Raw genomic sequence first — 57,242 nt, 5'->3', positions numbered from 1 at the left:
CGGGTCTGGTGCCACTCATTGACTTCAGCGCTGGCCTGGAAGTTACCGGAATAAATCAGATTAGCCCCATAAGCCTCACCATGCCGCAACGTGGCGTCAGTGGCCACCAATGCGACAAAGGGATTCTGTTGGTGACTGGAAGCCCCATGCAACGATTCCACACTGGCAATGCCATGCGCCAGCGATTGGGTTTGCACCTGTCGCTCGCGGGCCCAGTTGCCCGACAAATGCAGAAACTCATAATCAGCGGTGGGCAAATCCAAGGTGGCACTCAGGCACCGCTCCAGCAGATAAGACTGCTGGGCGTGGTTGGTCACCGTCACCGACCGCACGACCGCGGCGGCATCAGAAAACAGCGTGTAATGCAGCACCGCCTCCACTTGCCAGGTACTATCTTTCACTGTCAAGTTCAGGCAATCAGCCTGATCGCCAAACGCGCCTGGGGTGGTCAACACCCGGGGTTTGCTGCTAGCGGTGGTATAACTTTGATACTTGAGATCAAGGTACAACGGCGCCCCATCAGCTTTGAGGCCGAGGCTGCCCTGCCGATAATCAGTGGAGCCATAAACTGGCAGTTCTTGCTGCTGATCAGCCAAACTGAATTGGTGATCGTCAGCACTGAACTTGACCGTGCCGGCGGATTTGCTCACCGGGGCCACCAAGGCTTCAAGTTGCGCTCGATCCAGGGTCAGTTTTGGGCCAAAGTACACGTGGCCTAACTGACCATTGGGCATCACCGCGATAATATAGCTGACGCGGTCGTTACTTAAGTGGAAAAACTTCTCATCAATGACTTGCAGTGCCGTTAGACTCACCTACTTTACTCAGAGCGGCAGTTTCTTCAATCCACTGCAGCCGTTTTTTGATATTGCGCCGGTAAAACAGCGTGTAAACCCAGCCAACCATCCAAAAACTGTTGGTAAAATTTTTCTTGTTAAAGGTATTGGTTTCACTGTAAGTGACTTTGGTGCCTTCAGCCGCTGGCGCCAGCTGATAGGTGGTCACAATTCGACCAGCGGCATAGGTCACCTCGGTTTCAAACACGCGGTCAGCCTCTAGCTGCGTCACGGTCATGGTCGCGGCGACCGGCATTTGATCAGTTTTGGTGTGCAGCGTAGTCGCAACGGAAGTCCCAACCGCCAGCTCCTGAATGCCGGCGTTGCGGTCTTTGAAGTATGCCAGCTGCGACGCCACAATCGTCTGATACACGGCAACGCTAGGCTGCGCCATGGTATAGGCGACCGTCATTGTTTTGGCCATGTTGGTCCCTCCAGTCTAATCATCGATTACTGCGCCGAAGTTTCGGTTTGCGTTTCGGCTGCTTGCGCTTTTTCTTCATTCAGGTATTGCTTGTCCAAAACCTTGAGGAATGGGAACCAGATCACGAAGTACAACACAAACATCACAATCTGCAATGCCGCACCACGCCAGGAACCGGTAGCAAGCCAGCCTTGAAGAATGATTGGGGTGGACCAAACAACCGTCGCGCCAGTTGGGTATGGCACCAGACCAGAAGCAAAAGCAAAGTAGCTGACACTAGCAACAATGATTGGCGACAAAATCCAAGGAATAAAGATGGTTGGGTTCAAGACCATTGGGACCCCGAAAGTCATCGGTTCACTGATGTTGAAGACCGATGGCACCGCCGTGAGCTCCATGGTGTGCTTCAGCCGTGAGGACTTGGCAATGTACAAACCAGCCAAGGAAATCGCCAAAATCATCCCAGTGGTTTCAAAACTGCCGGCAAACGTCGAGCAGATGATGTTAGGAATGGATTTACCTGCTTGGTAAGCATTGTAGTTTTGGATATCCAAAGCGGCATAAATAGGCGAAACCACTGAGTTAACCAGCAAAGTGCCGTGAATCCCGAACCACCAGAGGAATTGGGAGAAGAACAAAACCACAATCGTCGCTGGCAGCGTTGCGCCTAAACCTTGAATTGGCACTTGCAAGACATCATAAATGAAGTCAAAGGCATTGCCCCAGGCGGTGAAGGTGAACAACCAGCGAATAAAGGTGAACGTCAGCAGCGAAGCAGCACCAGGGATAACCGCGATAAAGGACTGCGCGATTGCCGGTGGTACGGATTCTGGCATCTTAATCGTGATGTTGGCGTTTTCAAGTTTGGAGTAAATAATTGTGGCAAAAATCCCGGTCAGCAAAGCCACAAACATGCCTTTGGAACCAAGCAAATTGATGTCAATGTAGGAACCGTTCTTATTGGACATAATTGGGAGTAACATAACAAAGGCGGACATTGCGATCCCACCAGCATACAGCTGAGTGGCATGGTATTGACCAGCCAACGCATAAGCAACCCCGAAGACAACAAACAGTGAGGTAATATTCATCGTCGCGTTAGAAACCGGGCCGAGGAAATTGTTCAAAAAGTCGGTGACCGGCTGCGGCATGTACTTGGCAAAGCCGAAAGTCGTTGGCAAGTTCTGGATGATGATCATGATGGAAGCAAACATGGTCGCTGGGAACGCAACCATGAAGCCATCACGGATACTCATGAGGAACTTATTTTGAGAGAATTTGGTTGCCAGTGGCAGCACTTTCTCGTTCATGGTGTCTTGTAAACTCATGTGATCCACCCCTCCTTGGGTTGATAATAGCAATAAAATGAATTTTGTAAATCGGTTTACAAGAGTTATGATAACTGCGTGTAAGCCCTAACAAAATAGCAGAATGTTGAGGTAACCTGTCCAAATGTCGACAAATGACGAAAACCACCGCGTTGATGATTTCTCCAGTCTCAATCGCAACGCTAATCTTGATATCAATGTTTATACTTGCGGCACAGAGCGCTGCGAGCCAGATCACTCATATGGCCCCACCGTGCGTAGCGGCTACATGCTGTACTTCGTCTTGGCTGGTGAAGGCAGCTACACGGTGCGCAACCACTTCTATGCCTTGAAACCTGGTCAGGGCTTTATTATCGAACCCCACACCCTCATTCGGTTTGAAGCGGATCATCGTCAGCCTTGGACCTACCTCTGGATTGGCTTTTCCGGCCGGGCCGCTGAGCGCTATGTGCAAACCACCGCGCTGGATAACAGCAACCCTACCTTCAGTTTTAACCCTGATGGTCCGGTGATCCATGCGGCGCAGGCGGTGATTGCCGCCTCCCATACCAGTCGCAATCGAAATCTCTTGATGACGGGCCGCCTGTATGAATTCCTGTATCAGCTGAGCTCCACCTACCCCAGTCTCGCGGTGCGCACCAATCTGGACCAAAAAGAAGCCTTGGAATCAGCCCTGTTTTACATCACCAATAACTATGGTGAAGCCATCTCGGTCAGTGAAATTGCCGATTCGCTGCACATCGACCGCACTTACCTGCACCGCCTGTTCGTTAAGCATGTCGGCCAGTCGCCGCAGCAATACATCAAAACCTACCGCATGCAGCACGCTACGCAGCTCCTCACCGAAAGCGACTACCCCATCGGCGTCATCGCCCATGCGGTGGGGTATCAGAATCCCTTTTCATTCTCAAAAGCTTTCAGTCAGGAAACCGGTATGTCGCCGCGCGCTTACCGCAAGCAGCATCAATCAGCCGAATAATTGGAATCAAATAGGCTCGAACGCCTTCTGCGTTCGAGCCCGTCTTTGTTTCAGCTTACGATTAGATGCCGGCACCGCCACCACCAGAGGAGCCGCCGCCGAAACCACCGCCGGAGCCCCCACCGAAGCCGCCACCGCCAAAACCGCCACCGCCGCCGAAGCCGGAGCCACCGCCCCAACGGCCGCCGCGATTGTTGCTGGAAAATAGCGCATCGAGCAGGACCCACAGCCAGAAGCCAGAGCCACCGCCGCCGCGCCCGCCACGATTATTGCCCCCGAACAGCAAGGCAATCACCGCCAGCACGATGAAAATCGTAATCAGCGTGACGAGAATGCCGCCACCGCCACTGTCATTATCGGTTTCGTCTTCGTTTTGATAGCGGGCCAGCTGACTACTGGACAAGGTGTTGCTATCTTTGGGAAATTTGTACTTCTTGTCGATGACCGTGGCCACTGCGTTGAAGACTTTCCGCAGGCCGGCGTTGATCTTCGCCGGGTCCTTGGCCTTGATGGCCGCCTTGTTTTGCTGGAGGATTTGCCCGGCTAAGGCATCTGGCAGGACGCCTTCAAGGCCATAACCGACTTCAATGAACAGATTTTGCTGGCCATCGTTGTCGGCGTACACCAACAGCACCCCGTTATCCTTGCCTTTTTGGCCGACGCCCCAGCGACTGAAGAGTTCAGGCGCATACTCGCCAAGGTCTTGGCCATCCGAAGATTTAATCACTGCCACCGCAATCGCTGGATTTTGCTTGGTCGCTTCGTAGGTGTGGTTTTTCTGATCAATCAACTCGCGAGTCGATGAATCCAGCAGATTCAGCTGGTCCACATAGTAATGCCCGTTCGTTGGGGCCGCTGGATATGCGGCTGCTTGGACTGGACTGGCGTGCCCAAATAGCAGCACCAGTGGCAGAAGGAACCAAAGCCACCGTTTTTTCATGGCAAGCCTCTAATCGAGATTGACGGTTGGAACCTTTTCGGCGCCAGGGTCGGCCTTAAAGGTCGCCTTTTGCCCCAGTCCCATCATGTTGGCAAACAGATTCTTCGGGAAGGTCACGACCGCTTGGTTGTAGTCGCGGACATCTTCGATGTAGCGTTTGCGCTCAACAGAGATGCGATTTTCGCTGCCTTCCAGTTGGGTCATCAAGGTCTGCACATTGCTGTTACTCTTCAGATCAGGATAGTCTTCGTTAATCGCTGACAGCAAGGTGCCCACGCTGGTATTGATTTGGGCATCGGCCTGCGCCTTTTTGGTGGTGCTGGTGGCCTTGTTGTAGTTCTCGCGAGCCTGGGCGATCGCAGTGAAGATCTTCTCTTCATGCTTCATGGAACCCTTAACAGCGTTGACCAGGTTCGGCACCAAATCAGCGCGCCGCTGCATCACGTTTTCGACCTGACTCCACTGCGCTTCCACCGCTTGGTTTTCGCGTTGCAAAGAGTTATAGGTGCTGATGCTGTAGATACCGATAATCACCGCCACAATGCCGATCACAATCCCCGTAATGGCCACTGGGCTGAGTTTTTTCTTGTCCATAATTGATCTCCTTCATGGCCGAAGCAAGCTTCAACCGTCCTCATTAAAATGGGCTGATACCCTAAGTCTATCATGTTTCGACCAAGGAGCATCAGCCCTAAGCAGGATGTTTATCGCCGGGAATAATCCTGCACATTTATTTATTTAAAATAGTTGAACCCGATGGCATCACGCACTTCGGTCAAGGTTTGGTTCGCCACTTCATTGGCATGCTTGGTACCAGCAATCAACATATCAGCGACCGCATCCATGTCCTTAGCGTATTCTTCCCGCCGCGCCCGAATTGGGGCCAAGGTTGCTTCCATGACCTCATTCAAATAGCGCTTGATCTTCACATCGCCTAAGCCGCCATGTTCGTACTGCGCTTTAAGCTCAGCCACTTTGGCTTTATCCGGATCAAAAACATCCAGGTAAGTGAAGACCACGTTGCCTTCGACCTTGCCCGGATCTTGAACGTGAATGTGATCCGGGTCGGTGTACATGCTCATGATTTTCTTTTGCACGGTATCGGCGTCATCGGCCAAGTAAATACCGTTGTTCAGCGACTTGCTCATTTTGGCGTTGCCATCGATGCCAGGCAGGCGGCCGAGGCCCTTAGGCGGGAAATAGCCTTCTGGTTCTACCAGGACGTCTTTTTGGTAGGTACGGTTGAAGGTGCGCACGATTTCACGCGTTTGTTCCAGCATCGGTTCTTGATCATCACCGACTGGTACCGTGTCAGCCTTAAACGCTGTGATATCGGCAGCCTGACTTACCGGATAAATCAAAAAGCCAGCCGGGACGGATTCACCAAACGCTTTTTGCTTGATTTCAGTTTTGACCGTTGGATTGCGATTCAAACGGGAAACCGACACTAGGTCCAAGTAATACATCGTCAGTTCGGTTAAAGCTGGCACGCCGCTTTGCACCAAAATCGTGGACTTGGCGGGATCAATCCCCACCGCCAAATAGTCTAGGGCCACTTCCATCAGGGAGTGGCGGATTTTCTCAGGGTTGCGAGCGTTGTCGGTCAGCGCCTGGGTGTCCGCAATCATGATGAAGGTATTGTAATCACCGGAGTTTTGTAGTGCTACGCGGTTCTTCAAGCTGCCAATGTAATGGCCAATGTGCAAGCGGCCGGTTGGGCGATCGCCTGTTAAAATCACTTTTTTTGTCATGTTAACCTCCTAAAAATAAAAAGCCGTCCTATGTTGAAATCAACATAGGACGGCTGATGCGCGGTACCACCTAACTTCATCCAAAAACTGGATGCTCTCGTTGGCTTAAGGCGCACCCACCGAGCGTCTTGTGTGAGCCAATTCACTCACCCCCGTGGTCGTCTTTCCAGTTTCGACGGCTTCCTGCACACGCTTGGGTTAGCTACTCATCACACGCATTGACGCGAATATACCTTGATGATAGCTAAGGCGGTCTTGAAAGTCAATTACAGCCCGCGGCTCTGGGACATAAAAGGGCCGGGCAGGGCAGCCTCCGCAGTAAGGGGCTGGAACGGGGTGGCCAGCGCTTTGAGCCTCGCCCTGCGAGTCTCAAAGTCGCGGCTTGTTCTAAGCCAGTTAAGCCCACTGGCTAAGAACAATTTCACCCCTGAGCCCCTTGCTGCTCCGGCTGCCCTGCCCTACATCGATGGCGTACTGAACGATCCATTTACCCGACAACAATAGCTCAAGCAGCAGACTCGACGGCTTTAATCCCGCCCAGCCGAGCCTGTCGTTATAGTAAATAGCTCAAATCGCTGGCTTCGCTTGGGTAAGCAAAGATCATGGCGTTGACGGCTTCTGCGGTTAAGTGCTGATTAATCGCGACGGTAAGAACGTTGATCAGGTCCTCCGCGCTGCTGGAAACCACCACGGCGCCGACCACTTCATCGGTGGCTTTCGCCTTGATGATGGTGACGCTGGCATGGGGCTCCAAGGTACGGTTATAAGTGTACCAGTGGGTCACGTCCTGGGTGTTGACGGTATAGTAGTCGGGCGCGGCTTTAGCTTCGGCTTCGCTCAGCCCAACTTGGGCCACTTCCAAAGCGCCATACACCGTAACCGGGATGGCTGGGTAGCTAATAGGCTCGGTGTCACCAAGAATTTGGGCCGCGACATAGCGTCCTTCATAACCGGCGACTGGCGTGAGCTTCGGCTGGTTTTTCGCCACCACATCCCCAATGGCGTAAACATGAGGATTACTGGTTTGCAGGTGGTCGTTGACCAGGATACCTTGTGGCGTGGCCCGGATCCGGCCACGATTGAGCATCAGCTGGTCATCTGGGCGCCGGCCCATCGCAGCAAAGACTTGCTGCACATCAATCGTAAAGTCCGGGGCCATCAGCCGCACGCCGTTGCCTAGCGGTTCGATGGCATCCAAGGTAACATTCTTGTGAAAATAAACATGGCCGGTTTCCATTTCGGTTTCCAAAGCGGTCACCGCCGCGGCTGGAAAGGCGCGCAAGGCGCGGTCGCCGTGCATGATGATATGCACTTCCGCCCCCGCGGACGCAGCAATGTTAGCCAGTTCCATGCCCACATAGCCGGCCCCGATGAAGGCAATTTTTTGCGGCATTTGCGGCATTTCGAGAAAATCACGACTGGTTTGCACTAAGCTACTGCCAGGCACATTGGGCAGCACTGGCTGCAAGCCAGTGGCAATAATAATGTCAGCACCCCAAAAGGACTGCTCGCCCACCACAATGGTTTGTTCATCGACAAAATGCGCTTCACCATCAACGACAGCAATGCGTTGATCAACCAACCCGGCACGGGTCCCGGTGGGCACGGTTTCGGTGTAGCTGGTTTTAAAGGCCATCAGGTTGGGCCAGTTGATGTCGGGAATGCCGACGAGGCCCGCCCGCGTCATGCGCGCGGCGCGCTTTTTGGCCTGCACCGCACTATACAGCATTTTCTTGGGGTCACAGCCGTAATTGGGGCAGGTGCCGCCCCATAAGTCGCGCTCCACCACTAGCACCCGTTTGCCGCCAGCAGCCAAAGGATACGCCGCGGCCAAGCCGCCAGGGCCGCCGCCGATAACAATGACATCGTACTTTTCCATAGGATCAAACCTCCTGAAAGTCAGCGTTTTTGATGCGTGAAAGGCGCACACTAGTGGGATCTCACAACTATTTCGCCTTCGCCAGATACCCCAACACTTGCGAGGCATTCAACTTAAAGTTACCCGCTTGCGCCGCCACTGTCACGTGTTTACCCTCGGCCAGTGGCGCTAGCACGACTTGCAGCGGGGTATCTTCGGCATAACTACCTTGCTCGGTGGTCGGGGTGCCAAAACTAGCCAGTTCAAAAATCGGGGTTTCAAGCAGTGCCGGCGCGGCGCCGGCAAAAAAGTCCGACACGAAACTGGTGGCGGGGTTAGCGGCAATTTCTTCTGGCGTGGCCACTTGCAGCAGCTTGCCGGACCGCATCACCGCAATCCGATCGCCCAGCTTCATGGCTTCATTCATGTCATGCGTGACGAAGACAATGGTGGTTTTGAGTTTGCGATGCAGCCGTAACACCATGTCTTGTAAGCTGGTGCGGGAAATGGGATCCAGCGCCGAGAATGGTTCATCCATCAGCACCATCGGCGGTTTGGAAGCCAGCGCCCGGCAAATCCCGACGCGTTGCTGTTCACCACCGGACAATTCATCTGGCATGCGGTCGCGATATTTCTCCGGGGCGAGGTCGACTGCCTCGAGCATCTCATCCACTCGCTGCTTGATTTGATCTTTCGGCCAGTGTTTCATCTGCGGAATAAGCGCAATATTGGCCCCCACGGTCATATTCGGAAACAGAGCAATCTGTTGCAAGACATAGCCAATGTTCCACCGTAAGTCCCGTAAATCAGTATCAATCAGGCGCTTATCGTTGAAGTAAATATCGCCATCGGTGGGCTCAATCAGGCGGTTGATCATTTTCAAAGTGGTGGTTTTCCCAGAACCAGAGGCCCCGACCAGCACGAACAGCTCCCCTTCGCCAATCGTCAAGGACAAGTCCTCAACCACGGCGCGGCCATCGTAGCGCTTGGTGACATGGTCAAATTTTAAGACGTTCATCAGCGCGCCTCCTTGAGCAAGCCATGAGCCTTCAGGTAAGCTTTAGCCACTTTGGCCGCACTTTGCCCTTTCACATTGACTTGGTAGTTCATTTCCTGCATTTCCGGTTCCGTGATGCGATTAGCCAATTGATTCAAGGCTTTGACCACTTGCGGATGCGCTTGGGCAAAATCTTGACGCATCAGCGGCGCACCGCGATACACCGGAAACAGATGCTTGTCGTCTTGTAGCGCCAGCAGGTGATACTGACGGATTTGCGAATCGGTTGAGTAGCCATCGGTGACTTGCACCTGACCGCCATCCAGCGCCTGGTACCGCAGCGAGGCATCGAGGGTCTGCACGTTAAAGGTCAAGCCATACAAGCTCTGGATGCCTTTGTACCCGTCTTGCCGGGCGTTGAATTCCAAATCAAAGCCGGCTTTGAGCGGCGTGGCAAACTGACTGAGCTGCGATAATTTGGTGATCTGGTGAGCCTTAGCAAAATCCTGCTTCACCACCACGGCATAAGTATTATTGTATTTCATCGGTTTGCCCATGGTCAGTTGTTGCTGGTTAAGCAGCTTTTCCGCTATCGGGTAGCTGTCGGCGCCATTGGCAATGGCCTGATTTTGCTTGGCTGTTGGTTTCACCAAACTGGTGACCACGGTACCGGTAAATTCAGGATAGACATCAATTTTCTTACTCTTCAACGCATTAAAAAGAAAGCTAGTTTGGCCAAAATTAGGCTTCAGGCTGACTTTGACCTTGGCGTCCGTTTGTTCAATCAATTGCTTGTACATATTGATCAAAATCTCAGGCTCACTGCCGAGCTTGCCGGCCACGATAATGGTTTCCGGTTGCGGGGCAACCGCCTGATACACGGCAGTGCCGCCAAAAGCCAACGCTAAGGCCGCCAGTACGCCCACCGACACCCGCCACGGCCATTTTTGCAGCCGCGCGATGAACCAGGAAAACACTAGCGCGAGCAGCGCTGCAGCAATCGCGCCGAGCAGCGTCAACGTCGTGTCATTACGGTTGATACCAAGCAAAATAAACGTGCCCAGACCACCGCCGCCGACCAACGCCGCCAGGGTGGCGGTGCCGATAATCAGTACGGTGGCGGTACGAATGCCGCCGATAATCACCGGCATCGCCAGTGGGAGCTGCACCTTCACCAACTTCAGCGGCTTCGACATCCCAAAGGCATCCGCCGCCTCGGTGTAGGCCGGATCGATTTCATGCAGGCCAGTATATGTATTTTGGAAAATCGGCAGCAAGGCGTACACCACCAGCGCAATGATGGCCGGCGCGGTCCCGATACCAACAATGGGAATCAGTAAACCCAGCAGTGCCAGTGAGGGAATGGTTTGCAATACCCCAGTTACTTGTAGCAGCGCCCCGGCAAAACGCGGGTGGTTTTGCGCCCAAATCCCCAACGGCACCGCGATTAATAACGCCAGCAGCAAGGCAATCAGCGACAGCTGAATATGTTCGCCGAGCGCCGCCAGCAGGTCGCCGCGCCGGGTCAGGAAGGTCTCCCATAAGTTCTGCATGTTGCGCCTCCAAGGCTTTTATTGATACTTTAATCATAACATAGCTGACAAATCGTAAGCGAACAGCCGTGCGCTGGTCACTTTACTTTTGTGCGCCGGTGCCCTAAACTAGTAGGACGATTTCACCAAAGGAGGCCTTCGCTGTGCAAAATATGACTCAAGCCGAAGAACAAACCCGGGTGGACTGGGTGCGCAGTCGCATCAAGGCCAGACTGGTTGCCATTGCCGATCAAATCGCCAAGGCCCATGCGGAAACCACCCGCATCGAGCAGGCATACGGCGAAGCCACCCGGGTTAACGTCACCGAAATCGATGACCGAATGGAAACCAACGCCGCCGTCCAGCAGCAGAAAACCATGGTTGCCCGCGCGGTGGAAAACGAAATGATTCTCGCAAGCGAGCAAAAGCGGCTCCGGCTCCTGCAAGACAACCCGTATTTCGGCCGCATCGACATCATTCAGGACGGTCAGCCTGACACTTTATACATCGGCCTGGGCACTTTCATCGACAGCGATGATGAGTTTTTGGTGTACGACTGGCGGGCCCCGATTGCCGCCATTTACTACAACGGCACGCTGGGGCCAGTCACCTACGCTGCCCCTTTCGGCCCCGAAACCGTGCAGCTGGTCAACAAACGCCAGTTCACGATTCAAAACGGCCACATCACCAATATGTTCGATACCGATGAAACCGTCGGCGACGAAATCCTGCAAGCCGTGCTCGGCGCGCAAAGCGACATTTATATGAAGAACATCGTCGCTACGATTCAGCAGGAACAAAACGATATTATCCGCGATACCAGCCATGACTTGCTGGTGGTGCAAGGGGTCGCCGGTTCAGGGAAAACCTCCGCGGTGCTCCAGCGCGTCGCCTACCTGCTGTACCACAGCCAAAGCGGTTTGGACGCCGATCAGATGGTGCTCTTTTCACCCAACCAGCTGTTTGCCAACTACATTTCCGCCGTGCTGCCTAGTTTAGGGGAAAAGAACATGCGCCAGGCCACCTTAGGCGAGTTTTTGGCCAAGCGTTTCTCTGGGTTGCATGTGGAAACCTTGTTCGAACGCTATGAACGCGACTTAAATGGCCTCCCTGCAGCCGCCAAAACCATGCGGCGCTACAAGGAAGACGCCGCCTACTTAACCGCCCTGAAAACTTACGCCAACACACCTGGCCAGATTCCGTACTTTGTCGACATCGTCCTGAACGGTGAGGTGTTCTTCGCCGCCAGTACGATTGCCAAAATCTACGCCAGCCAGCCGGCGCAAGCCACCGCAGCCAACAAGTTTCTCGACACCAAAAACACGCTCATTCGCCGCCTCAAAACCCGCATCAAAATGGCGGTGTACGAAGACTGGGTGCAAGACGCCTTGGGTAGCTTAAGCGATGAGCAGATTCGCGACTTTTTGCAGGACCGCCGCTTTGACACTGGCGAAGACGAGCAGCGTTATATTGCCACCCAGCTCGTCAAGCAGGCCTTCGCCCCGGTATATGACGCCATCTACAATGACTACTTCTTGGATCCGTATGAAGATTACGCGCGCTTCTTGAGCCAGTGCCAAGCGCCGGTGAACACGGCGGTGTGGCAAGAGATGATCACCGCTTACCGCCAAGACTTGGAGCAACACGTCCTGCGCCTCAGCGATGCCGCCCCGATTCTGTACTTGCGTGATTTGATTGCTGGCACTGGCCGTAACCACAATATTCAGTATGTCTTCATCGATGAAATGCAGGATTACAGCATGGCGCAGCTGCGCTATTTGCACTTCGCCTTTCCTAAAGCCAAGCTGACCTTGCTGGGCGATGCCCGCCAGGATGTCTTCAGCAGCGACTATGCGCCGAGTGATTTCAGCCACGACATCAAAACCGTCTTTCCGCGCAGTAGTATGCGGCTCATTGCCTTGAACCGCAGTTATCGGTCCACGCTGCCCATTACCAACTTTGCCAAAGCCTTTCTGCCGGCCAGTGATCACATTCAGGCCTTCAACCGCGACGGTCAAAAGCCGCAGGTGCTCACCCTGCCCCGCACGGACTACCGCAACGGCCTCATCAAGCAGGTGACCCAACTCCTCGCCACCAACACCACGGTAGCGATTTTGACTCGTGATATGCAAACCGCCGAGCAGCTGTTCACGACGCTTCAGCTCGACGTGCCGATTACCCTGCTCTCGCCCAATGACCATCAGATGCAAACCGGCTGTGTGATTTTACCGGTTTACCTGGCCAAAGGGCTGGAATTTGATGCGGTGATTGGCTTTGACGTTTCGGCTGCCACTTACGATCACCCCGGCGACCGCGATACCTTGTACACCCTGGCCTCGCGTGCCTTGCATACCTTGGTGTTAATTAGCTTGGATGCACCGAGTCCGCTGTTAAGTAGCCTTGATCCCAGTTTGTACACGCGTCAGCCGACTGCGCAAATCCACTCGTAACGCAAAGACCGCCATCGTCCAGTTTGGACAATGACGGTCTTTTTTTGCTTTGACTCTAGGTTAACGGTTGATGGACCGCGCCATGCGAGCAATGGTATGCCGCTCGCCGCGAATCGCGCGGCTTAAGGCGTAAAGGTTTTCCAGTGGTGACACGACACCCCAGCCGGCATCCCCCATGTGTTGAATGTCGACCCCATCGATTTTGTTGCGGACGGCAATCGACTCCACATAGCGAGCGCCGGAGCCTTCCTGCGACGTGCCAATCGTGCTCATCACCAGCGCATCATGGGCGTGCGCCAGCTGCACCACAGCCTTAATATCAGCATCATCGAGCCCTGGCACGGTACCCACGGCTGGCACCAAAATCACATCAGCCCCAGCATCAAGGAAGCTTTGCGTGGCTTCCACGGAAACCACCGGTTCGTTTACACCAGCGCCGTGCATTTTGCCAGCGATGATTAAGCCACTGAAGACGCGCTTGGCCACTTTGATGTTAGCGGCAATTTGGGCGTTGGTAACGCCAGTGCCAGGGTTGCCGGTCAGGCAGACAAAATTCATCCCAAGTTTTTCCGCTTCAATCAAAGTCTTTTCTGAGGCCATCCGCCCTGCCGGAATCACGCGGCGGTTTTCCGCCATGTCGGCATCAGGATCCACCGGCTCAAGGTTGACGCCGATTGGCCGGCCCACCAGCTTCTGCAGCCGATGAATGCTTTCGCCATCATGATGCGGTTTGGCCGTGGCCAGTGTTTCTTCGCCGGGATACAGGCCCAAAATCACCGGATTAAACACATCCAGCACATTCAGCAAAATCAAATCCGCGCCAAACGCCGCCGCAATTTCCGCTGTGGTGATGCCATCGCCAGGCTCATGCAGGACCACATTCTCCGACAGCACCGTGCGCCCTTCTGAGGCCTTAATGCTTTGCTTCAATTCCTCACCATTCATGGCCAATACCTCACTGGTATTGGCACTAATCAAACGTTTTACCATATAAATTCCTCCTTGTGCTAAACCGCTTACAGGTTCGAGGGTACACTTACGAGACGCCCGGTTCAAGTCTGCCACCCATACAAAAAAGCACCGCGAGCGCGATGCTGAATCATAATAAGGCGGCTAAGTTGTTGAGAAAATGCAGCACCATTGAATAGCGAATATCTTTCGTGTGGGCGTACGTTGCGGCAAACACCGCGCCTAAACCGGCATAAATCAGCCAATTCAGCGGATCACTGAAGCCGCTATGCGCTAGGCCGAAAATCACCGCCGACACCAAGCCGCTTAAGGCGCGCCAGCGCGTTTGATCCTGTTGCGGGAAACAATGCATCAACAGTCCACGAAAAATCAATTCTTCCGCGGCCGGGCCGCCGACGCAGGCAATCAGCACCATCGCCAATGGGGCTTGTTGCATTAACTGCAAAAGGGCGCTTTGATTGGCCGGCTCGGCGGTGATGTGCCGCAATTGCAAGTAGCCGCCACCGATTTGAATGAGGATCAACAGCGCCGCCATCAGCACGGTAAAGCCCAAGGTTTGCCGGTCCAGGCGCTTGAGGCTCCATTGCTTCCCTTGCGGCTCCTTCGCCAAAAAGCGTTGGTACAAGCGCCACAGTCCCCAAAGCAAGGCGCCAAACACCACGATGAAGACGCCAGCCACTTCTAAGGCACTAGCCTGGCCTTTCGTCATTAGCGTTGGCACCAGCGCCAGCGACTGGGCAAAGGAATAAGCAACAAATGCCAACATCGTCAGCAATGCCCGTCCAAGTAGTTTGAGCATGAGGAACCTCTTTTCTGCAGTATCTAGTTGCACTTTGGCTGGCCAATGCCGGAGCAATCGCAACCTGCATACTTGCGCTCCGGCTCGCCAACGCCGGAGTGGCTAGCTACGACCAAGGCCTCGCCGTCTAAGTGCGACGGCAATGCCTTGGCCTAGGCTACCCATCCGGCTAAAACCGGCCGACCTCCGCAGCCTGATATCAAAAAGACCCGACATCTCTGTCGGGTCTGTGCAGCCGTCTATCGGATTTGAACCGACGACCTCATCCTTACCATGGATGCGCTCTACCTACTGAGCTAAGACGGCATGTCGTTGTTCGTAAAAACAACTGCCTAAACAATATACTATATATATCAGGTGCTCGCAACCCTCGGCCGGAAAATTCCGACAGAATTTTTTACCGTTCACCTTGCCACTCGACTTTGAACTCAGCGAGATAGTCAAGCATGACCTGCTGGCGCCCAGCGGCCAAGGTTTTGGCGGCTTCGGTGTTCATCTGATCCTTCAGCTTAAGCAGCTTTTCGTAAAAATGGTCAATCGTGGTGCTGGTGGTGTCGCGGTAGCTGGTCGCGTCCAACTCACGGCGCGGTGGCACCGCTGGATCGTACAGCCGGCGGGCGTGGGCACCGCCATACATCAGCGCCCGGGCAATGCCAATGGCGCCAATGGCATCCAGGCGATCGGCATCTTGCACCAGCTGGCCGGTCAGCGTCAGGGGCTGATGGCCTGCCAGGTTGGCCTTAAAGCTCATGTGATCGATAATGGCAAAAATGGCTTGTTGCTCCTCATCGACATACCCGGCCGTGGTTAATGTCTTGCCAGTTTGAGCTTTAGCGACCGCCACGTCGGCCACCAGTTTGTCATCATAGGTATCATGCAGCGTCGCCGCGGCAATGGCCACCCGCGAATTAGCTGCTGGTGTCTGCACGAGCAGGGTTTTGACCGTGGCCACCACCCGCTTGATATGGTCCAGCCCGTGGCCGCTATGGTCCGCCGCCAGCACCGCCTCCGCGTAGGCCATTAATTGTGTTTCTGGGGTCATATGCTTACTCCTTCCAGTTTCCCTGACGCCTCTTAATTGCTTTCCTTACTGGCAACCGGCTATGCTTAAAGTAGTCAACCAGATCACCCACGTAAAGGAAGTGAACGTCATGAAGTTGCGTCATCTTCAAATCAACCAAACCTTGAACCAGTTCACCCGCCTCACCGCCACAGAAGGCGCCCAGGAGCGGCCCCTGGCGCAGCAAAATCTGCTGTTTTGGGTGGCGGCAGAGGATACGCCGCCTACCCCAACCGAACTGGCCGATGCTATGGGCCTGTCCAAAGCGGCCATCACCAAAATGATGGGGCCACTGCTCGATGATGGTCTGCTGGAGAGGATCGGTGACCCTAATGATAACCGCAGTTTTACCTTGGTGGTTACCGAACCGGGCAAACAAGCCGTGCGGGAAATGGCGGAAGCCTATTTCAAGCCAATGAACACGCTCAAGGCCGGCCTCGGTAAAAAGCAATTCAACAAACTCATTGATTTGCTGGATCAGGCTAATGAGGTGCTGATTAATCCAGAGTAATCATTGGGGCAAGTCAAACCCTTGCGCCTTCAAAATTCGACCGATCTCATCTCTTTGATGCAGGTCGGTTTTTGTGTAGGCCAAAAGCATGTCGACGAAGCCGCTATCGCGGGCATTCACCGGGCGATTCCGATAATAATCGCGGGTGGTGTTATCATAGTCCTGAAGGGCAGCAGCATCCCAGGTTGGGTATTGATTGGCCCCAACCACCACTGCATGCGGCAGGCGGGGCTTCGGCTGCGATAAGCCTTCTGGCACGCCGACCATCACGCCAAGCAACGGGAAAGTATGGCGCGGCAACTTCAAGAGGCTAATCATCTGCCGCGGGTCATTTAAGATACTGCCCAAATAGCACGTCCCCAGCCCTTGCGTTTCGGCTTCACTAACCAGCGCCTTCGCTGCTAATTGGCAATCCGCGGCACCAGCGAGAAACGCCGCCCAGCCGGTTAAATTATGGACGTCAGCATCGGGCACCTGCCGCAAGTTGCGGTGGGTATCCAGCACGAACACATAAAGCAGCCCCGGCCCGGCCACAAACGGACAATGCGTCAGCTCAGCGATGGTCTGCTTTTTGGTTGTATCCGTCACCTTAATCAAGGTGAACTGCTGCAAATAATTGCTCGAGGCAGTTTCCTGCGCGATGGTTTCGAGTGCTGCCTGTTGCGCGGCACTCGGCGCCGCGGCAAAGTCGCGAATACTGCGATGTTTCAAAGGTTGCTCAGTCATGTTTTGCCTACTTTCACCATCAAATTTATCCACCAAGAAGGGTTTCTATGTCACAGTCTACCACGATTCCAGATCAAATTCGGGTCACTGGCGCGTACGTCAATAACCTCAAACATGTTAATGTGAATATCCCCCTGCACAAGCTAGTGGCCATCACAGGCCGCAGCGGCTCCGGCAAATCATCGCTGGCGATGGGCGTGTTGTATGCGGAAGGCATGCGGCGCTATGTCTCGGCGCTGTCGACTTACACCCGGCGCCGGCTCGGCCAAGTCGGCCATGCCCAAGTTGAATCGATTCAGCACATCCCCAGCGCCATTGCCTTGCGTCAGCGGCCAGTGGTGCCTGGCATTCGCTCCACTGTCGGCACCACCACTGAGGCGCTGAATGTCTTACGCCTGATGTTTTCTCGCCTGGGGTCGCCCCAGTGTCCCAATGGCCATCAGGTCCCGCCCACGCTGGCCATTGCCCAGAGCATGGATCTCCCTAATCAACCTGGCAGCGGCATGGGTGAAATCACCTGTCCCACTTGTGGCGTCAAATTCCAAGCCTTTAGCGCGAAAGACTTCGCTTTTAACTCCGCCGGCGCCTGCCCCACCTGTAACGGCACCGGCGAAGCTAAAACCCTCGCCACGGATCGGCTGATTCCAGACCCTAGCCTGACCATTCGCAACGGCGCCGTTGCTTCTTGGCGTCTGCCCGGCCGCAACTTTATGCCGCTGGTGGCCCAGCAAATCGGCATCGATATCGACACCCCATTTGAGGACCTGCCAAAAAAGCAGCAAGACATGGTTTGGCACGGCACCAAGCGCACCTACTCGATTAACATTCCCAGCAAGTCCGGCAAGATTTTCCACATGGACAATGCCATGTTCGAAAATGCCTTCAACGCCGTGGAAGACTCCATGGCGACGACCACGAACGAGCGCGCCATCACCCGGCTGAATCGTTTCTACCGCTTCGATGTCTGCCCGACTTGCCATGGCACGCGTTTTCGGCCCGAGCTGCTGCATCAGCTGATCGCAGGCAAGACCATTGCCGATGTCTCCGCCATGACGCTGAGTGACTTGCAGGCGTTCATTCCCACCATCTATACCTGGCTGCCAGAAGACATGCAAGCCTTAGCGCATGATATCATCCGCGAGTTAACCACGATTTTGCAGCCACTGCTGGATTTGGGGTTGTCTTACCTGCAGCTCAGTCGCGCCGGCGCCAGCTTGTCCACCGGTGAGCTACAACGGATTCAACTGTCGCGCACCCTGCGCACGCAAACCACCGGCGTCCTGTATGTGCTCGATGAACCGTCGATTGGCCTGCACCCCGCTAACGTGGCCGGTTTGATTGCCGTGATGCGCGGTTTGGTCGCACAAGGTAATTCCGTCGTGGTGGTTGATCACGACACGGCCATCATCGAAGCCGCTGATGAGGTGCTTGAAATCGGCCCTAGTGCCGGGGCCGCTGGTGGTCGCTTGATCAATCAAGGCTCGCCTGCCGCTATCGCCAAGGCGCCGCACTCCTTGATCGGCCCGTATCTCACCGGCCAAGCCGATTTGATTGTGCGGCCGACTGCCCAGCGCGCCACCGTGACCGCCAAAAAGTGGTACGGCGTTACCGTCACCGACCGCTTCAACCTGCACCAACTCACTGCTACCTTCCCGGCCAACCAGCTGAGCGCCGTGTCCGGTTTTTCTGGGGCCGGCAAGTCAACGCTGGTGTTTGATGCACTAGTCCCGGCTTTAACGGCGACGAAAACCAAGCCCGCGCCCAGCTTTGTCCAGGACTTGCACCGCGGCGGCCTGCGGCGCGTGGTGGCCATCGATGCCAGCCCCGTCGGCAAAAATGTGCGCTCAACCGTGGCAACTTACACCAACATTCTCGACCGCCTGCGCGACCTTTTCGCCAGCCTGCCCGCCAGCCAACAGCGGGGCTACACCGCCAGCAACTTCTCCTATAACGTGACTGCTGGCGCCTGCCCGACTTGTGGCGGTACCGGGCAAATCAGTTTGGACATCCAATACCTGCCTGACATGCAGCAAGTTTGCCCAACCTGTCAAGGCCGGCGCTATAACCCGGAGGTACTGGAGATCAAGTGGCAGGGCCAATCCATTGCGGATCTGTTGAATCTGGGCGTCGATGAAGCCCTGCCAGTGTTCGTTGACCAACCCGCAATCGAGCAAACCTTGCAGACGCTCCATGACATGGGGTTGGGCTACTTGCACCTCGGTGAAAGCACCCCGAGCCTCTCGGGTGGCGAGGCCCAGCGTCTCAAGCTCACAGCTCACATGGGGAAAAGCCAAAAAGGCACGCTATTTGTCTTCGATGAACCCTCCGTCGGTTTGCATCCCTTGGACGTGGCCACCTTGCTGCAAGTGTTCCAGCATCTGATCGACGCCGGCGGCACGGTGCTCACCATCGAACATGACCTTGATGTTCTGGCCAATGCCGACTACCTGCTTGATCTCGGTTCTGAAGGGGGTCGCTTCGGCGGTGAAATCGTCGCCAGCGGCACGCCGCTAGAGGTGGCCCAAAGCGAAGCCGGTCACACCGGCCATTACCTTGCCGCTCACCTAGCACATTTCGCCAAGTGATTGCAGCAAAAAAATGTGCCCTCAGCCAAGCGCCGCGGGCACATTTTTTGAATCGGGTTTAGCGCGTTAGAAACATCCGCACATAGACGCGATAGGACAGGAAACCGCAAATCACAATGGTGCCGACTAACCAAGCGGCCGCGAGCCATTCAGTGTGCTGGCTCACCGCCACCGCCTGATTCAGCAGGCCGCGGGCGGTGTTCACAATCGGGGTCATCGGCTGATGATCAGCAAAGAACTGAACGGGCTTCGCCATCCCAGTGGTGGGCATCAAAGCCGAGCTGACAAACAGCAGCATCAGGAGCACATAAGAGAAGCCGCCAGCAGAAGCGTAGTTGTCGGCCTTCAGCGAAAATGGAATCGCTAGGAGCGTGATGCCTAGGCCGAACAACACCGACAAGCTAACAAACAGCAGCGCCGAACTGACGGTCACATCAGCGCGGTAGCCAATCAGCACGCCAACCAGAAAGACCAGTGCTTCGGCCATCAGCATAAAGGTCACTGACGCGAGGACATGCGAACCCAAGATCACCCAGCGGGCAATCGGCAGTGAGTGCAGCCGATCCAAAAAGCCTGAAGTGCGGTCGAGGTTGATGCGCATTGAGGTGTAAGCTGACCCCATCGCCATTGTCAGCAGCAGAAACCCGGGCAAAGCGTAACGCAGATAAGCCTGGGCGCCGCCTGCCCCAGTCGTGGCAATGTTGCCACCCATGACATAGACGAAAAACAGTAACATGAACACCGGCATCGCAATCACCGTAATGATGGTATCGGCATTCGTCAGGTTTTGCCGGATGATGCGCCCGGTTAACGTGCGGAGCTGGTTAAAGGTTTGCATGAACTGCCTCCTTGGTGACATTGAGGAAGACCGATTCCAAATCGGTTTCATCCTGGTCGTAATGTTCTACCGTCACCCCTGCATCGAGTAGTGCCGCCAGGGCTGGCTCGGCCTGCGTAGCAGTCAGCGAAAGCCCATGTTCTGTCGGGGTAAAGGCAATGCCTGCCGCCCCGAGCGTCGCTGTTGCGACAGCCTCATCAGCTGGCGCGACTTGCAGGGTATAAGTCGCCGTGACCCGCTGCTTGATGGCCGCTGGCGTGCCCGATTTAACGATCACACCATCATGAATGAACGCGATATGATCGGATAAAGCGTCAGCCTCATCGAGATATTGGGTGGTGAGGAACACGGTTTTGCCGGCGTCGCGCAGTTCTTTAATCATCTGCCACAGCGCGAGGCGGTTTTGCGGATCAACCCCAGTGGTTGGCTCATCCAGAAAAATCAGCTGCGGATCACCCAGCAAGGACATGGCCAAATCCAAGCGCCGCCGCATGCCGCCAGAATAGGTTTTGACTTTCCGGTTCAAAAAGCTGGTCAAATCCAGCCGCTGCGCCAGCTCATCAATTTCGACTGGGACATCCTTCACCCCTCGCAGCCGGGCAATCAAACGCAGGTTCTCGGCGCCGGTGAATTCGCCGTCCAGTGTGGTAGCCTGCGCATTCAAGCTCATCAGCCGGCGCACCTGATTGCCGGCCGTGCGCGAGTCCAGCCCCATGATCACCACGGTGCCGGCAGTCGGCTGCGACAGCGTGGTGAGAATATTGATCAATGTGCTTTTCCCGGCCCCATTTGCGCCGAGCAAAGTGAAGATTTCGCCTTGCTCCACTTCAAGATTGACGCCTTTTAGCACCGGCAGCGCGCCAAAGTCCTTGGTCACGCCTTTGACAACGATTGCTTTCATTCTCGCTCAGCCTCTTTGACTTTCTGCCGCAGCTGCTTGCGATACTTAATCAGCCACATTTCTTCTGGATATTGCGCCATGATGTTTTCGGCGAATTCAACCGGATCCTCGCCAACAATTTGCCGCACTGGGACCTGATCGGCGGCACTTTCTTGAAAAATGTGCAGCACTTCCTCCAGCACATCCATCATCGCGCCGCTTCCGGCGAAGCTCCAAATATACTTGGTTAACGCCGTCACCGTGTCGGCATATGCCGCCGGCAGCTGCTTGACGTCCTTAAGAAATTGCCGGTAGCGTTTTTTGTCTTTGATCATGTTATTAAAACTGTTTTTAATGTTCATCATTACCTTGCTCCCTCAATGTGGCCATGGTGGCGGCTAAAAACTCCCACTTCTGCCAAAATTCTTGTAGATACTGGGTGCCGGCGGGGTTTAACGTGTAGAACTTGCGCGGCGGCCCCATTTCTGACTTGCGCCGGTCGACGTTGAGCAGCCCTTTCTTCTCCAGCCGCAGCAGCACGGTATACACTGTACCTTCCACGATGTCTTCAAAGCCTAGATTGACCAGATACGTCGTGATCTCGTAGCCGTATGTTTCGCCTTCGCTGATACGCTGCAGGACAATTCCTTCCAGCGCGCCTTTGAGTAATTCCGTTAAACCCTTCACTGTCTTCACCTTTCTCTTACGCCGCCATCGCTTGGCGGCATGCGGCACTTGCTAGCTTGTGAGTCCTAGCAAGAGTGGGCCAAATGATAGCTACTCTTTGTTGCTAGGTACCGGTGCATAGTAACAGCGAGTAGCTGGCCTGTCAACGTTATTTGAAAAAATTTTCTCGTGCAAGCAAAAACGCCCTCGCTTCATGAACGAGGACGTTCTGCCGCCTTAACGGCGACGGTGCTTCCGCACCAGGCGATAAATCAGATACCCAAGGAGCACCAGCCCCAGTACCGCGGCGGCAATCACCGCCCAGCTCAAGGCCTTGGCCCGCGTGGTGCTCCGGGTACTGGCCTTGGCGGCTTGCTCGGTGTAAGGGACCCGGTAGCCGGTGACCAGCAGACGATGAGAATTTTGCCCGATTGGTGTACAAGTCATGAGTGTGGCCAAGTCTTTACCTGGCTCGATCTGCAAACTCGACACATCATCTGGCTCAATCACCTTGATACGATTCACCTTGTAGGCGAGATGCTCGCCATCGATGGTGAAAATGAAAATCTGACCTTTTTTCAGCTCATGCAGATCATCGAACAGCGTCTTGCTGGGAATCCCGCTATGGGCCGTCATCACCGTGTGCGTGCTAGCACCGCCAGTCGGGAAACTCGTCCCTGGCAGCACCACTGCGCCTGATTCCATCAGAACCTCATTGGTGGTGTCGTAAAGCGGCAGATTCACCGCCAGACTGGGTATCGTCACCGCCCCAATCAGGTGCTCACGTAGCGCTTTGATCTGCTGCACCCCTTGGCCTTTTTGGGTAAAAACATCAGCATTTGGGCGCAAGCCTTGCTTGGCCAAAGCCTCGTTTTCCCGCTTGATCTTCGCCTGTTGCCGCTTCACATTGGCTTCGGCTTTTTTCCGGTCCCGCGTCACCCGAGCACTTAAGGTGAGGGTATTCACAGCGCGGGCCACGAAGGGATAAGCAAACACGGCCAGACCGGTAAAAAACAGGATGGTCACGAACAGCTCAGCTTTGAGGCTGGCGCGGCGCTTTTTGCTCATCTCCTTCACTCCTTTGACTTAGAATTAAGCGTGGCGCTTCTTGTAAATCACCGCTGTGCCCATCGCTGCCGTCCCGACAATCAGGAAGGCCGCAATGCCCATGCCACCAGTCAATGGCAGTTCGCCATCGAGTGGGGTGTTGGCGATGTTGTCTGAGCCAAGCGCAGTTGTTTCAGGGGCGCCTTTGGCCACGGTGAAATCTGTTACCGCAGTGGTGATTTCGTAGCCAGTTGGGGCCGCAATTTCAACCAACTTATAGCTACCAGATTCAAGACCATTGATTTGTAAATGGCCACCTGCACCAGAAGTCAACACAGTGGCGTCATTCTCATTTTCTACCCAATCAATGTCATTTGGCATGTAAGTCCCTGCCGAGGCTGTCTCGTCGTCAAGGACTGCCCATAGACCGTCGCTATTTTTGAGTTTGAAATCAGCGCCTGGTAAGCCTTGATTAACATCATAAGCATCGTGTTTCTTGAACTTATGGCCACTAGTTTCAACTTCTTCGGATTCATCAACGATGGTCATCTCTGGCCCATTGCCAAATTGACCCGTGAAGGTGTTGCCGATTTCTTGATTCGGCACCGCATGCTTATTTATCTTCATGGTGTATTTGACGGACAGGGCTTTCCCTTCAATCTTGTTCAGTAATGCGATGATCTCGCTTTCCTTGCTTCCGTTTTCCAAATCAATCTCATATTTGAAGCCCGCATGATCCTTCCAACCAGCATCATTGGAGTCCGTGTAGGTGCCTGCGGCCACAAAGAGACCATGCAAGTCTGTATCTTCACCCTCAATGGTGATGGTTGGTTCCCCAACCAGCGTGGTTCCAACCTCTGACATGAGGTCAGTGAGGTTGATGGATTTGAATTTCGTACCGGCTTCTCGGATCCCATGAGGAATGACGAAGTTGGTTTCGTAGTGCAGTTCCTGACCAACTTCATAGTTGTAGACATTGCCGTTGTCAGCATTGTTACCATTCAGGTTGGTCAGCTCTTTCGTCATCCCCGTATTCTTCGGATAGATCTTGATGGTCTTTAAGAAGCCGTCCTTTGCTGCATTACGCACTGGCATGCCGACAACCACCGGCACAGAACGCAGTAAGTTGGTACGGTCACTGTCCCCTTCTTCGAAGAGATACAATTTATATTTACCGTCTGCCGTACGCGTCTCCAGATCGGTAAAATCGAGCGTGCCCTTTTGTGAGTCAGTCGTACCAGATGCTTTCACTGGCGTGGATTCTTTATATTTTTCACTCCAGTCGGCCACAATCTCCTTGGTTAAATCCTCCGCAGATACACCAGGATTAGCGGCCTGTAAGTCATAGAAGATACTCGTCACATCATAGGCAGAAAATTTTACGTTACCAATGCTTTCAAGCGCTTCAAGAGCCGCGATGGTTTCCCCGGTGTTGGGCGTCAGTTGATAATTGGCATCGATGAACTTCTTATTGATTTGCACGGTAACCTTACTCGGTAAAGTCGGACTTACCGCCGTTGCCCGCACCGTTTCCGGGGCCGCATTCAATGCTGGGGCAGCGGACAAAGCGAGGCCGCAAACCATTAAGCCAGCAAGGGCAGCACGGGACACTTTATTCATTGTCATTTTCATTAAGTGGGTCCTCCTAATTCTTGGTGTGGGCACGGCGTTGAAGCAGCCATGCACCGAGCATTAACGCTGCGCCAAGGGCAATCAGCAAGCCGGAAATCACGCTGCCGGTTTGGGGCAGCTTGCCAGCTGGCGTTGATGGCTTAGCCACCACCGTCACGTTGCCCTGGTCTTCTTTTTCTCGGATGTTATAAACGCGCGGGCGGCCAATCGCGATTTGAGCATCGCTAACGACCCCAGCTGTCGTTTCATTCAACACTTCACCATTGACCAACACCGGATTGAAACTGCCATCTGGCTTGGTCCATGAAGTTGGCACTTCGACCTTAACTCCAGTGGCGCCAAGGTTATTGATGTAGCCCAGCGCTGGCTTGAGTTCTTCAAAGTAGTAGGTGCCGCTAGCTAAGAACCGGGTCCCGGTGTTCACCAAACCGTCTTTATCGGAGATGAACTTATCAACCGCTTCATCGGTCAGCGGATTGCTGGAAGTGATCCATTCATTCCGCGGCGCTTCGCTAAGATCCGTACTCAACCAAAGCTTTTCGCCGTTCACGATTTGATACAGGGCAAAGACTGCCCCTTGGACGCGGACATCATCGCCTGCCGCATTCCGGCCAAACTTGAAGAAGTACGGGTCCCGGACATAGGCAACGTTCTTGGCGTAGATATGAATGTTGTCCATTGCGGCGCCGTCAGCATTCATGATCGGCATGACCACCATCATCGGGGCAGCCATGGTGCTTAAGTCGACGTCAAAACTATGATCCGATGCCACACTCTTTTCGAGGAGCAGGTACGCAGCATATTGAGTGCCAACCTTCTGCGCCACGGTGAAGCGAGCAATCCCGTCTTCGCGACTGCCATCTTCCATGAACCCTTCCTGGGTCGTTTTGGTCGCCAGCAGGTCCAGATTTTCTTCTGCTTCTGCGAAGGCGTCCATGCGATTCTTGTTGCGCCATTCATTCACAAATTGAGTCGGCGTCTTCCCATCTTCCAGGGCTTCTTGGTACAACTTCGTGGCATCATAGAGGACCACTTCGGCGCCGTTGAGGCCTTTGGTTTCTGCCAGTTCAATTTTGGATTTGAGACTACCGTCGTTTTCGTATGACCATGTGTCTGTGTTCAGCCGCGCATCATCGTGGATCCGTTTGTGCACCACGATGTCGACGTTCTTCGTCGCGGCCTGAGTTGGGGTTGCCTGCAGGAATGGGAGCGCCATTGCGGCTGCGGCAATACTAAAGAGAATTCGCTTGAGCATCTTACCGTCCCTCCTGTTCTTTCTTGTAGCGCAGGGTCAACCCCGCTGCGGTTGCGCCCACCATCAGTACCAAAGCACTGGCGATAAACGCATTAAGGCCAGGGCCACCGGTGACAGGCATTTCTTGCACAGCAAGCTGGTTAATAGCCGTGATGGTCAGCGTGTCGCCAGAGAGCTTGTAGGAGTAGCCCTCAACTGCGACGCCATTGCTGGTCAAAAGCTGACCGTCAACCTTCACCGTAGCGTCGGTGCCTTTGGCGTTCACTTGAATTGAAACTGTCGCATCAAGCTTTTCATAGCCACCTGGGGCTTCGACTTCGGTCAAGGTGTATGCATCGTTACCAAAAAGTTTGGTTTCTGCCGTCACCCCAGCTTCAGTTGCCACTGAGGTCAAAGTTTCGGTTTCAGGACCGGTTAAGGTGAATTTGGCATCTGGCAGGAAGCTGTCCATGAAGCCTTTCTTGACCAGAACCAGTTTCAAGTTACGTTTGGGTGCGTTGTACTTCACCAATTTCAGCAAGGTACCATTTACCAGTTCAAAGCGATCATACTTGCCATCAACTTGATTCAAGTTCACGGTGCCGCTAATCTCGCGTGGAGTGCTGATACTGCTGCCGTCTTTACGGAAGCCGTAATAGAACCATTTGCCTGCCCTGTCGCGCCGGAACAGATATTCGGTTGGGTCTAATTCAAAGCCTTCTGGGGCAGCAGTTTCCTTGATGCCATAGAATCCTTCAGCAAGCCCCTGAGGCATACCGGTAACCAGACCTGTCCCACTTGGGTCAGTGAAATCTTGATTCTTGTATGTGTTTAACATGAACTGCGCAGTCTTAGCTGCGGTAGCAGACATTGGATATTGCGGATCCGTTGATTCCTTTTCCACCTGAACGCCATATTGCACGTTAATCAAAGTCAACGTAAAGGTGTTCGCATCATATTTTTGAATTGAGACATACGAAGCATCGGCACCAACTTCCCCCGCTACCATGTACTTCAAGGCTTGGCCTTGATTACCATAGGCAACATCCGTGAACGTCTGGGTCCATTCACCATTCGGGGTGAGCGTCAGGGTCTGAGCATTGGCAAAGGTTGAGCCTTCGCGGGCAATATGAACCTGCAAACTTGCTGGTTGCTTCCCCGCGCCTTCAATGTCATGCCATTCTTTTTTCACTGTGTAAACCTTTGAAGGTGCTTTGGCAGAAGGAACACCAAAGTTAACGGTTGGGGTACCTTCTTTGGCGTCAAAGGTCGTATTACCATTAATCTGGTACCAGTGATCAGCTTTGAAGCCTTCAGCTTCAGTGTTGATGCGCACTTGGTATTTGATTGAGACTTGTTGATCTTTACCCAGATTAAGATCAGTGACGGTCAACTTGCCATTTGCAATCGTTGCCGTCGGTTTAGTCGCTGTGCCATGCGTCACTGTCGCATTGGTTGATACATAACTAAACTGACTGCCCAGCGGGTCGGAGACGACGCCGTCAACAACGGTGTTGAAGTTTTGGACCACATCATCTGCTAGACTCCTAAGGTAGGTGGTAATAGCGGCAGCAGTATCGGTTGTTTGATACAGCGGTTGCCCCTTACTGTCTACGCTAGGCAGTTTCCGCATCTGCGCCTCAACCTCTGCCTTGGTCATATAAGTCTTATCTCTACCATTTTCCTTGTAGGTATCGTCTGGAAGCTGAATACCTAAAGCCCGCAGTGTGACTTCTTGCTTGATTGCATATGCTGTCCCAAGCGTTGCTGCCCAAGTATCTTTGATCGTATTGTTGTCATTATCCTTGTATTCTTCTGGGAAGCGTGCCGTGTTACCAGCGCCTTCCTTGGTCGAAGAAAAATTGGTGCCAATGATAGTACCGTCAGGTAGTTTTTTGCTGTTAAGCACTTCATATGAGTAAGTTGGCACGCCATCTGTCAGCAAAATCATCTGCTTATCTTCAATCTCGGTCACTTTATCGAGCAAACCCTTGCCCAGCTCTAAACCCTTTTGGGTAAAGGTCCCACCTTCAGCGGCGGCGGTAATCTCGCTCTTGATGGTTGCTTCATTTTCTTTAACCGACTTAACGTCGACGCTAAAGCGGGCCTTTTCATCGCCTTCATAGCCGACCACGCCGAGATAGACATCATTCTCAAGCCCAGCCGTTTTAATGCGGGTCATGAAATCTTCGACCCCTTTAATCATGGCGGAGCGTCGATCACCTTTCATACTTCCCGAGTAATCCAACACAAGCACAATCGCCATCTTGTGGTGTTTCGAACTGGTATTGCCTTTGATGTCCAGCTGAACATCAAACAAACCCTTGGTCGAAGTTTCCTTGGCGTACTTCCGAATACGGAAGTCCGGATTCGATTTGTTCGCACCATAGTCCAACCAAGTGTTGTTATTAGCATCAACAACGCCGGTATTACTATATAGTTTGTTCTCTTGGCTATTCCCACCAATATGATTTTTCACATTGGTGTTGTCCTTGAAGGCCCACGCTTTAGTTGGGTACACGCCGTCAGCCGTACCTACTGGCGTGTAGTCAAGTGGCATCCGATAGTCTTCAAGACTAAAGCTCTGACTACGGTCATATTCCTTAGCGTAAACATTCGCGTTCAGCAGTCCGTGCGTCGCTTGGACTTTTTCTTCCACAGCATCCACAGTATTCGCTGCGTCTGCTTCGGTTTGTGGGGTGTTAGCGGCTGGGCGTTCGATAGCAACGGCTTGTTCTTCTTCCGTTGCGGTCGAAAGCGGCAGCAGCACTTCAACTGGCCCCACCAAGGTATCAGTCAATGCAGAATCGACTGGTGTTTGGAGAGGGTCAGGGTCCGCTTCAGCATCGGCTGCTTCCACGGTCGCGGTCGTTGGCTGCGCCGTCTGCGCCACTTCGCGACGGTTCAGTTCAACGGCAACGTACAAACGGTTATTCGTTTTTGGCGTCGAATAGTACAGCACATTTTGTGAAGAGCGGCTGTAGGCTTTTTCAATCCACCATTGATTTTTCGGCTGGCTATCTTGGCCCTGCATCGCTTGCACCAGCTGATTAGCTTTCGGTGCTAAGCGCAGCGTCGCGTCTCGATCGGTCGAAACCCGCACTTTAAGGGCGCGCAGTTCGCCTTGGTCCTTTTTGTTGTAACTAAGCGCCCAGTTAATCTGATCGCCTTGGACCGTACCTGTGACGTTGACATCTAGCGCATTGCTTGTGGTGATGACCTTTTCAATCTGATCCGGCGTCGTCGCCGCGGCGGTTTGAATACCCCCCAGATTCATCAGCTGCATGAAGAGCAGCACGACCACCATGAAGCCATGCATTATTTTTGCTTTCATGGGCTTCCCCCTTGTGTCGTTGAGATGACCAACAGCAGTGTCACTTTAAGTATCGTCGTACCATTTTCCGTTCATCTCTGTTCCCCCTTGCTTCTGCATTGACAGGTAAACATTATACAAACGTTTAATACCTGCTTATATTAAGCCTAGCATGGTGAATTGTGAGAAGGGAAACATAGCGATAGTTATTTTAATAAATGGGGTATACAAAAAGCCCCAAATCCTTTAAGCAACAAGGGTCTGGGGCAAAAATATATTTATATTTAGTCTTTGTTAGAGGTGCCTCGCCAACCAGAATAGCCCGCGAACACCGCAGTTTGTGAAATATTCACTCAGGCCAGGATATTGTCAATGGCTTCGCATTCGGTTGCGGTAAATTCGAGGTGCTCACAGGCTTTGAGGTCATCGATCAAGTGCTCAACGCTAGTGGTACCGACCAGCACCGACGCCACAATTGGATCTCGCAGCAGCCAGGCCAGGGCCATTTGCGACAGCGTTTGACCTCGATCTTGCGCAATTTCATTCAAGGCGTTAAGCTTCGTCACTACCGCCTCGTGGCCATGCGCAAAAGTGCCTTCGTTGGTCGGATGGATTTTGAAGGTATCGGGAATGCCAGTTAGATAGCGATCTGACAGCAATCCTTCCGAAAGCGGCCCGTAAGCCACTACCCCAGCCCCAGCAGCCCGCAGCTCATCGAGCAAGCCGCTGGTTTCAACGCTGCGGTTGAACATGTTGTAGCTCATCTGGTCCACCACAAACGGCGTGCCCAGCTGCTTGAACAAGGCAATCGCCTGCTTGGCCTGATCCGTATCATAGTTGGAGACGCCAATGTACAGAGCTTTGCCTTGGCGCACCACATCATCCAGCGCCCGCACGGTTTCCGCCACTGGCACCCCAGCATCAAAGCGGTGAGCGTAATAGAGATCCACATAGTCAAGCTTCAGCCGGCGCAGCGAATCATCGATGCCTTGCAAAATCGCTTTACGCGAGGTGCCAGTGCCAAACGGGCCGGGATGGATTTCGTAGCCGACCTTGGTGGCAATCACCAGTTCATCGCGGTATGGCTTGAGCTCATTGGCTAACACCTGACCGAGCAATGCTTCGCTGGAACCAAAATCGCCATCGCCATAGTGATTAGCCACGTCAAATTGAAAGACACCGTGGTCAAAGGCGGCCAAAATCACATCGCGGCGCGCCGCTAGGGGATCACCGCTACCAAAATGCTGCCACAGGCCTAAAGAAATCGGTGGCATCACTAACCCGGAATTCCCGGCTGGCCGGACGGGTACGCCTTCATAACGCTCTGTTTGGGCTTGATACATTAGCTTTCCTCCTTATCGAAAAACCGCAGTAAAAATTGGGCGAGACCATCTTCTTTATTGGTCTCAGTCACATACTTGGCGACCGCTTTAACCTCTGGCACCGCATTACCCATGGCAACGCTGATGCCGGCGGCTTTGAGCATCCCCAAGTCATTCAGGCCATCCCCGAAGGCAATCGTGTGGTCCTTAGGAATGCCGGTTTTGGCTTGCAGTTCCAAAATCGCATTGGCCTTATCCACATGCTTGGGAATTAACTCAATGTTGGTCGGGTCTGAGGCCGATAGATGCAGCAGCGACTGAGCCGCCAGTTGCTCGCGGGTGTTGGCCAAAGCTTCAGGATCACTCAGCGAGAAAATAATGCCGTTGGTAATCTCATCACTATGGGTTTGCAGCGCCGTAATATCTGGCAGTTGCGTCACGTCAATAGTGACATCCTTAGGCGCAAAGGAATACAGCATTTGCTCGATGGCAGGCGGTGGCGTGGTGACATAATAAACCGCCGTGTCGGTAAAATACACTGCCGTTAAGCCGTTACTGGCAGCGGCGGCTTCAATCGCGGCTAGCGCTTTGCTACCGAGCAAGTGATGCGTTTTTTGGCCGGAAAATTCATAGGCGGCCCCATTGGCCGAAATAATTTCCGCCCGTGGGCCAATCTGCTCGGCCATCGCCGCTGCCAAGGCGTACATCCGCCCGGTGGCTAAGTAAAACAGATGACCAGCATCCAGGAGCTGGTTAATGACCTGGCTGGTGCGAACCGAAATCGTGGTGCTATCATATGCCAGCGTGCCATCCACATCCGAAACGATCAAATATTGTGCCATGCGTCGCCCTCCTTCGCCACTCGCTGTTATTATACCAAAAAAGCAGTCGGCATCATGCACGACTGCTTTGCGGGTTAGCGACCTTGCTGGGCCTGTCCAATTTCATCCTTGAACCAGGTATTCCAAGGCGTTTCTGGCTGACCGTTAGCGGTAAACGGCGCCTTCAAAGCGACCAACAATGCCGCCATGTTATCGCCGCGATCGGCGACCAATCCGTCTAGCTTTTCTGCTTTCAAAAAGCTATCGTTATCAATCAGCCATTGGTTGATGTCTGCCACATGCCCGGACACATCGATCTGAGCCAGCAAATCCAGCCCTTCATTGTAATATTTTTCAATATAAAACTTGGCAAAACCCACCAGTGCTGTATGTTTTGCCGAATCACTCAACGCGTCAAATAATACCGTCTTTTCAGCCATGTCTTCAGTCATCCCTTCTCAAAATGTTCACCTTATACGATAAGCCAATGAAGGCCGGTTTGGCAAACAATTATAGTATTCAAAGAATTAAATGAAGTCTATTGCTTTCACTTGCTCAATGCGCTACTATCCTTCTATCAATTAACCATTGATAGCTCTAGGAAGGAACTGATGATAGTGAAGAAAGAAGACATTCATCTCGGCGATACCGTGAAGTGTAAGGTCAAAGAAGACATGGACCACCCCTTCACCGGCACCGTGCAAAAGGTTTACGAAAACTCGGCACTGCTTGATATCACGGACTATGAAACCAGCGACAAAACGAACGCCGCTGAACTTAACTTCAAAATCGTGATCAACTTCAAGGCCATCACCAAGAACTTGGGTGGCGGCCGGCCGAATCCCACCCCATCAGAAGACGAAGCTGATTCTCAAGCTTAAGTATGAAACAAAGACGCCGGTTGCCATCAACCGCCGTCTTTTTTAGTGTTGTGATGCGCCGCCAGTTGCGCCAGCACCCAACCGACTGCCAGCCCCAGCACTGCCGGCACACACCAGCCTAAACCGTAAGCAAACCCCGGTAGATATCGGCCAAAATTCAGCAGCGTTTGCACGCCGCCGTGATGCCAGCTGGCCGGCAAGGCGTTGAGGCCATCCAGTAGTGCCGGCACCAACGTGAACACCGTCACCGTGTTAAACAGCCACCGCGATGCCCCCAGCAAAGGCGTCAGCAGGCTCAGTAAAATCAGCGTGATTGCTAGCGGGTAGATGAAGTACAGCACCGGCGTGGCCACCGCCAAAATCTGATTCAAGCCGGCGTTGGCGAAGATGATGGGTAAAATCGTCGCGACCAAGATCAGCCCTTGATACGGCACTTGCGGCAGAAGCTCGTGCATGGTATCACCAAACGCGGAGATCAAGCCAATCGCCGTTTTCAAACAGGCTAAAATCACAATGATGGCCAGTAGCACGCTGCCCACCGGTCCAAAATACGCATTGGCCACATTGGCCAAAATGGGACCGCCGTTACTGGCGCGGGCAAATTCGCCCAAGGCATTGCGCCCCAAAATAGCTAACAGTGCGTAGAGCACCGCCATCATCACCGCCGCCAGCACGCCAGCTTTGATGGTATCCTTAGCAATTTGGGTGGGCGCCGTCACCCCTAAATCCTTGATAGCATCCACCACAATGATGCCAAAAGCCAACGCGGCTAGCGCATCCATGGTCGAATACCCCGCGGTAAACCCGGTCAACACCGGCACTCTTTGATAAGTCGCGGTCGGCAATTGGCCGCGGCCCATTGGTTTAACCACCACGGCAATCAGCAAAACCGCCAGCGCAATCAAAAACGCCGGCGTCAGAATTTTCCCCACGTAAGTCATGATTTTGCTCGGCTTACGTGCAAACCACCACGCCGCCGCGAAAAACAGCACAGAAAACACTGCTAGACCCAGGGTGCCCTGCGTCGGCTTGATGAACGGGGCGAGGCCAATCTCATAGGAAATCGGCACCAGGCGCGGCAAGGCAAAAAACGGCCCGATGCAGAGGTACAGCAGCAAGGTGAAGCCATAGGCATACGGGCGATTGATGCGCTGCGCCATGGTATAAACGCCATCGCTTTTGCTCATCCCAATCGCCGCCACCCCTAACAGCGGTAGGCCGACGCCGGAAATCAGGAAGCCGAGCACCGCTGGCCCCAACGCCTGTCCCGCTTGCTGCCCGACAAACACCGGAAAAATCAAATTGCCGGCACCGAAAAACAGGCCAAAAAGCATGGTGCCAATGAAAAATAGCTCGCCTCGCGTGAGCTTGCGTTCGCCCATCTCATCGGGCTCCTTTCCAAAGGTGTCAGTGCGGCAGAAAAGTGACAGTGCGACTGGCTAGGCTAACCGTCATTCTAAGTACGCCAGCCTCCGCAGCCTGTTATAGTTGCGCTTCGGTCGGCAACGCTCGAGCGAGTAGCTACGCTCTGAGCCTCACCGGCAAAGAACGCCGGCAATGCTCATAGCTAGGCTACTCATCGAGCTAAAAACCGCCGACCTTCGCAGCCTGCCTAGTTGCGCTCCGCCTGGCAACGGATGAGCGTCCAGCTACGCTTAAGTCCTCATCGCCAAACCCGGCGATAATGCCTTAAGCTAGGCTAGCCGTCATCCTAAGTACGCCAGCCTCCGCAGCCTGTTACAATAAATACTTCGTCAAATATCGAGCGACGCCGTTTTCTGAATTTGGCGCCGTGACGGCATTGGCAGCGGCTAGGATTGCAGGGCGGGCATTGCCCATGGCGACCCCGACGCCGGCGTATTCAATCATATCCAAATCATTCATGTCGTCGCCAAAGGCAATGATATCATCCTGGGCAATGCCATACGCTGCGGCGACATACGCTAAGCCACGCGACTTGCTGGCATGGGCCGTGGTGATTTCCAGCGCCGTGTTTTCGCCGCTCCACGCGCCCCAGGTTTTAGCAATCAGTTCTGGATGCCGTTGTTTGACCGCAGCCGTCAACGGCTCCAAAGTCGCCTCATCGATAAACATGGTCACCGAAACTGGGGCTTGCGTGAGCCCCGCCGCGTCAAAGCGTGAAGCCGGCTGCGGCATATCGGGGAGAAACGGAATGTCGGTGTACCCATGATCCGCCCGCAGCAACTGCTTACCCTCGGCCACCATCACCTTGATGGCATAATCCTGGCGCAGCGTCAATAAATCCAGCGCATCCGCCACTGGAATCGTCGATTCGAGCTCATGGGCCCACGCTTGATGCGGAATATGAATCAAGGCGCCGTTGAAGTTGATCATCGGTCCTTGCAACCCCAGCTGATCGTAAAACTGCTCAGAAATCGAATCCGGCCGGCCCGTGGCAATCACCACCAGATGCCCTGCCGCTTCAGCTTGCTTGAGCGTCGCCACCGTGGCCGCCGTCAGCGTCCCTTCTGTATTCAAGGTGGTGCCGTCCAAATCCAAGGCGATCATTTTTCGTTGCATGCGTGGGCCATCCTTTCCAGTCAAAATGAATTGCATCTAGTTTATCAGAATTTGGAGATTTACCCAAGTGACGTCCTGCTCGCGTATAATAGAGTGCAGGAGGTCAGCACATGAACATTCAACTCTATACCGACGGCGGCAACCGCAACACCGGCAACGTCGCCGGCGGCAAGGTCAAGCCCACCGACAAAAGTGCTTGGGCAGCGCTGCTCATTTTTGGCGAGCACAAGAAAATGCTGTCCGGCGGCGATTATGGCCGCACCAACAATTTCATGGAAATCACTGCCGTTATTGAGGGCCTGACTGCCATCAACGACACCAGCTATCAAGTTGACATCTACTCTGACTCAGCTTATGTCATCAACACCATGACGGAAAAATGGTGGGTCAACTGGCAGAAAAACGGCTGGCGCAAAAAAGGCAAGCCGGTCATCAACGCCGACCTGTGGCAAGCGCTGCTGGCCCAAATCGGCCGCTTCCCACAGGCGCCGGTGTTCCATAAAGTCAAAGGCCACGCCACCAATCAGCACAATAACGAAGTCGATGCCGCGCTTAATCACACCATGGATCAACTACCGGATCGGCAGTAAATTATCGGGGTAATTGGTTTGAATAAACGTTTGAATCACCGTCAACATATGCGCCACTGACGGTGATTTTTGCGTGGTGGGATTCGTCACCAAACACAGCGTACGCGCGAACGGTTCAGAGAACGGATAGATATTCACATCGCCAGTCAGTTTTTGCAACGCCAGTTTTGGCAGCACGCCCCAACCCAGACCCGCTTCCACCATCGACAAAATAGATTGGTCATCGACGGAATACACCAACGAATTGGTGGACACTTGGTAACGATCCAGCGCCGCCTTGGTATCGCGGTCATAGTCGCCTTGCTGCAGGATAAAGGAGCGTTTGGCCATATCGGCATCCGTCATGGTCTTCCCGTTTTGCGGGACAAAATCGCGCGGCGTGATGCAGTAAATCGGATCCTTGAGCAGCGGTACCACATTCGCCTCCGCTACCGGCAGCAAGGAAAAACCAATATCCACAGCCCCGGTGCGCACTTGCTCCCCAATTTCGTTGAACCCACCTTGCATGACCGAGACCGCCACTGCTGGAGTTTCTCGTTTGAAGGCTTGAATAATGCCCGGTAGCCAGTTGGTTGAGACTGAGGAAAAGGCCCCCAGCCGCACCCGCCCAGTATTCAGACCGTTGATGTTATCGGCGATTTGCGCCAGTTGATCTTCCAGATTCAAAATCGCCTGCACCGTCGGCAGCACCTTCGCCCCGTCTGGCGTCAACGCCACGCCTGTACGGTTGCGGATAAACAAGGGAAAACCCAGGTCTGTTTCCAGCTGACTCACACTGTGGCTGACGGCGCTGGGCGTGACATTCAGGCTCGCCGCGGCTTGAATGAAGGTTCCTTTCTCGACCACCGCCCGAAATACTTGATAGCTAAAATTACTCATAGTGACTCCTTATGTGAACGAATTTCATTTTATGCTCTGATAGTTGATTATTATTTATGATACACGAGTTCGCGGCGGCGTCAATCGGCCACGGGTGGCGGCGCCGGGCTCCGCTTGGGGCGTGCGGCCTGCTGTGCGGCCGGTTCGAGCCAAAACACGGTCTCGCACCTAATTATAGAGCCTCAACTCGCTTCGCTCTCTTGAGTCTCTAGAATTGCCGCGATGAGGACTGGTCAGCCTAAAAAGCGCAGTCTGACCAGTCCTCATCGGCTCACTGCTAGCCGCGTACCACAAGCTCCGCCCATCACCACCACCCGCTCGATAACGGTAGCGAATACGTTGATGGCTTGGATCTAACTCTCCACGTTCAAACCGAATAACAGTGCAACACCGAGCACTGCAAAAATTGTTCACCCAAGCGCAAGATTGTGGAGTTTTAATTTGAAGCCATTACTGTTCTCCAGCGGCGGCAGGCGGGACGGCAGAGGGGCGGGGTGGTCCAGCCGCGAAACAGTTGGCCCACGAGGTGACTGCATAGCAGGCAGCTCCTGGGCTAACTGGGGGCAACTTTGAGACGACACGGAGCGCGCCAGCGCGATGGTCGGCTCAAAGTTGAGGCTGGAGACCGCCCTATGGCTCCAGCCGTCCCCCGCAGCCGGACCAACACGACCCGGCGCCATCCCGCTTGCCGTTGCGGCCCTCCCCAAAACAAACAAAAAACGCCAGCTCCATCAACTAGAGCCAGCGTCAGTTTAACCTAAGTATCCAATCACCATCGCAATGACCAAAATCACCAGCACAATCGTCGTGATCCAGGCGTAGAGATGGTCTTTTTCTTTGATGAACGCATAAATCGAAACCACGACCCGAAGCACCGGCGTCAGGATCAAGAGGAACAAGCCCAGCATCAACACGGCGTACGGCTTAAACGCAATCACACCTTGCAAAATCGCTCCCGGCTTGCTGGGATGCACCCCTGCCGGATAGCCGCTTTGGCCGGTAATCAACAGCAACGCCAATCCAATCACGATTACGGCGGCGGCAATGATGACCCCAATGCGTAAAATCTGGCCGATGATGAGCTCAATATCTTGGGTTTCTTTTTTGACCTCATTGTCCATTAGATGCTCACCCCGAATCCTTTAAGTAGCATTTGCAGGCCCATGTAGCCAATCACCGGAATGAAAATCAGCCGTAGTACCTTGGTTGGCATGATTTGCATCAGCCGCGTGCCCAAAGTGGCCCCAACCAAAATCCCCACTGCCAGCGGTGCGGCGATTTCTGGCCGCAGGCTACCATTGAAGAAGTACACCGTGGCACTGGCCGCGGCGGTAACCCCCATCATCAAATTGGAGGTCGCAGTGGAAGGCTTCAGCGGCATTTTCATGATGGTATCCATCGCCAATACCTTGAATGCCCCGGAGCCGATACCGAGCAGGCCAGAAGCCAGCCCAGCGCCAAACATCATGGCAAAACCACCAGGCACGTTGGTGACTTGATAATTGACCTCTTTGCCCTGGGCCTTGTCGAAGTACGCGCCATTCAACTTGAGTTTTTCAGCGGCAGGGTCAGGGGTGGGCGCTTTGATGTTTTCCGGCTTCATCAGCATTTTCCTGATCATGTTGTACACCGAAAACAGGAGCAAAGCACCAAACAGGAAGTAGAGGAACTGGCCATCAATCAGGCCAGTCAATACGGCACCGAGCACCGCGCCGACCGTGGTGGCAATTTCTAGGAACATGGCCACGCGCAGGTTCAGCATTTCATCTTTCAAATAGGCAATGGTGGCGCCAGAGGAAGTCGCAATCACCGCGATGATGCTAGCGGCAATGGCATACTGAATCGGCAGGCCCATCATCAGCGTCAACACTGGCGTAATGATAATGCCTCCGCCCAGCCCCAACAGCGCGCCAAGAATGCCGGCCATCAGCCCGACACCAATCAACAATATCGCTTGACTTAACACGGACTACTCCCCCTTTTTGGCGGCAGGAGTCCGTTTGGTTGCGGCTTTGCGCGTGGACGACTTCTTCGTGGTTTTGCGGGTGGTCACTTTGCGGGTCGTGGATTTACGCGCGGTGGTTTTGGCGCGGTTCGCCGGTGCGGCCTTAACCACCGGTTTCGGGGCGTCGTGGTTGGCTTTGATGCGGACCAGGTCTTCGCTGACCTCGGCAATCACCGCTGCCTGGTTAGCCTTAGGATGAGCCAAATAGGTTTCGGCATCGGCGACCAAGTCGATATGCAAATCCGAGGCGTTCAAATCCGGCGTGGCCACAATCAAATAGATCTTGAGGGGCGCCATGCTGTCAGGATCCAGAAAATTGCTGACCTTTTTGCTATCCGCAAACGGCAGGTTGATGACGCCGGTTTCGAGTCGCACATAAGTTGGCGTCTCAGAGGTGATGGTCAGCTGCGCTTGAATCAGCTTGCCGGCGTTAATGGCCGCTTCTAGATCAGCAAAAACCGGCGCCAGCGCCCCGGTGAGGTCAGCTTGCGCCTGCTGGGGCGTGACTGAGTGGTTGATTTGTTCGAAGTTTTCTTCTTGAATGGCGGTTTGAAACGCCTTGACGTTGATTTCCATATTCACCCTTCTTCGTCGATTACTGTCGCCATCATATAATAAATCGCTATACGGTTTCAAGTTGTCCCCGCCAGCACCGGCTTTCAAAGCCCGAACACTTGTTTTATACTGGAAGGAAACTAGCGGCGGGAGGTGAAGACGTGAGCGATCGCATTGGGGTGCGTGAATTAGTCGAATTAACGGTGCGGACTGGTGATTTGGACCCAGTAACCACCAATTCGAATAACACAGCGTTGCTTGGCGCTCAGATTCACCGCAAGCTGCAGGCGGCCCATGACGCCGACTACGAAAAAGAAGTCTACCTCGCCCAAACCGTGACCGTTAACGATCACGCCTACACCATTGATGGCCGCGCCGATGGGGTCGACAGCAGCCACGCCCGCGTCATCATCGAGGAAATCAAAACCTCCGCCCGGGATTGGGCCGATGTCACCCAAAACACTAAGGATCGGTACTGGGCGCAGGCGCGGGTGTACGGCCATTTTCTGTGCGACAAGCGCGATTTACCTGAAATCGAGCTGGATTTAATCTACTATCAAACCAATACCGACCAAATCACGCGCTTCACCGAAGTCGCCACTGCCGAAGATTTAGCGGATTATTTTCAAGATCTGCTGAACGACTTTGGTGACTGGCTCAAAATGCGTAGCGATATTATTGCCGCCCGCGATGTCAGCATCGAGCCACTGGCCTTTCCGTTCCCAGCTTACCGCAAAGGCCAGCGCGAACTGGCCGCCGCAGTGTACCGCACCGTGGCCAACCACACCCGACTGTTCGTCGAAGCGCCAACTGGCACCGGCAAGACAATTTCTACCTTGTTCCCAGCCATCAAAGCGATGGGCACCGGGCTCATTCAGCGCCTGTTTTACCTCACGGCCAAGCAAAGCACTCGGCACGTTGCCGAAGATGCGATGGCCCTGCTGGCCCAAGGTGGCTTGGTGGCCAAAAGCATCACGCTGACGGCCAAAGACACCATTACGTTTCCCGAAGAGCCAGACGACCCGACTACTAATCCGTACATGCTCGGCTATTATGATCGGCTCAAGCCGGCGCTAAAAGATATCCTGGGCCACGAAAATGCCATCACCCGCGCCACCATCGAAAGTTACGCCCGCAAGCACACGCTTGATCCCTTTGAATTCTCGCTGGATGTGAGCTTATTTTGTGATGTCATTATCTGCGACTACAACTATCTATTCGATCCGGCGGTGTACCTGCAGCGCTTCTTTGCCGAAGACGATCCGACGAACTTCTTCTTAGTCGACGAAGCCCACAATCTCGTGGCCCGGGCCCGGGAAATGTACAGCGCCAGCGTGACTGACAGCGACTTTACCAGCCTACGCCAAAGCCTCGACGCCAAAAAAGGCCAGGGCTTACCGGCGATTAAAGGCGCCCTGACCAAAGTGATTACCGCCTTTGACGCGGCCTGGCTCAGTGTGGATTCCCAGCCCCTCACCTTCCAGCGCGACCAGCTCGATGATTTTATCGGTCAACTCACCACCTTCACCACTGCCGTCCACGACTGGCTGGGGCTGCCGCCGGAAGCCCGTGAGCAGGCGCTGGTGGATTTGGTACTACCCGTATTTTTTGCCGCCACCAGTTACCTACGCATTGCCGATTACTATAATTCGGCTTACGAAACCGAAATTGCCAGCACCGACGGCCAGCTGGTGTTCACTGAGCTCTGTCTAGACCCCAGTGCCTTCATTGACGCCTGCATCCAAAAAGGCGGCGGGGCAGTGTTCTTTTCTGCCACTTTGTCACCGCTGAATTACTACCAAGATGTCCTCGGGGGCCAGGAAAACAGTCTGGCTTATCGCCTCACGTCACCCTTCCCGCAGGACAATCTCAAGGTGGTGGTGACCACCAATATCACCCCCACTTATCGGCTGCGCGAGCAAAGCCTGCCAGCGCTGATTGCCAGCCTCACGGTGATGGTCAGTACCAAACCTGGCCATTACCTGGTCTTTTTGCCTTCGCACAGCTATCTCACCACGGTGGCTGCCGCCTTTCAACAGGCCAATCCAGACCTAGATTGCCTTGTCCAAGGAAGCCAAATGGACGGCGAGGCGCGCAGTAGCTTTCTGGCCCGGTTTCGCGATGACGACGCGCCAGTGATTGGTTTTGCCGTGCTCGGCGGAATTTTCTCCGAAGGCATCGATCTTGGCGGTGCAAAGCTGATCGGGGTGGCCATTGTCACGGTCGGTTTGCCTGGACTTAATCCAGAAACCGATGAGTTGCGGCGCTACTTTGACCAACAAGGCAAAGATGGCTTCGCCTATGCCTATCAGCTGCCTGGCTTCAACAATGTGCTTCAAGCCGGCGGCCGCGTCATTCGCGGCATGCATGACGTCGGGGTGGTGCTACTGGCGGACAGCCGCTTTGCCGGGCCGCGGTATGCCCCGCTGTTCCCGCCGCACTGGACCCACGCCCAGGTGACCAATGGCGTCGATAGTTTAGCTCAAGTTTTGACCCAATTCTGGGAGGCCCATGATGAAAACCAACCTCACCCTTGATTTAGAAAAGACCCTTTATGCTTACTGGGAAGAGCAAGGCGCCACTGCCGTCGAAGAAGTCACGATGCCAGATGAGCAAGGCATTGTGGACACCTTAGTGATGCAAAGTGGTAGTCCCCGCACCTGGCGCTGCTTTGAACTCAAGGTGACCAAAAGCGACTTTCACAGCACGGCCAAACTCAGCTTTGTTGGCCACTACAATTATTTTGTTTTGCCGCTGAAGCTTTATCAGCAAGTCAAAACCGAAATTCCGCAAAGCATTGGCGTGATGACTTATCAGCCTTTCGCCAAAGCCGCGCTGGCCGCCGCTACGGTGCCCATCACGACGCCTGGCCAGCTGACCATTTCTCGGCCGCCGCGCTACCAGGAACTGCAGGTGCCAGAAGCTGAGCTGTTGGACCGCTTTATGGCTAGCCTCAACCGCGAAGTGCAAAAGGCCAAACAGGTAGACAAGGGACTGGCACATTTTAGCGACAATGAGCTCCTGAAGGAATTGAAACGCCGCAGCGACCACTATCAAATCTACGATCCTGAGAGCAATCTCTATGACCGGGTGCTAGGCGACATCGAAGCGACCGCTGTGGCCAGTCTGCAGGAAGAAGTGGACGCCTTAAGCGCTGAGCTGGCGGCATTGAGGGCCAAGGCATGAAGTATTATCCCTTAATTCGCGGCCGCCAGTTTGATTTACTGGCGCTGCGGGAAGCCGTGCAACAAGATCAGCTGAGCCCGCAGATTATCCCAGTGATTGAACCAGTCAAGGACCTCCCAGCGCTGGTAAGCGTTGCTCAAGCCTTCAGTGCCGCCGCCCATCCCTTGTTCATCATCCAAAATCCGCAAGCCGGCGACTACGGTCTGCTAGCAGCGCCGCGCTATGTGCCGGCACTTGATGAGTGGTGTCAGCCGGCCCGTTATTTTGACGGCCAACCGGCGCCGCTGTTAATTGTGCAAACTAAGGCCCAAGTCCAGACTTTGCCGAAAAAGCAGCTGGCGCTGGTGCCTAATGAAGCGCGGGTGCGCCAGCTCGCTCATCCCCGGGCCATTTACCTGGAAGACCACACCCCGACCCGCGAACGCACCGAAGATTACGCGACGGTGCAACGCGAATTTTACCAGTATCCAGCGCAGGCGCTGCCTGGCGTGGGCTTTGCGGATTACCCGCTGGCGGTGCAGCATTTTGACCCGCATGGCTATCCGCAGCGCGCCATTGCCCTCCATCTGCTTTACCCGCAAGATGACCAGCTCTGGTTGCAGCATTTGGTGTCGGTAAACAACGCGGATTACAGCGACCCGGCGGGCAAGTTCTTCGAAGCGCTAACGCCGCTCCCGGCCTGGCTCGCGGCGCATCCCGACGCCGGCACTCCGGCCACGGATGCCTTGCTGGCTTTCGCGACCCAGCAGCATTTTCCCGGGCTCGGCACCGTGCGCAAGCTCCAGCTACGGCATTTACTCAGCATCATGGGCCGCTGGCTCGCGTAGCGACGGCATACAAAAAACCTCAAGCACCAGCGAAAATGCTGAATGCTTGAGGTTTTTTCGGACTTTCAACTAGAACACGCGGACCCCGAAGGAAGGCATGAAGTAGCTTGAAATTGTCCCGGTGGAAACGGTCTTCCCAGGTTGAACTGAGTGGATGTACTGACCGTTGCCGATGTATAGGGCGACGTGGTATGGCGTGCCGTTCTTGGACCAGAAGACCAAGTCGCCGGCTTGCAGGTTGCTGATGGAAACGCGGGTCCCATCATTCTGCTGCGAACCCGTGTAGCCGCCCAAGGTGATGCCAGCGGCGTTCTTGAAGACGTAATACATCAGGCCTGAGCAGTCAAAGGAAGCTGGCCCTTTGGCACCCCATTGATATGGCTTACCGAACTGCGCCCGAGCCAAGTTGATGATGGCCTGGATCCGCTGAGCGCGGGTCTTAGTTGGCGTGGTTTGGGTTGGCTTTGCCACTGGCGTTGGGGCTGGCGTGCTTGGCTTAGCCGGTGTGGTTTGCGCCGGTGTCGTCTGTGCAGGCGTCGTGGTGGTGGTTTGGGCTGGCGTCGTCGCGGCTGGCGTCGTCGCCGTAGCCGTGTTCGTCAAGAAGCGGGCAGGCACAAAGCCGCCGCTAATCTGATACCAGGTTTCACCGCCAGCAACGACTTTGCCGGTAGCAGTCAACTTGGTCCCATTAGATAAGTATTTGCCCGTTGCGGTCTTATAAGCGGCCGTGGACCAAACAGTGACAGCACCGCTATAGTTGACCGTCATGTTGTAAGTACCGGCGGTCACGGCTGGCTGGCTAACAGCTGGGGTCGTGGTGGTCTGGGCCGGCGTCGTGGTGGTAGCTGCTGGTGTGGTCGTTGCAGCTGGCGTCGTGGTAGTGGCTGCTGGCGTCGTCGTTGCGGCCGGTGTAGTCGTGGTGGCAGCTGGCGTCGTGGTCGTCGTCTTAGCTGGCGTGGTTGCGGCCGGCGTTGTGGTTTGTGCTGGCGTGGCAGTCGTAGCTGGAGCAGCTGCTACCGTGCCATTTTCAGAGGCAAACCGGGCTGGGACATAACCGCCTGAGCTCAGCTGGTACCAAGTTTCGCCATTGCTGCTGGTTTTAGCCACTGCAGTGACCTTTTGGCCGGCAGTCAAATAGCGACCGGTTGGGTTGGCATAACGCGTGCCCGTCCAGACAGTGGTGGCGCCAGCGGTATAAGTCACGGTCAAGTTATACTGACCCGCGGTGCTGGCACTGCCAGCGGTTTGCGTGGTGGCTTTGGTGGCGGCAGCCGTAGCGTTAGCCTGCTGTTGGCCTTCGATGCGCAGGTAGATTTCAGGAATCCACTCGTTAGCGCCGATCTGGTACCAGGTTGCACCATTGACCTTCTTTTGGCCCTGAATGGCAATCTGCTGGTTGAACAGCACATAGCGCTTAGCTTGATTGAACGCAGGCGTCTTCCAGACAGTGGTTGCACCCTGCTGGTAAGTCACTGTGCCAGTTGTTGCTGCGCTTACTTGGTTTGGGGTGGCAACGGCTGCGGCTAAGCCGGCTGCGCCTGCTAACCCTGCGGTAAGTGCCAATGCCTTAGTTGACTTTTTCATACGATAGAGCCTCCAATTCGAACATCACTTTTAAACTTATGATAGCTATTTTAAATTTTCTTAACGTTTAATGTAAGATTATCACGCCGAAGCACGCAATGCACCGAATAAGCGTTCGTTTTTGTCCAAGTTACCCTGGCCAAGCCGTGATACAAGCGATAACCACGGTCTTAAAACCGTCCAAGTTCGTTATTTTTCATTTATGTTACAGAGTCTTCACGGTCTCCAAAGCGACCTTAATCATGTCGTCAAAACTCGTTTGCCGTTCTTGGGCAGTGGTTTCTTCGCCAGTGATCAGGTGGTTGGAAACCGTCAGAATCGCCAGGGCCTGGCGGTGATACTTCGCCGCCAACAGATACAAGGCTGGCGTTTCCATTTCAGTCGCTAACACCCCGTAGTCAATCAGCTTTTGCCGATCCATTTCGTCATTATAGAAGCGATCTTCGCCCAAGACATTGCCGACATGCAGGCGCACGCCCATTTGAGTGGCGGTAGCTGCAGCCTTGGCCAGCAAGCCATAATCAGCCAGCGGGGCAAAATACATCCCCGGACCAAAGGTATTCAGAATAATGCTGGAATCCGTGGTGGCACCTTGCGCAATCACCAAGTCGCGAACCTTCACATCGTTCGCCAAGCCGCCAGTCGTCCCAACGCGAATCAGTGTCTTCACGCCATAGTCTTGCATCAGTTCCGTGGCATAAATGCTGATGGAAGGAATCCCCATCCCGGTCGCCTGCACTGACACCCGGCGGCCCTGATACGTCCCAGTGTAACCAAAAGCATTCCGCACGGTGTTATACAGCACCGCATCTTCCAGATAGGTTTCCGCAATGTATTTTGCCCGCAATGGATCGCCTGGCAGCAGCACCACGTCAGCAATCGCGTCTTTAGGGGCATCAATATGTGTACTCATCAGGTCCTCCTTACTTCAACGCGGCCAAAAACGAGTGGCCCACGCCAGTGCCAGCAACACCAAAGTTTTCCAAAATCGTGGCGCCCATGTCAGCAAATGGTGACCGAATGCCTAAATCGCCGCCCCCAGGCAGGGACTTGCTATACACCACCAGCGGCACAAATTCCCGCGTGTGGTCAGTCCCGCGGAAGGTCGGGTCATTGCCATGGTCGGAAGTGATCATCAGCAAGTCTTCTGGCTGCATCGCCGCCATTAATTCGCCCAGCTGCTGGTCAAAGGTCATCAGCGCCTCGCCATCCCCTTGCGCATTACGGCGGTGGCCATACATGGCATCAAAATCCACCAAGTTGGTAAAAATGAACCCCTGGCGGTCAGATTTGACCTGCTTAATGGTTTGATTCATGCCATCGACATTCGACACAGTGTGAATGCCATCATCGAGGCCCTGGCCAGAGAAAATATCGTTGATCTTCCCGACCCCATAAGTTGGCACCCCAGCGGCTTGCAAGCGGTCGAGGTCGGTCGGGGCGTTGGGCATCAAGGCATAATCATGCCGATCTGAGGTGCGAGTGAAGTTTTCAGCCGAATCACCGACATACGGCCGCGCAATCACCCGACCAATCTTGTAAGGGGCATCGGTGGTAATGCTGCGGGCATACTCACAAATCTTGTACAGTTCCTTGAGCGGAATCACCGCCGTATTAGCGGCAATCTGCAGCACCGAATCCCCTGAGGTATAAACAATCAAATCGCCGGTTTTGAGCTGCTGCTCACCGTATTTAGCGATGACTTCGGTGCCGGAATAAGGCAAATTGACAATCACCTTACGGCCTGAGAAGTCCTCAATTTGCTTGATCAGTGCTTCCGGGAAACCTTGTGGGAAAAAGCCCAGCGGTGCCGTCACCGGCAGGCCCATCATTTCCCAGTGGCCATCCATGCTGTCTTTGCCGGCGGAAATCTCGGCCATTTTGCCGAAATAGCCAATCGGGTGGGCGATAGGCGCCACGCCTTCAATTGGCTGGTCCTGGCGAATATTACCCAAGCCCAGCTGCTGCCAGTTAGGAAGCGCCAGCTGGCCTTTGAAGAAGGTGCCAATGTGGCCAAGGGTATCGGACCCTTCGTCGTTAAACTTGGCTGCATCCGGCGCTTCACCGATGCCGATGGAATCCGTGACAATGCCAATCACACGCTTGAACTGAGCCATTAGTGAGCCTCGCTTTCTTCAAGAATCTTGACCCCAGCGCTGGCCCCTAAACGATCGGCCCCGGCATCAATCAAGGCTTTGGCTTCGGCATAAGAATGAATGCCCCCGGCGGCCTTCACGCCGAGCCGAGTGCCGACGGTTTCACGCATCAAGGCCACATCGTGCACTGTCGCGCCACCAGCAGCAAAGCCCGTCGAAGTCTTCACAAAATCCGCGCCAGCCGCTTCAGCCGCCTGGCAAGCCCGAACTTTTTCATCATCAGTGAGCAAAACCGCTTCAATGATGACCTTCAGCAGGCCGGCTTTGGCATGCGTGGCATCTGCCACGGCCTGAATATCGGCTTTAACTTGGTCGTCATGGCCGGCTTTGAGCTCGCCGATGTTGAGCACCATATCGACTTCCTTGGCGCCATCATCGATCGCCTGGTTGGCTTCAGCCACTTTAATGAAAGTGGTGTTGGCCCCCAGGGGAAAACCAATCACGGTGCACACATTCACATCGCTATCGCGCAAGGCCGCCGCGGCCCGCGGCACCCAGTAAGGATTGATGCAGACACTGGCAAAATCGTACTGCTTGGCTTCCGCCATAATCTGGTCGATTTGGGCCTGGGTAGCGTCTGGCTTCAACAAGGTGTGATCAATATATTTCGCTAATGGCTTTTCCATAGTATGCTCCTTTAAAACGTCCTGATTTAATGCGTCATCTTCCTAAATAGTACCATATAACCAGCGCCTCACTCGCCTCTCTGCGAAAAATCCGTCGGTTTAGTTACGCTCCGGTCGGCAACGCATGAACCATCAAATATGCAGCCTTAGTTGCGCTCAGTCGAGCAACGGAGACGTGACCAGCTACGCTCTAATCCTCAAAGCCAAAAAACGGCTTCGAGGATTAGAGCTAGGCTAGCCAGTCTCCTAAAAGCGCTCGACTTCGCAGCCTCAAAAAACAGCCATCCGCAGATGACTGTCCCAAAATCCCTCGTTTTAAGATTACCCGCCCAGGTAAGTCGCCTGAACGTCTTCACTGGCTAGCAACTCCTGGCCGGTGCCGGTCATTTTGACTTGCCCATTGGCCAGCACATAAGCGCGGTCAGCAATTTGCAAGGCCTGCTGGGCGTTTTGCTCAATCAAGAGCACTGTCACCCCTTGGGCATGAATGGCTTTGATGATATCAAAAATCTTGTTGATGTAAATCGGCGCCAAGCCCATTGACGGCTCGTCTAGCAGCAAGAGCTTGGGTTTGGCCATCATGGCCCGGCCCATCGCCAGCATCTGCTGTTCGCCGCCGGACAAGGTGGCTGCGTCTTGGCCGCGGCGTTCCTTCAACACGGGAAACTGGTCGAAAACCGCCGTTAGCTGCTCACTTTGGGTCTTGGGCGTGAGATACGCCCCCATGCGTAAGTTCTCACTGACCGTCAGGCCTTCGAACACATGCCGGCCTTCTGGCACCTGGGCGATACCGGCCTTGACGATTTTCGAGGCCGCCATTTTGGCCAGGTTTTGCCCATCATAATCAATGGTGCCGCGGCTGGGCCGGAGCAAGCCACTGATGGTTTTCAAAATCGTGCTTTTGCCTGCCCCATTGGCACCAATCAGGGTCACAATTTCGCCGTCGTTCACGGTGAAGTCCACGCCGCTCACGGCTTGGATGGCGCCGTAATGCACGGCCAGGTCGGTCACTTTAAGCATGCACGCCACCTCCCAGATACGCCGCAATCACGGCCGGGTCCTTTTGAATTTGGGCCGGGGTGCCTTCTGCAATCATTTTGCCGTGATCGAGGACATAAATACGCTCAGCCAGGTTCATCACGAGGCTCATATCATGCTCAATCAGCACCACCGTGAGCTGAAAATCGGTTCGCAGCTTTTCAATCAACTCGCGCAGCCCAGCAGTTTCTTCCGGGTTCATCCCAGCGGCCGGTTCATCGAGAAAAATGATGCGCGGCGCGGTGGCCGCGGCGCGGGCGATTTCCACCCGGCGCTGGGTGCCGTATGGCAGATTGCCCGCATCGAGATCGGCCACCGCCGTCAAATCAAATTCCCGCAGCAAGGCATCGGTCCAGCCACCCACCAAGGCCTCTTTTTTGTAGTAAGCCGGCAGCCGCAGAATTTCGGAAAAAAAGTTTTCGTGGTAACGATGCGTCATCGCTGCTTGCAGGTTATCACGCACCGAAAGTTTAGAAAATAGCCGGATATTCTGAAAGGTGCGCGCCAAGCCTAGCTTAGCAATCTCGCTGGGGCGCTTGCCTAGCAGCGCCACTTTGCCGCTAGCCGTGGTCAAGGTCACCTTGCCGCTGGTGGCTGGTGTCACCCCGGTCAGCAGGTTGAACAGCGTGGTTTTCCCAGCGCCATTCGGGCCAATCAAGGCCACTAATTCGCCGGCATCGACATGCATGTCGACATCGGCCACCGCATCCAGGCCGCCAAATTGTTTACTCAACTTCGTGACTGTCAGTAGTGCCATGATGGCCTCCTTTCCGCTCCAAAAGCCCTTTGATCGACACTTCATAGCGGCCCAACAGGCCACTAGGCTTGAACACCATAATCAAAATCAAGGCTAAGGCGTAAATCACCATCCGCAAGGCGCCGAATTGCTGCAACGCCGTGTCCAGCACGCCGAGCACAATGGCGGCCACGAAGGTGCCTGTAATACTGCCGACTCCGCCCAGCACCACGATAATCAGCAATGAGATGGATTGCATAATGCCAAAGTCGCTGGGGGCAATGGTTTGGATGTACACCGCATGCAAGGAGCCCCCGATGGCCGCCGTTGCCGCGCCCATCACAAACGCCGCCAGCTTCCACTTGGTGGGGTTGATCCCCACTGCTTCGGCGGCGATTTCGTCTTCGCGAATCGCCTGAATGGCGCGCCCAGCGCGACTGCGGGCAAAGTTGACAATCATCAAGGTCGTCAAGCAAACAAACACATACACGGTTGGCCAGTTCGCCAGCGCTGGAATGTTGTACATCCCCGCCGCGCCGTTGGTGATTTTCAGATTGTTGATGACGACGCGAATGATTTCCGCGGCACCCATGGTCGCAATAGCCAGGTAATCCCCGCGCAGGCGCAAGGTCGGAATACCGATGACCACCGCCACCAGCATGGCAATCACCATGCCCACACCCAGCGACAGGTAAAAGCCCAAGGTGTTGCTCATTTGCTGAGTGATGATGGCAGTGGCATACGCCCCAATCGCCATAAAGCCGGCATGACCCAACGAGAATTGGCCTGAAAAGCCAATAATCAAATTCAACCCGGTGGCCAAAATAATATTGATGCCGATGGTAACCAGCATGTTTTCAATGAAGGCATTGATCACGCCGACCACAATCAGTTCATTGATCAGGTAGAAGCCTGCCACGGCCAAAACCAGCCAGATCAACGCTGCTTTCCATTTGGCTTGCATGACTTACACCTTCTCCTTCACGTTTTTGCCCAACAGCCCGGCTGGCAACACAATCAAAATAATAATCAAGACGATGTACACCGCTGCATCCTTGTAGGCTGAGAGTCCAATCGCCTGCACGAAGGTTTCCAGCAAGCCAATCAGGAAGCCGCCAATCGCGGCCCCTGGAATCGAGCCAATGCCGCCGACCACCGCCGCCACGAAGGCTTTGATGCCTGGCACCATCCCCATCAGCGGATCGATGGAGTTGTAGTACAGCCCAATCAGCACCCCGGCCGCGCCGGCCAAAGCCGAACCCAGACCAAAGGTGAAGGAAATAATGTGATTCGGGTCGATGCCCACCAGCTCAGCAGCTTCTTGATCCACCGCCACGGCGCGCATCGCGGTGCCCATCCGGGTGTGCTGAACAATCAGCTGCAGCCCGACCATCAACACCAGCGCCACTGCCACAATCAGCAGTTGAATATTGGTAATGGTGACGCCGAAGAAGGTGTAGCGCGCCTGCCCAATGACCTGCGGAAAGTTCCGCGTATTAGCCCCGAACAGGAACGACATCCCATTTTCAAGAAAATACGACACCCCGATGGCGGTAATCAAGGCGGTAATGCGCGGCGAATGGCGCAGCGGTCGGTAAGCGAGGTACTCAATGACCATGCCTAAAATCGCCGAGACGGCCATGGCAGACACCAAAGCCACGCCGAAATCGACGTGGTATTGGTTGATGACATAGTAGCCCCAAAAGGCCCCAATCATATAAATATCCCCATGGGCAAAATTGATCAGCTTGATAATCCCATAAACCATGGTGTACCCCAGCGCCAGCAGCGCGTAGATACTGCCTAAGGATAAGCCGTTGATCACTTGCTGGAAAAAGGTTTGCACAACGCAGCCTCCTTGTGGTTACTTCTGTTCGATGGCACTGACAACTTTGCCTGCCTTCAGCTCTTCAATCATGATCGGCTTTTCCGGATCATGATGGGCGTTCACGGTCATTTCACCGGTGACCGCTGGCATGTTTTTGATCTTGGCCAAGGCTTTGGCAATCTTCACCGAGTTAGTGGAGTTAGCGGATTCGATAGCTTGCTTGATCATCAGCACGGAGTCATAAGCCAGCGCCGAGAACGTCGGCGCTTCGGTGCCGTATTCCTTTTTGAAATCAGCCATAAAGGTCTTGGCCAGTTTGTTGGTAGCCCCAGCCTTACTGGAAAATGGTGTGGTGTAGTAGATGTCAGAGGCATTGGCATTGCCGGCAATTTCGGCCAGCTTCGGATCTGCCATGCCATCAGAGCCGACAATCGGCACGATGATGCCAGCGGCGCGGGCTTGCTTGATAATCAGCCCGACTTCGGAGTAGTAGCCTGGCGCATAAATCGCGTCGATTTGCTTGTCCTTGATGGCTGTCAGCAAAGCGTTAAAGTCTTTGTCGCCTTCCTGGAAGGACTGCTGGGAAACAATCGTGCCGCTAAAGGCTTTTTTGAAGGCCTTTGCGAGCCCAGTGCCGTAATCGCTGGAGTTATCTTCCAAAATGGCAACCCGCTTGGCTTTCAAGGTGTTATCAACGAAGTGCGCTGCGGTTTCACCTTGGAAGTTGTTTTCAAAGCAAGCGCGGAAAACATACGGCTGCACCTGGCCATTTTTCTGCAAGGTGTAATCAGGATCCGTGGCACTTGGTGAAACTGAAGCCACCTGGGCTTTGGTGATATTCGGAATGGCCGCCGTGCCGTCGTTAGTGGTGGCGGGCCCAACAATCGCGGAAACGCCGTCAGAGCCGGCCAACTGCGCCGCCACGGAAGCCGAACCAGAAGTGGTGGACTTGTTATCGCGAATGACCGTTTCTATCTTCATCTTTTTGCCGTTGACCTTGATGCCACCGGCGGCATTGATCTGCTTCACTGCCAGTTGGAAGCCTTGCTTCATCTGGGCCCCATAACCAGCGGCGGCACCAGACAGCTCCATGTTCATGCCAATTTTGATGGTGTTGCCTTTGCTTTCGTTACCTTTGCTGCTGGCGGTGCTGGTAGCACAACCGGCCAAGGCGACAGCGCTCATCAGGGCGACAGCGCTCATCATCATCTTTTTCACAGAAATCTTCATTTGTTTTCCCCTTTTCCCAAATTAAAGGTGGTGCTTGCCCATAAAAAATCCGGTCTCATTATTGCAACGAGGCCGGATCCGAAGCGCCCCATTGCTAAAGCAAAGATAGGGCTCAACATGTCAGCAGATTTGCTAAACCGTTGGGTCCTTCTCCAGCAACAACAAGGCCAGAATTTGGGTGGTGCGAAGTGCTTGACTCGTTGTGTTTTCAATCATGAGCGCCTCGCCCCTTTCAACATTAGTTAATGATTAGAATTTACACCAACGACTCATTTTCGTCAACCTTAAGTTTTAACTTCTTCATTTAGTTGATTTCAATGATGAATACGGCCGCAGGTGAGGGTGGGGCGGCGCCGGGGCGCGGTGGTCCACCCTCATCTGCTAGATAGCAGTAACGGATTCGCATGCCCAACCTGAAATTCGCCACTGGCAATCAAACCTACAATCTTCGCGAACCTACTACAAAAGGAATTCACTGATAGCTGGACTTCTGCAGACAAAAAAGCACGCCAGCCAAGTTGAACTTGGTTGACGTGCATATGTCAGTACCGAAAACCGATAAGGCCCGCTGGCTCCACAACCTTGGACCACTGATCCCCACAATCCGGCGGGTGTCAGGCAAGCCTGGCGTGATCAGCTGACCTTTCACCATTACTGGTTACTCGACTCATCGCATGAAGTCATTATATCATTTTTCCAGCGGCATTGCAGCCCGCCGGTAGGTTTGCTCTGCCAGCAGCTGGGCCATCATGAACCCCACCGCAATCGCACCGGCCACCATCGCCACCCGGAACGTGAGCGACAGGGCTTGATCAAAGTTACCTAACACCAGTGCCCGCACCGCTTGATAAGCGGTAGCTCCAGGCACTAAGGGCACTAAGCCGGGAATGTTGAAAATAATCACCGGCATTTTTTTGCGGCGGGAGAAAATCAGGCCACAAATCCCAATCGCAAACGCGCCCAGCAGATTGGCGAGCATGCGGCCAGTCGCGAGCTGCATGAGACTCCAATACACCAGCCAGCCAATTGCCCCGGCCCATCCAGCCAGGTTCAAGGCACGATGCGGCACGTTAATAATAATGGCAAACGCGATGGTGGAAAGGTAGCTAAAGCTGACCTGAATCAAAATCTGCACCGGTAATGGCATAAGCTAACGCTCCTTAAGCAATGAGGTAAAAGCTCCCGTTGAAGAGCTTAAAAGAACCGGAATATAATGGCCACGCCGGCACCAATCGCGCAGGCGCTGAGAATGGCCTCCATACCGCGGGCCATGCCAGACAGCAAGTGTCCGGCAAGCATGTCGCGTATCGAATTGGTGATCGCCACCCCTGGCACTAGCGGCATCACGGCGCCCACAATCACGTTGTTCAGGCTGCGACCGACGCCGAGGCGCACGCCCAGCCAAGCGGTGAGGCCCACGGCGAAGGCACCAAGTAGTTCACTCATGAACCGTACCTTGGTCAAGCTGCTCATCCGCAGATACACCGCAAAGCCAATGGCGCCCACGACGGCAGCTAGCGGCATATCAAAGAAATCGTATTTCTGGGCGAAAATCACCATCAAGGTGGTACTACATAACGCTGCGGCTATGATTTGCAGCCACACCGGGAAAAACGGCGTGTTACGGTCCAGTTTTTCCAGGGCGGCATACAGCGTATCGAGGTCGATGTCACCGGCGGCAAATTGCCGGGAAAGATTGTTCACCCCGGCGACCTTTTCCATATCAATGCCCCGCTGGCTGACCGGCGCGATTTGGACATCGGGCTGGCCGGCCACGCCGATGAACAACCCGGTGGGCGTAGTGAAGACTTGGGGCGCCGTTTCCCCAGCGTTTTTGGCGATGCGGGCCATAGTGTCGTCGACCCGGTACATTTCCGAACCGCCTTCGATCATGATCCGTCCCGCCAGCAGGCAGGTTTTTAAAATTTTATCAGCCATGCTGTTTGTCCTCAATAAAGGTTTGGAAAAATTGGGCGAGTTTGGCTTTCGGGTAGGCGCCGGTAATTTTTTGTACCGGCTTACCATCCCAAAACAGCAGCATCGTCGGAATGCTTTGCACGTGATACTGCTCGGCCACGGCTTTATCGTCAGCCACATCCAGCGTCAACACCTTCAGCGGCAACTCTTGTTCCAAGGCCGCCAGGGTTGGACTCAAAATCCGGCATGGCGCGCACCATTCGGCCCACAAGTCGACCACGGTGAGGCCTTGGCCAAGCTGGCTGGTCAGCGTTTTGCTCGTTACTGCGGTTGGCATCGTCATTCCCCCAATTGGTTAAAGTCTAAGGCTCATTTTAGCATTGTCGGCCAGTGGCGCCTAGCTTTGGCCAAGCAAAAACGAGGGGCCCAGGGCCGCCTCGTTTGATCAAAGCTTATTCTTTGGTGAATTCATCATATGCGGCTTGATCCATCACGTAATCGATTTCGCCGATGTACTCATGCACTGGGGTATCCGGTGCGAAAGGATGCTTGAAGCGATACAACCCATCGCTGCTATCCAGGCCCCAGACGCCACCCATATCGTAGCGTTCCTTGTGCAAATCACAGGCCCACTTGATCATCTCATATTGGAGCAGATAAGGAATCATCAGGCTGTTTTTAATGCGCATCGAACCGCCATACATGTGCCAAACCTTGTCGCCAAAAGCAAAGGCAATGGCGCTGGCTTGCAGCTGGCCATCCACCCGGGCGATGAAAATCTTCATCTGGCCTTTGCCGGCAAAAGCAGCCGCCATCCGGTCAAAATAAGCCAGTGGACGGTAGGTAATGCCGTGGATGTCGCTCATGGTCTTGTAGGCTTCAAAGAACTCTGGCATCAGTTTATCGGCATCGCCACTTTCAACGGTCACGCCACTTTTCATGGCATGGCGAATCTTGGTGCGGGTTTTGCCAGTCATCGTGGCCATCACGCCATCGATGTCTTTATCTTTGATATCCAACACAATATTGAAGCGCGGCTGAATGGTATCGTGATTGCCATCGAACTGGCGATTGCGCATCACATAGCCCCGCGCCTTGAACGCATCATTCAAGGCATCGCTGTAATCCAGCTCTGGGTCCATTCGCAGCAGAAAAGCGTGGCGGGCTTTCAACTCTGGCAACGCTTCTTGCACCAAGGCATCGATGGTGTCGAGGTCAGTGGGGTCACACACTGGGCCTTTGGAGCAGTAGGCGAAGGTATTGCCGGCTTTGTCAGTGACGGTCAAAATCGACATGCCCGCCGTGATTTGGCCGGCTTTTTCCAGATAGACATACAACGGCTGCCAGTTACTTTTGACCTTGGACCAAGCAACTGATTGGGTGACTGAGGTGTACGGTGCGTCCTCGACAAACTGCTCGTAGCGCGCAACGGCCTGCGCATCATTCAAATCAACAATTGGCATCGGCTATTTTCCTTCCTTCTTGGCGGCAAAACGCGCCTTGTAGCTGGCGTAATATTTCTTAATCCGGTGGTTACGCATGAATGACTTGTCTTCGGCATATTCTAGCGTATTGCCCCACTTGCCAGCATCGATTAAGGCCTGCATGTGCTTTTGAATTTCCGGATCAGTGACATTTGCCACCGCATCATCAGGGTTGACCCCGAGCCACAAGAAGTCGGTATCAGCGTATTCCGTCGCCGTGAACGGTTGGTTGAACACGCGGTCTTCAACCATCGGCTTAATCAGGTTATACCCGCTGGCCGTGGTGTAAAAGCCGCTGCGGCCTTGGCGCGGATTCAGTTCAATCAGCTTGAACTGCTGATCATGCACGTCGAACTTTAGATCAAAGTTACCAAAGCCAGAATAGCCCATGTGCTCGACGAACTTGGTCAGCCGATTTTCAATATCTTCGTGGTATTCAATGAAAGTCGCCACGTAATTGCCGACCAAAAAGTCAGATGGGTCCTGCAGCAATTGCCGCCCCATCGTCATTTGACGCACCTTGTGGTTTTCATCAGCATAGAAGTTGATGGTATACATCGCTGTATCGCCGCCAGGAATGAAGTCTTGCAGCAAAATGCGGCCATCGTAACCGGCAGCATAGGTGCGCTTGATCATGTCCACAATGGCAGCCTTGTCATTGAACTTATAAGCCTTGCGCTGGCCTTCAAAATTCAGCGCAATTTGCTGCGCGGCGTCGGCTGGCTTCATGGCAACCGGGAAGGTCAGCGGCAGGTCAGCCACCTTGGCTTCGAAGTTGCTTTGATCAACCACCACGGTTTTAGGATAAGGGAGGTCATTTTCTTCGCACAGGGCGTAGAAGTGGTCTTTATAGTAAACGTTGTCCAAAACGGTTTCAGAAGGATAAGGAATAATGTAAAGGTCCTCAAGCGCCTGGCGATTGCGAATAGCCAGTTCCGTATATTCATCCCCTGCTGTGATCAAAATCGGCTTCACGCCTGGGGTGGCATACTTTTCTGCCATCTGTTTCAAACCAGCAACAAAGCCGTCATTGGTTTTGAATTGATCAACCAGTGTCACGTCACAAATTTGTGAATCCTTAGTCATCGCCAGTGCCGAAACACCGATACAGTGACTTTTAACGCCATAAGCCTCATAGAATGAGCGGGCCATGCCGTAAATATTGACATCCGTCCCAACCAAAATTGGCACGATTCGATTTGTATCTACCATAATGGACTCCTTTATTTGCTTAACTTAAGTTTCATTTCTCATTATCGCATAGTTTCCCGCGGGGTAAAGGCCTCGGGGCCGGCCTTTTTGAATTTCTCAACAACTCCTGGCGCAAAAAAAGAAGCCAAGGCAACCGCCTTGGCTTCGCACTGAAGGAGAGCGAAGGGATCGAACCTCCGTACGCATTGCTGCGCCCACAAGCCGCAAGCGACTCGCAACATTACCACTCTGCCAACTCTCCATAACAACGTCTAGCTTACCAATTTCACCGGTTCTTGTAAACCGTTCTGTGAAAATCAACTAGACTTTTTCATTAAAAAAGACCGATCACTCGGTCTTTGGAAGCGCGGCAGCTTCCTACCCTCGCAGGCAGTCACCCACCAACTACTCTCGGCGTAGAGAAGCTTAACTTCTGTGTTCGGCATGGGAACAGGTGTATCCTTCTCGCTATCGCCACCGCACTTCATAT

The 57,242-nt window shown here is 54.1% G+C and carries 53 protein-coding genes, 2 tRNA genes and 1 rRNA gene (1 of these 56 running past the window's edge); 9 read left to right on the top strand and 47 right to left on the bottom strand.

Annotation, left to right across the window (positions count from 1 at the left end; genetic code table 11):
* The 3 genes in view from AAA927_RS05665 to AAA927_RS05655 are tightly spaced (at most 26 nt apart) and all read right to left on the bottom strand, a layout consistent with a single transcriptional unit that may run on beyond the window.
* On the bottom strand, positions 1-815 hold the start of the coding sequence (locus AAA927_RS05665) for an alpha-galactosidase (protein ID WP_338216507.1). Its footprint begins 1,423 nt before the window's first position; only the first 815 of its 2,238 coding nucleotides appear in the window; it begins with the start codon at positions 813-815; its stop codon lies beyond the left edge, outside the window.
* Positions 787-1,260, bottom strand: coding sequence for a DUF3284 domain-containing protein (locus AAA927_RS05660; RefSeq protein WP_338216505.1), 474 nt, complete (start codon positions 1,258-1,260; stop codon positions 787-789). The genes AAA927_RS05665 and AAA927_RS05660 overlap by 29 nt, the downstream gene beginning before the upstream one ends.
* A 26-nt stretch (positions 1,261-1,286) precedes the next feature.
* On the bottom strand, positions 1,287-2,588 hold the full coding sequence (locus AAA927_RS05655; RefSeq protein ID WP_338216503.1) for a PTS sugar transporter subunit IIC: 1,302 nt from the start codon (positions 2,586-2,588) through the stop codon (positions 1,287-1,289).
* A 124-nt stretch (positions 2,589-2,712) separates the two neighbouring features.
* Here AAA927_RS05655 and AAA927_RS05650 point away from each other — a divergent pair, with 124 nt between their 5' ends.
* The gene (locus AAA927_RS05650) at positions 2,713-3,567 is read left to right on the top strand and encodes an AraC family transcriptional regulator (RefSeq protein ID WP_338216502.1); all 855 of its coding nucleotides are present in this window, start codon (positions 2,713-2,715) and stop codon (positions 3,565-3,567) included.
* Positions 3,568-3,628: 61 nt separating this feature from the next.
* On the opposite strand, the gene AAA927_RS05645 is transcribed toward AAA927_RS05650, so the two are convergent.
* From AAA927_RS05645 to AAA927_RS05620, 6 genes are all read right to left on the bottom strand, one after another.
* Positions 3,629-4,507 (bottom strand): TPM domain-containing protein, encoded by an 879-nt coding sequence (locus AAA927_RS05645; RefSeq protein ID WP_338216500.1) that lies wholly within the window; start codon positions 4,505-4,507, stop codon positions 3,629-3,631.
* A gap of 9 nt (positions 4,508-4,516) precedes the next feature.
* The gene (locus tag AAA927_RS05640) at positions 4,517-5,101 is read right to left on the bottom strand and encodes a LemA family protein (RefSeq protein WP_125579428.1); all 585 of its coding nucleotides are present in this window, start codon (positions 5,099-5,101) and stop codon (positions 4,517-4,519) included.
* Between the two features lie 140 nt (positions 5,102-5,241).
* Entirely contained in the window at positions 5,242-6,258 is a 1,017-nt protein-coding gene (trpS, locus tag AAA927_RS05635; protein WP_338216498.1) for a tryptophan--tRNA ligase, read from the bottom strand.
* A 553-nt stretch (positions 6,259-6,811) separates the two neighbouring features.
* Positions 6,812-8,137, bottom strand: a complete 1,326-nt coding sequence (locus tag AAA927_RS05630) for a dihydrolipoyl dehydrogenase family protein (protein ID WP_338216496.1) — start codon at positions 8,135-8,137, stop codon at positions 6,812-6,814.
* 67 nt (positions 8,138-8,204) lie between these two features.
* Positions 8,205-9,134 (bottom strand): ABC transporter ATP-binding protein, encoded by a 930-nt coding sequence (locus AAA927_RS05625; RefSeq protein WP_125579425.1) that lies wholly within the window; start codon positions 9,132-9,134, stop codon positions 8,205-8,207.
* A complete protein-coding gene (locus tag AAA927_RS05620) occupies positions 9,134-10,666 on the bottom strand; it encodes an ABC transporter permease/substrate-binding protein (protein WP_338216493.1) in 1,533 nt (510 codons plus the stop codon). Before AAA927_RS05620 ends, AAA927_RS05625 begins: the two co-directional genes overlap by 1 nt.
* Before the next feature lie 143 nt (positions 10,667-10,809).
* Between AAA927_RS05620 and helD the strand changes: the two genes are divergently transcribed.
* Positions 10,810-13,095, top strand: coding sequence for an RNA polymerase recycling motor HelD (gene helD, locus AAA927_RS05615; RefSeq protein ID WP_338216491.1), 2,286 nt, complete (start codon positions 10,810-10,812; stop codon positions 13,093-13,095).
* 60 nt (positions 13,096-13,155) lie between these two features.
* Here helD and AAA927_RS05610 read toward each other — a convergent pair whose 3' ends face one another.
* From AAA927_RS05610 to AAA927_RS05595, 4 genes are all read right to left on the bottom strand, one after another.
* Positions 13,156-14,085, bottom strand: a complete 930-nt coding sequence (locus tag AAA927_RS05610; protein WP_338216488.1) for a DUF7916 family protein — start codon at positions 14,083-14,085, stop codon at positions 13,156-13,158.
* A gap of 109 nt (positions 14,086-14,194) precedes the next feature.
* A complete protein-coding gene (locus AAA927_RS05605) occupies positions 14,195-14,863 on the bottom strand; it encodes a CPBP family intramembrane glutamic endopeptidase (RefSeq protein ID WP_338216487.1) in 669 nt (222 codons plus the stop codon).
* Between the two features lie 233 nt (positions 14,864-15,096).
* Positions 15,097-15,169 (bottom strand) — tRNA-Thr (locus AAA927_RS05600).
* A gap of 91 nt (positions 15,170-15,260) precedes the next feature.
* A complete protein-coding gene (locus tag AAA927_RS05595; RefSeq protein WP_338216485.1) occupies positions 15,261-15,905 on the bottom strand; it encodes an HD domain-containing protein in 645 nt (214 codons plus the stop codon).
* Between the two features lie 109 nt (positions 15,906-16,014).
* On the opposite strand from AAA927_RS05595, the gene AAA927_RS05590 reads away from it, so the two are divergent.
* On the top strand, positions 16,015-16,434 hold the full coding sequence (locus AAA927_RS05590) for a MarR family winged helix-turn-helix transcriptional regulator (RefSeq protein WP_338216483.1): 420 nt from the start codon (positions 16,015-16,017) through the stop codon (positions 16,432-16,434).
* On the opposite strand, the gene AAA927_RS05585 is transcribed toward AAA927_RS05590, so the two are convergent.
* On the bottom strand, positions 16,435-17,160 hold the full coding sequence (locus tag AAA927_RS05585; protein WP_338216481.1) for a nitroreductase family protein: 726 nt from the start codon (positions 17,158-17,160) through the stop codon (positions 16,435-16,437).
* Between the two features lie 47 nt (positions 17,161-17,207).
* Between AAA927_RS05585 and AAA927_RS05580 the strand changes: the two genes are divergently transcribed.
* A complete protein-coding gene (locus AAA927_RS05580; RefSeq protein WP_338216479.1) occupies positions 17,208-19,745 on the top strand; it encodes an excinuclease ABC subunit UvrA in 2,538 nt (845 codons plus the stop codon).
* Positions 19,746-19,803: 58 nt separating this feature from the next.
* Here AAA927_RS05580 and AAA927_RS05575 read toward each other — a convergent pair whose 3' ends face one another.
* The 11 genes from AAA927_RS05575 to AAA927_RS05525 form a co-directional block, all read right to left on the bottom strand.
* A complete protein-coding gene (locus AAA927_RS05575; RefSeq protein ID WP_338216477.1) occupies positions 19,804-20,583 on the bottom strand; it encodes an ABC transporter permease in 780 nt (259 codons plus the stop codon).
* Positions 20,570-21,484 carry an ABC transporter ATP-binding protein gene (locus AAA927_RS05570; protein ID WP_338216475.1) on the bottom strand — a complete coding sequence of 305 codons (915 nt, stop codon included), beginning with the start codon at positions 21,482-21,484 and terminating at the stop codon, positions 20,570-20,572. The genes AAA927_RS05575 and AAA927_RS05570 overlap by 14 nt, the downstream gene beginning before the upstream one ends.
* Positions 21,481-21,828 carry a DUF1048 domain-containing protein gene (locus AAA927_RS05565; RefSeq protein ID WP_338216473.1) on the bottom strand — a complete coding sequence of 116 codons (348 nt, stop codon included), beginning with the start codon at positions 21,826-21,828 and terminating at the stop codon, positions 21,481-21,483. Before AAA927_RS05565 ends, AAA927_RS05570 begins: the two co-directional genes overlap by 4 nt.
* On the bottom strand, positions 21,815-22,150 hold the full coding sequence (locus AAA927_RS05560; RefSeq protein ID WP_338216472.1) for a PadR family transcriptional regulator: 336 nt from the start codon (positions 22,148-22,150) through the stop codon (positions 21,815-21,817). Before AAA927_RS05560 ends, AAA927_RS05565 begins: the two co-directional genes overlap by 14 nt.
* 216 nt (positions 22,151-22,366) lie before the next feature.
* Entirely contained in the window at positions 22,367-23,197 is an 831-nt protein-coding gene (locus AAA927_RS05555) for a class C sortase (RefSeq protein ID WP_338216470.1), read from the bottom strand.
* 24 nt (positions 23,198-23,221) lie between these two features.
* A complete protein-coding gene (locus AAA927_RS05550; protein ID WP_338216468.1) occupies positions 23,222-24,808 on the bottom strand; it encodes a SpaH/EbpB family LPXTG-anchored major pilin in 1,587 nt (528 codons plus the stop codon).
* A gap of 13 nt (positions 24,809-24,821) precedes the next feature.
* Positions 24,822-26,063, bottom strand: coding sequence for a pilin N-terminal domain-containing protein (locus tag AAA927_RS05545; RefSeq protein ID WP_338216466.1), 1,242 nt, complete (start codon positions 26,061-26,063; stop codon positions 24,822-24,824).
* 1 nt (position 26,064) lies between these two features.
* A complete protein-coding gene (locus tag AAA927_RS05540; RefSeq protein WP_338216464.1) occupies positions 26,065-29,376 on the bottom strand; it encodes a SpaA isopeptide-forming pilin-related protein in 3,312 nt (1,103 codons plus the stop codon).
* A gap of 332 nt (positions 29,377-29,708) precedes the next feature.
* Positions 29,709-30,698: an aldo/keto reductase gene (locus AAA927_RS05535; RefSeq protein ID WP_338216463.1), complete on the bottom strand. Its 990-nt coding sequence runs from the start codon at positions 30,696-30,698 to the stop codon at positions 29,709-29,711.
* Entirely contained in the window at positions 30,698-31,519 is an 822-nt protein-coding gene (locus tag AAA927_RS05530; RefSeq protein ID WP_338216462.1) for an HAD family hydrolase, read from the bottom strand. The genes AAA927_RS05535 and AAA927_RS05530 overlap by 1 nt, the downstream gene beginning before the upstream one ends.
* Positions 31,520-31,593: 74 nt before the next feature.
* On the bottom strand, positions 31,594-31,950 hold the full coding sequence (locus AAA927_RS05525) for a hypothetical protein (protein WP_338216459.1): 357 nt from the start codon (positions 31,948-31,950) through the stop codon (positions 31,594-31,596).
* 165 nt (positions 31,951-32,115) lie between these two features.
* On the opposite strand from AAA927_RS05525, the gene AAA927_RS05520 reads away from it, so the two are divergent.
* The gene (locus AAA927_RS05520) at positions 32,116-32,379 is read left to right on the top strand and encodes a DUF2187 domain-containing protein (RefSeq protein ID WP_125579517.1); all 264 of its coding nucleotides are present in this window, start codon (positions 32,116-32,118) and stop codon (positions 32,377-32,379) included.
* 26 nt (positions 32,380-32,405) lie between these two features.
* Here AAA927_RS05520 and brnQ read toward each other — a convergent pair whose 3' ends face one another.
* Together brnQ and AAA927_RS05510 are read right to left on the bottom strand one after the other, a co-directional pair.
* A complete protein-coding gene (gene brnQ / locus AAA927_RS05515) occupies positions 32,406-33,761 on the bottom strand; it encodes a branched-chain amino acid transport system II carrier protein (RefSeq protein ID WP_338216457.1) in 1,356 nt (451 codons plus the stop codon).
* 355 nt (positions 33,762-34,116) lie between these two features.
* Entirely contained in the window at positions 34,117-34,920 is an 804-nt protein-coding gene (locus AAA927_RS05510) for a Cof-type HAD-IIB family hydrolase (protein WP_338216455.1), read from the bottom strand.
* Between the two features lie 110 nt (positions 34,921-35,030).
* Between AAA927_RS05510 and AAA927_RS05505 the strand changes: the two genes are divergently transcribed.
* On the top strand, positions 35,031-35,510 hold the full coding sequence (locus AAA927_RS05505) for a ribonuclease H family protein (RefSeq protein ID WP_338216453.1): 480 nt from the start codon (positions 35,031-35,033) through the stop codon (positions 35,508-35,510).
* On the opposite strand, the gene AAA927_RS05500 is transcribed toward AAA927_RS05505, so the two are convergent.
* The 4 genes from AAA927_RS05500 to AAA927_RS05485 form a co-directional block, all read right to left on the bottom strand.
* The gene (locus AAA927_RS05500; protein WP_338216450.1) at positions 35,493-36,389 is read right to left on the bottom strand and encodes a LysR family transcriptional regulator; all 897 of its coding nucleotides are present in this window, start codon (positions 36,387-36,389) and stop codon (positions 35,493-35,495) included. The genes AAA927_RS05505 and AAA927_RS05500 overlap by 18 nt on opposite strands.
* Positions 36,390-37,141: 752 nt before the next feature.
* Positions 37,142-37,510, bottom strand: a complete 369-nt coding sequence (locus AAA927_RS05495; protein ID WP_125579402.1) for a DUF1634 domain-containing protein — start codon at positions 37,508-37,510, stop codon at positions 37,142-37,144.
* A complete protein-coding gene (locus tag AAA927_RS05490; protein WP_125579401.1) occupies positions 37,510-38,355 on the bottom strand; it encodes a sulfite exporter TauE/SafE family protein in 846 nt (281 codons plus the stop codon). Before AAA927_RS05490 ends, AAA927_RS05495 begins: the two co-directional genes overlap by 1 nt.
* A gap of 3 nt (positions 38,356-38,358) precedes the next feature.
* Positions 38,359-38,970 carry a hypothetical protein gene (locus AAA927_RS05485; protein WP_338216447.1) on the bottom strand — a complete coding sequence of 204 codons (612 nt, stop codon included), beginning with the start codon at positions 38,968-38,970 and terminating at the stop codon, positions 38,359-38,361.
* A gap of 140 nt (positions 38,971-39,110) precedes the next feature.
* Between AAA927_RS05485 and AAA927_RS05480 the strand changes: the two genes are divergently transcribed.
* From AAA927_RS05480 to AAA927_RS05470, 3 genes are read left to right on the top strand one after another with little or no spacing between them, the layout of a single operon-like run.
* Positions 39,111-41,486, top strand: coding sequence for an ATP-dependent DNA helicase (locus AAA927_RS05480; RefSeq protein WP_338216445.1), 2,376 nt, complete (start codon positions 39,111-39,113; stop codon positions 41,484-41,486).
* Complete coding sequence (locus AAA927_RS05475) at positions 41,464-42,135, top strand: hypothetical protein (protein ID WP_338216443.1); 672 nt, start codon at positions 41,464-41,466, stop codon at positions 42,133-42,135. Before AAA927_RS05480 ends, AAA927_RS05475 begins: the two co-directional genes overlap by 23 nt.
* Entirely contained in the window at positions 42,132-42,962 is an 831-nt protein-coding gene (locus AAA927_RS05470) for a sce7725 family protein (RefSeq protein WP_338216441.1), read from the top strand. Before AAA927_RS05475 ends, AAA927_RS05470 begins: the two co-directional genes overlap by 4 nt.
* A 69-nt stretch (positions 42,963-43,031) precedes the next feature.
* Here the strand turns inward: AAA927_RS05470 and AAA927_RS05465 are convergent, their stop codons facing one another.
* From AAA927_RS05465 to rrf, 16 genes are all read right to left on the bottom strand, one after another.
* Positions 43,032-44,546 carry a C40 family peptidase gene (locus tag AAA927_RS05465; RefSeq protein WP_338216439.1) on the bottom strand — a complete coding sequence of 505 codons (1,515 nt, stop codon included), beginning with the start codon at positions 44,544-44,546 and terminating at the stop codon, positions 43,032-43,034.
* A gap of 205 nt (positions 44,547-44,751) precedes the next feature.
* Positions 44,752-45,459 carry a purine-nucleoside phosphorylase gene (deoD, locus tag AAA927_RS05460; protein WP_338216437.1) on the bottom strand — a complete coding sequence of 236 codons (708 nt, stop codon included), beginning with the start codon at positions 45,457-45,459 and terminating at the stop codon, positions 44,752-44,754.
* 10 nt (positions 45,460-45,469) lie between these two features.
* Positions 45,470-46,663: a phosphopentomutase gene (locus tag AAA927_RS05455; protein WP_270235049.1), complete on the bottom strand. Its 1,194-nt coding sequence runs from the start codon at positions 46,661-46,663 to the stop codon at positions 45,470-45,472.
* Positions 46,663-47,328: a deoxyribose-phosphate aldolase gene (gene deoC, locus AAA927_RS05450; protein WP_338216434.1), complete on the bottom strand. Its 666-nt coding sequence runs from the start codon at positions 47,326-47,328 to the stop codon at positions 46,663-46,665. The genes AAA927_RS05455 and deoC overlap by 1 nt, the downstream gene beginning before the upstream one ends.
* Positions 47,329-47,649: 321 nt before the next feature.
* Positions 47,650-48,348: an ABC transporter ATP-binding protein gene (locus AAA927_RS05445; RefSeq protein WP_125579392.1), complete on the bottom strand. Its 699-nt coding sequence runs from the start codon at positions 48,346-48,348 to the stop codon at positions 47,650-47,652.
* Positions 48,341-49,126 carry an ABC transporter ATP-binding protein gene (locus AAA927_RS05440; RefSeq protein WP_435891511.1) on the bottom strand — a complete coding sequence of 262 codons (786 nt, stop codon included), beginning with the start codon at positions 49,124-49,126 and terminating at the stop codon, positions 48,341-48,343. The genes AAA927_RS05445 and AAA927_RS05440 overlap by 8 nt, the downstream gene beginning before the upstream one ends.
* The gene (locus AAA927_RS05435; protein WP_270235050.1) at positions 49,092-50,066 is read right to left on the bottom strand and encodes a branched-chain amino acid ABC transporter permease; all 975 of its coding nucleotides are present in this window, start codon (positions 50,064-50,066) and stop codon (positions 49,092-49,094) included. Before AAA927_RS05435 ends, AAA927_RS05440 begins: the two co-directional genes overlap by 35 nt.
* 3 nt (positions 50,067-50,069) lie before the next feature.
* Positions 50,070-50,948: a branched-chain amino acid ABC transporter permease gene (locus AAA927_RS05430; RefSeq protein WP_125579389.1), complete on the bottom strand. Its 879-nt coding sequence runs from the start codon at positions 50,946-50,948 to the stop codon at positions 50,070-50,072.
* Between the two features lie 18 nt (positions 50,949-50,966).
* Complete coding sequence (locus AAA927_RS05425; RefSeq protein WP_338216428.1) at positions 50,967-52,160, bottom strand: ABC transporter substrate-binding protein; 1,194 nt, start codon at positions 52,158-52,160, stop codon at positions 50,967-50,969.
* A 688-nt stretch (positions 52,161-52,848) separates the two neighbouring features.
* The gene (locus tag AAA927_RS05420; protein WP_125579378.1) at positions 52,849-53,307 is read right to left on the bottom strand and encodes a threonine/serine exporter family protein; all 459 of its coding nucleotides are present in this window, start codon (positions 53,305-53,307) and stop codon (positions 52,849-52,851) included.
* 47 nt (positions 53,308-53,354) lie between these two features.
* Complete coding sequence (locus AAA927_RS05415) at positions 53,355-54,098, bottom strand: threonine/serine exporter family protein (RefSeq protein ID WP_338216424.1); 744 nt, start codon at positions 54,096-54,098, stop codon at positions 53,355-53,357.
* Positions 54,091-54,414 carry a thioredoxin family protein gene (locus tag AAA927_RS05410; protein ID WP_338216423.1) on the bottom strand — a complete coding sequence of 108 codons (324 nt, stop codon included), beginning with the start codon at positions 54,412-54,414 and terminating at the stop codon, positions 54,091-54,093. Before AAA927_RS05410 ends, AAA927_RS05415 begins: the two co-directional genes overlap by 8 nt.
* Positions 54,415-54,529: 115 nt before the next feature.
* On the bottom strand, positions 54,530-55,540 hold the full coding sequence (locus AAA927_RS05405) for a lipid II:glycine glycyltransferase FemX (RefSeq protein ID WP_338216421.1): 1,011 nt from the start codon (positions 55,538-55,540) through the stop codon (positions 54,530-54,532).
* A 3-nt stretch (positions 55,541-55,543) separates the two neighbouring features.
* A complete protein-coding gene (locus AAA927_RS05400; protein WP_338216419.1) occupies positions 55,544-56,773 on the bottom strand; it encodes a carboxylate--amine ligase in 1,230 nt (409 codons plus the stop codon).
* A 153-nt stretch (positions 56,774-56,926) separates the two neighbouring features.
* Positions 56,927-57,014 (bottom strand) — tRNA-Arg (locus tag AAA927_RS05395).
* A gap of 103 nt (positions 57,015-57,117) precedes the next feature.
* Positions 57,118-57,234: ribosomal RNA gene (gene rrf / locus AAA927_RS05390) — 5S ribosomal RNA — on the bottom strand.
* Positions 57,235-57,242: the final 8 nt, after the last annotated feature.

The organism is Lacticaseibacillus salsurivasis, from assembly GCF_036246225.1.
Lineage (GTDB): Bacteria > Bacillota > Bacilli > Lactobacillales > Lactobacillaceae > Lacticaseibacillus > Lacticaseibacillus salsurivasis.
Note: the sequence above shows the minus strand (reverse complement) of the source record. Positions and strands in the feature narration are given on the sequence as shown.

What these genes read in the sequence shown, in the direction of transcription:
- AAA927_RS05455 (WP_270235049.1), bottom strand. Translation starts at nt 46,663, where the DNA reads ATGGCTCAGTTCAAGCGTGTGATTGGCATTGTCACGGATTCCATCGGC.
- AAA927_RS05585 (WP_338216481.1), bottom strand. Translation starts at nt 17,160, where the DNA reads ATGACTGAGCAACCTTTGAAACATCGCAGTATTCGCGACTTTGCCGCG.
- AAA927_RS05540 (WP_338216464.1), bottom strand. Translation starts at nt 29,376, where the DNA reads ATGAAAGCAAAAATAATGCATGGCTTCATGGTGGTCGTGCTGCTCTTC.
- AAA927_RS05595 (WP_338216485.1), bottom strand. Translation starts at nt 15,905, where the DNA reads ATGACCCCAGAAACACAATTAATGGCCTACGCGGAGGCGGTGCTGGCG.
- AAA927_RS05545 (WP_338216466.1), bottom strand. Translation starts at nt 26,063, where the DNA reads ATGCTCAAGCGAATTCTCTTTAGTATTGCCGCAGCCGCAATGGCGCTC.
- deoC (WP_338216434.1), bottom strand. Translation starts at nt 47,328, where the DNA reads ATGGAAAAGCCATTAGCGAAATATATTGATCACACCTTGTTGAAGCCA.
- AAA927_RS05590 (WP_338216483.1), top strand. Translation starts at nt 16,015, where the DNA reads ATGAAGTTGCGTCATCTTCAAATCAACCAAACCTTGAACCAGTTCACC.
- deoD (WP_338216437.1), bottom strand. Translation starts at nt 45,459, where the DNA reads ATGAGTACACATATTGATGCCCCTAAAGACGCGATTGCTGACGTGGTG.
- AAA927_RS05405 (WP_338216421.1), bottom strand. Translation starts at nt 55,540, where the DNA reads ATGCCAATTGTTGATTTGAATGATGCGCAGGCCGTTGCGCGCTACGAG.
- AAA927_RS05550 (WP_338216468.1), bottom strand. Translation starts at nt 24,808, where the DNA reads ATGAAAATGACAATGAATAAAGTGTCCCGTGCTGCCCTTGCTGGCTTA.
- AAA927_RS05425 (WP_338216428.1), bottom strand. Translation starts at nt 52,160, where the DNA reads ATGAAGATTTCTGTGAAAAAGATGATGATGAGCGCTGTCGCCCTGATG.
- AAA927_RS05435 (WP_270235050.1), bottom strand. Translation starts at nt 50,066, where the DNA reads ATGCAAGCCAAATGGAAAGCAGCGTTGATCTGGCTGGTTTTGGCCGTG.
- AAA927_RS05445 (WP_125579392.1), bottom strand. Translation starts at nt 48,348, where the DNA reads ATGCTTAAAGTGACCGACCTGGCCGTGCATTACGGCGCCATCCAAGCC.
- trpS (WP_338216498.1), bottom strand. Translation starts at nt 6,258, where the DNA reads ATGACAAAAAAAGTGATTTTAACAGGCGATCGCCCAACCGGCCGCTTG.
- AAA927_RS05530 (WP_338216462.1), bottom strand. Translation starts at nt 31,519, where the DNA reads ATGGCACAATATTTGATCGTTTCGGATGTGGATGGCACGCTGGCATAT.
- AAA927_RS05630 (WP_338216496.1), bottom strand. Translation starts at nt 8,137, where the DNA reads ATGGAAAAGTACGATGTCATTGTTATCGGCGGCGGCCCTGGCGGCTTG.
- AAA927_RS05475 (WP_338216443.1), top strand. Translation starts at nt 41,464, where the DNA reads ATGAAAACCAACCTCACCCTTGATTTAGAAAAGACCCTTTATGCTTAC.
- AAA927_RS05555 (WP_338216470.1), bottom strand. Translation starts at nt 23,197, where the DNA reads ATGAGCAAAAAGCGCCGCGCCAGCCTCAAAGCTGAGCTGTTCGTGACC.
- AAA927_RS05605 (WP_338216487.1), bottom strand. Translation starts at nt 14,863, where the DNA reads ATGCTCAAACTACTTGGACGGGCATTGCTGACGATGTTGGCATTTGTT.
- AAA927_RS05525 (WP_338216459.1), bottom strand. Translation starts at nt 31,950, where the DNA reads ATGACTGAAGACATGGCTGAAAAGACGGTATTATTTGACGCGTTGAGT.
- AAA927_RS05410 (WP_338216423.1), bottom strand. Translation starts at nt 54,414, where the DNA reads ATGCCAACCGCAGTAACGAGCAAAACGCTGACCAGCCAGCTTGGCCAA.
- AAA927_RS05620 (WP_338216493.1), bottom strand. Translation starts at nt 10,666, where the DNA reads ATGCAGAACTTATGGGAGACCTTCCTGACCCGGCGCGGCGACCTGCTG.
- AAA927_RS05400 (WP_338216419.1), bottom strand. Translation starts at nt 56,773, where the DNA reads ATGGTAGATACAAATCGAATCGTGCCAATTTTGGTTGGGACGGATGTC.
- AAA927_RS05650 (WP_338216502.1), top strand. Translation starts at nt 2,713, where the DNA reads ATGTCGACAAATGACGAAAACCACCGCGTTGATGATTTCTCCAGTCTC.
- AAA927_RS05610 (WP_338216488.1), bottom strand. Translation starts at nt 14,085, where the DNA reads ATGGTAAAACGTTTGATTAGTGCCAATACCAGTGAGGTATTGGCCATG.
- AAA927_RS05565 (WP_338216473.1), bottom strand. Translation starts at nt 21,828, where the DNA reads ATGATGAACATTAAAAACAGTTTTAATAACATGATCAAAGACAAAAAA.
- brnQ (WP_338216457.1), bottom strand. Translation starts at nt 33,761, where the DNA reads ATGGGCGAACGCAAGCTCACGCGAGGCGAGCTATTTTTCATTGGCACC.
- AAA927_RS05485 (WP_338216447.1), bottom strand. Translation starts at nt 38,970, where the DNA reads ATGGAAATCAACGTCAAGGCGTTTCAAACCGCCATTCAAGAAGAAAAC.
- AAA927_RS05535 (WP_338216463.1), bottom strand. Translation starts at nt 30,698, where the DNA reads ATGTATCAAGCCCAAACAGAGCGTTATGAAGGCGTACCCGTCCGGCCA.
- AAA927_RS05505 (WP_338216453.1), top strand. Translation starts at nt 35,031, where the DNA reads ATGAACATTCAACTCTATACCGACGGCGGCAACCGCAACACCGGCAAC.
- AAA927_RS05415 (WP_338216424.1), bottom strand. Translation starts at nt 54,098, where the DNA reads ATGGCTGATAAAATTTTAAAAACCTGCCTGCTGGCGGGACGGATCATG.
- AAA927_RS05640 (WP_125579428.1), bottom strand. Translation starts at nt 5,101, where the DNA reads ATGGACAAGAAAAAACTCAGCCCAGTGGCCATTACGGGGATTGTGATC.
- AAA927_RS05500 (WP_338216450.1), bottom strand. Translation starts at nt 36,389, where the DNA reads ATGAGTAATTTTAGCTATCAAGTATTTCGGGCGGTGGTCGAGAAAGGA.
- AAA927_RS05470 (WP_338216441.1), top strand. Translation starts at nt 42,132, where the DNA reads ATGAAGTATTATCCCTTAATTCGCGGCCGCCAGTTTGATTTACTGGCG.
- AAA927_RS05575 (WP_338216477.1), bottom strand. Translation starts at nt 20,583, where the DNA reads ATGCAAACCTTTAACCAGCTCCGCACGTTAACCGGGCGCATCATCCGG.
- AAA927_RS05655 (WP_338216503.1), bottom strand. Translation starts at nt 2,588, where the DNA reads ATGAGTTTACAAGACACCATGAACGAGAAAGTGCTGCCACTGGCAACC.
- AAA927_RS05465 (WP_338216439.1), bottom strand. Translation starts at nt 44,546, where the DNA reads ATGAAAAAGTCAACTAAGGCATTGGCACTTACCGCAGGGTTAGCAGGC.
- AAA927_RS05510 (WP_338216455.1), bottom strand. Translation starts at nt 34,920, where the DNA reads ATGCAACGAAAAATGATCGCCTTGGATTTGGACGGCACCACCTTGAAT.
- AAA927_RS05625 (WP_125579425.1), bottom strand. Translation starts at nt 9,134, where the DNA reads ATGAACGTCTTAAAATTTGACCATGTCACCAAGCGCTACGATGGCCGC.
- AAA927_RS05570 (WP_338216475.1), bottom strand. Translation starts at nt 21,484, where the DNA reads ATGAAAGCAATCGTTGTCAAAGGCGTGACCAAGGACTTTGGCGCGCTG.
- AAA927_RS05495 (WP_125579402.1), bottom strand. Translation starts at nt 37,510, where the DNA reads ATGGACAATGAGGTCAAAAAAGAAACCCAAGATATTGAGCTCATCATC.
- AAA927_RS05645 (WP_338216500.1), bottom strand. Translation starts at nt 4,507, where the DNA reads ATGAAAAAACGGTGGCTTTGGTTCCTTCTGCCACTGGTGCTGCTATTT.
- AAA927_RS05420 (WP_125579378.1), bottom strand. Translation starts at nt 53,307, where the DNA reads ATGCCATTACCGGTGCAGATTTTGATTCAGGTCAGCTTTAGCTACCTT.
- AAA927_RS05660 (WP_338216505.1), bottom strand. Translation starts at nt 1,260, where the DNA reads ATGGCCAAAACAATGACGGTCGCCTATACCATGGCGCAGCCTAGCGTT.
- AAA927_RS05580 (WP_338216479.1), top strand. Translation starts at nt 17,208, where the DNA reads ATGTCACAGTCTACCACGATTCCAGATCAAATTCGGGTCACTGGCGCG.